Origin of the sequence: Aeromicrobium sp. UC242_57, assembly GCF_044452305.1 — a bacterium.
Taxonomy (GTDB): Bacteria; Actinomycetota; Actinomycetes; order Propionibacteriales; family Nocardioidaceae; genus Aeromicrobium.
The window spans coordinates 218,509-273,235 of sequence record NZ_JBIOAM010000005.1 but is presented as its reverse complement, the minus strand read 5'-3'; the positions used below and the strand labels follow the sequence as shown (position 1 = coordinate 273,235).

The window sequence follows — 54,727 nt, the reverse complement described above, 5'->3', positions numbered from 1 at the left end:
GCCGACGATGAGCTCGGCGAGCTCGACCTCGTTGCGCGGCACCTTGAGGTCGACGTGCGCCTTGACCCGGCCGGCGAGCACCTCGAGCACGTCGTCCAGGCGTAGCAGCGGGGGGTCGAAGGCGTCGAAGCCGTGCTGCGCGATGAGTCGTCTGGTCTCGCCGTCGCCGGTGACGGGGTCGTGGAAGATCACGGGCGTGCCGTCAGAGGTCAGGCGCACGTCGAACTCGACGTAGTCACAGCCCAGCGCGATCGCAGCCTCGAATGCCGCGAGGGTGTTCTGGGCCGACCTGGTGGGGCCGGCGCCGCCGCGGTGCGCCGAGACGAGAGCCATGACTCAGACGGTCTTGCCGCGCTTCAGCGGCCCACATCTTCGACTCCGTCGTGGGGTACGCCGGCAGCTTGCGAGCCTTGCGGTAGGCCTTGACCGCCTTGACGGTCTTGTCGTCGTAGACCCCCGACATGCGTGGGCGCAGTCCGGCAGCGATCAGCGCGCGCTGGAGCCGCCACACCGACTGGCCGACTGAGCCTTCCTTGAGCACGCGCGGCGTCCCACCGTGCGCGAGCAGGGCAGTCCAGGTGGCTGGTGTCGTCCGGCCGGTCGCGGGCCATCCCTTGCTGGCGCGGTAGGCGTCGAGGGCACGTTCGGTGCCCTTGCCGAACGTGGTGTCGACTGCCTTCAGCAGGCCCTGGCCCCGCAGCAGGCACTCGAGTGCGGCCACCTCCGGTCCTTGGCTGCCCAGCTGAAGCTGGGGATAGGACGTGAACGTCATCTTGACCCCGCACCGCAGGGTCTGCTTGGCCGCGACCGATCCCTTGCCGACGTCGAGGTAGTTCTTGTCGATGTTGACGGTCTTCTTGCCGTACGTGACGTCGACGCCGTTGTGGTACTGGTGGATCCGCTGGTGGTTGGTCCATCCCGCGTCGGACAGATAGGGCCCGCCGTCGGTGTCGGCGACCTTGTTGACCCACGCGATCCACATGTGGTCGGGGAGCGTGAATCCCTTGCGCTTGGCCGCACGTGCCTCGTCGACGAGCTTGATGGCCGCCGAGCCGCTGGAGTACAGGCCGGACTTGTAGCCCTTGGCGTGCAGGTACTCGGTCCAGGCATCGGCGAACTCCAGCACGATCCGGTCACACTTCGATGTCCGGGCGTACCACTCGATGTCGAGGTACGAGACGCTCCCGGCACCGAAGCCGTACTTCTTCAGCGCCGCGATGGTCTCGCGCGCCTCGCTGCGGGCCTGTCGACGTGCTGTCGTGACGTTGGTCGACATGTGCTTCTTCTGGACCCGGCTGTTCGGGTTGTTCTTGAAGCAGGGGGACTGCCGGCCCACGTGGATGGGGATGAACCGCCAGCCGTTGGCGGCGTTCTTGGAGACCCACGACTTGCTCAGGTGGGGCTGGTACTTGTCGCCGCAGTACCGGGAGTTGCCCGAGATGTAGATCCCGATCGCACTGAAGGGCGACTGCAGGTTCCACGTGTCCATGACCGACTGGCTCGGCGCGACGCACGCGTCGAAGCCGTGGCCGGTGAAGTTGCCGGGCGCCTTGGGCGTCGCAGCAGTGGCGGGAGAGGTCAGCATGAGCGACGCGGCCAGACCAGTCAGAAGACCGGCGATCGTGAGCCGCGTGGCGGGGGAAGGCACCAGGCGCATGGGCATGAGCGTACGTCGTGTCAGGGGGTCCTGTCACGGCATGCGTGCATCGGTTGCCGCACAGGGATATGCTCGGCGACATCGTGGTCCCGGTCCCTCCCTGGATGATCGGGGCCACGACCTTGCCCGGGAGCAGAGCGCAAACGTCAGATCTGACGGCCGGAGTCGCCCCAGTAGGGCTTGCGGAGATCTCGTTTGAGGATCTTTCCGGACGGGTTGCGCGGCAGCGCCTCGACGACGTCGATCGACGACGGCACCTTGTAGTGCGCGAGTCGTTCGCGGGCGAAGGCGATCAGCTCGTCGGGAGCTCGCGTGCTGCTCGGGCCGGAAGGCCACGACGGCCTTGATCGCCTCACCCCACCTGTCGTCGGGGATGCCGATGATCGCGATCTCGGCGACGGCAGGGTGCTCGGCGAGCACGCGTTCGACCTCGGGGGAGTAGACGTTCTCGCCGCCGGTGATGATCATGTCCTTCATCCGGTCCTCGATGAACAAGAAGCCGTCCTCGTCGACCCGGCCGAGGTCTCCGGTGCGCACCCAGCCGTCGGCCGTGATGAGCTCGGCCGTCGCATCGGGCTTGCCGAGGTAGCCCGCGGTCGCCTGGGGCGTGCGGAACCACACCTCGCCGGACGTGCCGCCGGGAACCTCGAGCAGCGTGATCGGGTCGACGATCCGCATCTCGGCGTTCTTGACGGGTCGGCCGGCCGAGACGAGACGTTCGGGATGGCTCTCGTCGCGGTGGTCCTCGTCGGTCAGCACCGTGATGACGCCGCCGAACTCGGTCATGCCGTAGACCTGCTGGAACTCGGTGTCGGGCCACGCCTCGAGGGCTGCCCGTAGGACGGGGGCCGGCATCGGGGCGGCCCCGTAGCCGAAGGCCTTCAGCTGGCTGAACAGCCCCATGACCTGCGGGCCAGCCGCGATCAAGGCTGCCACGACGGCCGGGACGAGGAAGACGTGCGTGCAGCCGGCCATCATCCCGCCAGCCAGCAGCGCGCCGTCGACCTCGGGAACGATGTAGCCGGGCACGCCGACGACGGGACCGAGCAGGGCGTACGAGGTGCCGCCGACGTGGAACATCGGCATCGCGACGAGGAGCATGTCGCCATCGGCGTACGTGGTCTCGCCGAGGCCGTTGACGCTGTGCTCGACCATCGCGTGCTGGCTGAGCTGGACGCCTTTGGGGCGTCCGGTCGTGCCGGAGCTGTACATCACGACGCAGATGTCTTCGGGAGACACGTCGGGCTGGCGGTCGAGTGGCTCCGCTTCGGCCAGCCAGTCGGCGAGCCGTCGCGTTCGCCGCCGACGATGACGACCTTCTGGACGTGCTCGAGCCGTTCGCGGACGTTGTCGTACTGCTGCAGGAGCCGTGGCCGACGAACACGATCGTGGCACCGCAGTCGTTGATGACGTAGTCGAGCTCGTCGCCGGCGAGTCGCCAGTTGACGACCGTCGTCGCCACTCCGAGGTGGCATCCGCCGAGCAGCAGCTGCAGGACGGCAGGGTTGTTCTTGTCGAGGACCGCGATCCGATCACCGCGCCGGACGCCGTCAGCCTGGAGGGCTCCGGCGGCCTGGCGCGTGCTCTCGTAGGCCTCCGCCCACGTCCACGTCTGGTTACCGAAGATCCAGCACGGGGCGTCTGGTCGTTCGGCGGCACGTGCGGCGAGGAAGTCCGGTAGATAGGTCGCCGGCGGGATCGTCATGCTCATGGAGGCCCCTCAGGTGATGTGGATCACATCACCCTAGAGGCTGGCGAGGTCACCGGCCAGGGGTGCTCAGGCTTCGAGCTGTTCGGCGATCCGGTCGAGAGTGCGCCGCATGCTCACCTTGGCCTGGGCTGGCATCTTGCTGCGCTTGAGCAGGAACCTCTGCTTGTCGCGGCTGATGTCCCAGGTCTCCTTCACGACGGTTCCGCCGTCGGTCGGCTCGCGGCGTAGCGCCAGATCCGTCCACCGATCAGACCGCGCAGACCCGAGGTCTGCCACGCGATCTGGCGTTCCGGCACGAACTCGACGACCTCGTTCGATGTCCGGTAGCCAACTCCGCGGTGCATCGACATGCCGAACGTCGTGCCGAGGCTCAGCGGCCGCGACTCCTGCCGGGTGCCGCGCACCGTGCCCGATCCGTCGAACTCGCTGTGCTTGGCGGCATCGGCCAGCAAGGCGAAGATCTGTGCCGGTGGTGCCGCGATGGTGCGTTCGACCGTGATGGTGTCCGATGTCATGGACTCATCAGACCGGTCCCGGCAAGGTGTCGCAACCTCAAATGAGGCTGGTCCTCATCTTGCCGAACGGAGGGATGACTTCTCCCTGCGGCGACAACAGCTTTCAGATCTTGTTGACCACTGCCGGCACATGACCCGCGATTCCTGGCAAGGTGACAGACAGTCGCTGAGGGAGCAACCTGCGTGAACCTGCTCATGAGAAAGAACCTGTGGGTGTTGGGGGTGGTGTGGGTGAGTTGCGCTGCGACTTCTGCTTGCATGGCGGTCCCTGCAGACCCCATAGCCTCCGACATCGCTATTCGCCGAGACGGGCAGCAGGTAGAAATCGCGATCGCGCTCTGTCCCGACGAACGGTTTTCTGGACTGATCGTCAATCCGTATGTGGGCACGAAGATAGTCAATTCTCCTGTTTGGCAAGGAGCCAGCAGCGCCGGGGCTGCTCCTGGGACTTCGACACATGTCATCAACGTCGGACGACTGGACGACCCGGAAGTTCTCCAGGTGTCGGCGGAAGACGATCTGCTCTTCCAAGTAGAAACAGCATTCACGGCAGGCACTAGCCGCACCAATTCATTTGCCTGGAAGCGTTCCGAATTAGACAAATTGCCTGATCGGCAGTGGTTCGAATTCGCAGACAGCACCACGAATCCGGAGGAAATGTCAGCCACGGGGTGTGATCGTCCACTGTCGTGATCTGAAGAGTCCTTGTCAGCGAGCGAGATGCAGACCTAGGTTGTCTTCGACCTTGGATTGCTTGGGTTGTCTCGTGACGTGGCAGAAGGCCCGAACCCAGGTTCGTAGGGGGATCTCGATTGAATCCCTCGAGGACGCCCATCGGTAACTCAAGAAGGAGTGCGATGCCCGAGCGTGGGTCACTTCAGCGGATCAGGTTCATGCCTGAGCACAGCGTGAGATTGCCGTTGTGGGGTCCTGAAGGGCTGGTTCCTGATGATTGGCCGCTCATCTCGCTTGACCTGCGAAATCGGCTGATTGCATGGCAGGTTCGGTGGTCAGAATTGCAGGACGCCCCTGACTATCAACGCTCTGCGTACGCCGACATGGGCCGACTGCTCTCAGAGGGCGGGCCGCTTTTGGCGGAACTTCAAAATGAGTTGGGACCAGGCTTCGAGGTCGTTCGTCGCTTCTAGCGCTGACCAACTCAACCGCGCGCTGCACTTGGCTGCCTGTGTGAGCGCAGATGTGGACTGCAGCTTGTTTCGGTGACCAGCTCGACCTGAATACGAGGCGATACAAGCAGCCGCTGGTCTACCCTGCCAGCATGACTCTCGTGGATCCCGGCCTCGTCGAGGCCTACCAGCGTGACGGTGTCGTCGTGGTGCGCGGCCTGCTCGACCCGGACGAGATCGAGTGGGCGCGCGAAGCGATCGAGGTCGTCCTCGACGCGCCGGGTCCGTTGGCTCAGGTCGCGAGCGGAGCGGACGATCCGGGTTCTTTCATCGAGGACTTCAGGCGTTGGCAGGACGTCCCGGCGATCGGTGACCTGGCGCTGCACTCGGCGGCCGGGCAGGTCGCCGCAGAGCTGCTCCAGAGCCCGCGGGTCCGGTTGTTCCACGACCATGTCCTGGTCAAGGAGGGCGGCACGGCTCAGCGCACGCCGTGGCACCAAGACCAGCCGTACTACAACGTCGAGGGCCGCGGCGTGAGCGCGTGGATTCCGGTCGATCCCGTGCCAGAGGCAGGCTGCCTCGAGCTGGTCGCAGGCACCCACCGAGGTCCTTGGCTCATGCCGCGCACGTTCCTCGACGGTGAGGCCAAGTGGTTCCCCGAAGGGTCGCTGGTCGAGATGCCCGACATCGAGGCAGGCCGCGACGCCTTCGACATCCGGCGCTACGAGCCGGCGCCCGGAGACGCGATCTTCTTCGACTTCCTGACGGTCCACGGTGCTCCCGGATTTCCGTTCGCTGGACGACGCCGGGTGCTGTCGCTGCGCTACCTGTCCGACGAGGCCCGTCACGCACCGCGGCGTTGGCGCACGTCGCCGGAGTTCGACGGGCTGGTCGATGAGCTGCCCGACGGGGCCGAGCTGGACCATCCGCTGTTCCCCGTCGTCTGGCCAGGCTGAGCGGCCGATTCGCCCCGATTGCCGTGGGATTGGGTGCTGGACGAGGTCGGCCTCTACACTTGAGTCGTGCCCCGCGGAGATGGACGCCTCACCCACGAAATCGATCCCCAGGACGCTGGACCCCAAGACGCCTGTGGCGTGTTCGGTGTCTGGGCGCCCGGTGAAGAAGTCGCCAAGCTGACCTACTTCGGTCTCTATGCGCTGCAGCATCGCGGCCAGGAGTCAGCCGGAATCGCCGTCAGCAACGGCCGACAGATCCTCGTCTACAAAGACATGGGACTTGTCTCCCAAGTCTTCGACGAAGCCACGCTCGACTCGCTGACCGGTGAGATCGCGATCGGTCACACCCGCTACTCCACGACGGGCTCCAGCGTCTGGCACAACGCGCAGCCGACGTTCCGGCCCACCTCGACGGGATCGGTCGCGCTGGCGCACAACGGCAATCTGACCAACACCGCCGATCTCACCGACGAGCTCACGGCGCGCGACCAAGAGTCGGGCCGTGACTCCGGCAAGGGCGAGACCGCCACCTCCGACACCGCCGTCATGGCGTCGTTGCTCGCCTCCTACCCCGACCGCTCGGTCGAGGAGGCTGCACTCGAGGTGCTGCCGGAAGCTGCGGGGAGCGTTCTCGCTGGTCTTCATGGACGAGAACACCCTCTACGCCGCACGTGATCCGCAAGGCATCCGCCCGCTGGTGCTGGGCCGTCTCGAACGGGGCTGGGTCGTCGCCAGCGAGACCGCAGCCCTCGACATCGTCGGTGCCTCGTACATCCGCGAGATCGAGCCCGGCGAGTTCATCGCGATCGACGAGAACGGCTTGCGCACCGAACGCTTCGCGAAGGCCGAGCCGAAGGGCTGCGTCTTCGAGTACGTCTACCTCGCCCGCCCCGACACGACGATCGCCGACCAGCGAGTCTTCTCGGTGCGTGCCGAGATCGGCCGCAAGCTGGCTCAGGAGTACCCCGTCGACGCCGACCTGGTCATCCCGGTCCCCGAGTCGGGCACCCCGGCGGCGATCGGTTACGCCGAAGAGTCCGGCATCCCGTTCGGCCACGGTCTCGTCAAGAACTCCTATGTCGGACGCACGTTCATCCAGCCCTCGCAGACGTTGCGCCAGCTCGGCATCCGGCTCAAGCTCAACCCGCTGCGTGACGTCATCGCTGGCAAGCGTCTCGTGGTCGTCGACGACTCGATCGTGCGCGGCAACACGCAGCGTGCGCTGGTGCGGATGCTGCGCGAGTTCGGCGCCGCCGAGGTCCACGTCCGTATCTCGTCGCCGCCGGTCAAGTGGCCCTGCTTCTACGGCATCGACTTCGCCTCGCGCGCCGAGCTCATCGCCAACGGCATCTCGGTCGACGAGATCTGCCGTTCGATCGGTGCTGACTCGCTGGCCTACATCTCGCTCGACAAGCTCGTCGAGGCGACCAACATCCCCAACGACAACCTGTGCCGGGCGTGCTTCGACGGCATCTATCCCGTAGCCCTGCCCGAGGACGACTTGATCGGCAAGCACCTCCTCGAAGCCCAGGACCAACTTCCCCTCGAGGTGCTCTGAATGACGTCGTACGCTGCCGCTGGTGTCTCCATCCAGGAAGGCGACCGCGCGGTCGAGCTCATGAAGGAATGGGTCGACAAGGCCCGCCGCCCCGAGGTCGTCGGCGGCATCGGCGGATTCGCCGGGCTGTTCGACGCGACGGCGCTCAAGTCGTACACCAAGCCCTACCTCGCGACCTCGGCTGACGGCGTGGGCACCAAGGTGCAGATCGCTCAACGCATGGACAAGCACGACACGATCGGCTTCGACCTCGTCGGCATGCTGGTCGACGACCTGGTCGTCTGCGGCGCCGAGCCGCTGTTCATGACCGACTACATCGCTTGCGGCAAGGTCGTCCCCGAGCGCATCGCCGACATCGTCAGGGCATTGCGCAGGCCTGCGCCGAGTCCGGCACCGCACTGCTCGGCGGCGAGACTGCCGAGCACCCGGGACTGCTGGGCATCGACGAGTACGACATCGCCGGCTCGACGACAGGTGTCGTCGAGGCCGACGCGCTGCTGGGTGCCGATCTCGTGCGTCCTGGCGACGTCGTGATCGCGATGGCGTCCAGCGGACTGCACTCCAACGGCTACTCGCTCGTGCGGCACGTCTTCTTCACGAAGGCCAGCTGGGAAGCTCGACCGCGAGGTGCCCGAGTTCGGCCGCACCCTCGGCGAAGAGCTGCTGACCCCCACTCGGCTGTACACGTTGCCGTGCCTCGACCTCGCCAAGCGTGTCGAGGTCCACGCGATGTCGCACATCACCGGCGGCGGCCTGGCAGCCAACCTCGAACGGGTCGTGCCGGCATCGGTGTCGGTCCGCATCGACCGGTCGACCTGGACGCCGCAGCCCGTCTTCGGTCTCGTAGGAGCCGTGGGTGGCGTCTCGCAGGCTGATCTCGACCTGGCTCTCAACATGGGCGTCGGCATGGTCGCACTGGTCGCTCCCGACGCCGCAGATGCTGCGCTCGCGTTGCTCGCCGAGCACGGTGTCGACGCCTGGATCGCCGGTGACGTGGCCGACGCAGGAGTCCACGGAGACGGCGGAACTGTGACGTTGCAGGGCACTCATTCGGCCTGAGCAGAATCTTTTGCCCCCGCACGGGGGTCGATGGTGGGTTTGTTGTGACTCTTCGGTAGGCTAGGAGTTACGACATACTGACTATTTCTCTGCGAGGGGGTCGGCACCTATGGGGCGCGGCCGTGCGAAAGCCAAACAGACCAAAGTTGCGCGCGACTTGAAGTATCGGACACCAGATACTGACTTCAACACGTTGCAGCGCGAACTCCATGGTGAGTCGGGCGAACCGATTCCAGAGCAGTATCGCGACCTCGACCGAGAGGGCTGAGCGACTTCGTCGCTCCCGGCAACGCCCGGACGCCTAGCCTTCGCTTGGCTCGGCCCATGGTCACCTTGAGGGTGACCATGGGTCGAGCTTTGGTCAGCGGGGCAGGTAGACCTGGCGCAGTCGGCCTACTTCGCGCATGCGCTGTTCCGCCATGCGGTCGGCCGCGATCGACGGGGCGACGCCCTCGGCTCGGGCATGCTCGAGCACGCCGAGAGTCGTGTCGTAGATCTTCGCTGCCCGCAGCTTGGCGCGGTCGAAGTCGAAGCCTTCGAGCTCGTCGGCGACCTGGATGACACCGCCGGAGTTGACGCAGTAGTCAGGCGCATATGTGATGCCTCGTTCTTGCAGCCGCTTCTCGATGCCGTCGTGGGCCAGCTGGTTGTTGGCCGCACCGCACACGATCGTCGCCGTCAGCGCCTCGATCGAGTCGTCGTTCAGCGCGCCGCCGAGGGCGCACGGAGCATAGATGTCGAGCGGTTCGCGGATCAGCGCCTCGGTGTCTGCGACCACCGTGATGTCGGGGTACGACGACCGCAGGGCCGCGACCGCCGGCTCGTACGGATCGGTGACGACGACTTGCGCTCCCTCGGCGACGAGGTGACCGACCAGGTGCTTGCCGACCTTGCCGACTCCGGCGACCCCGACCCGTTTGCCGCTCAGCGACGTCGACGACCACAGGTGCTGGGCGCTGGCCCGCATCCCCTGGTAGACGCCGAACGCGGTGAGGACAGATGAGTCGCCGGCGCCGCCGTGCTCGACCGTCCGGCCGGTGACGTACTCGCACTCACGGGCGATGAGGTCCATGTCGGTCGAGAACGTGCCGACGTCACAGGCCGTGAAGTAGCGACCGTTGAGCGACTGCACGAACCGTCCGTAGGCCCGCAGCAGGGCCTCGCTCTTGAGGGTGCTGGGATCGCCGATGATGACGGCCTTGCCGCCGCCGAGATCGAGTCCGGCGAGCGCGTTCTTGTAGGCCATGCCCTGCGACAGCGCGAGGACGTCGGTCAGGGCATCGGCCTCAGAGGCGTACGGATAGAAGCGTGTGCCGCCGAGGGCTGGGCCCAGTGCAGTGGAGTAGATCGCGATGATGGCCTTCAGGCCGGAGGCTTCGTCGTGACAGAAGACGACTTGCTCATGACGGCTGCCGAAGGGAGACGGGTTCAGTGGTGCGCTGTGAGTAGTCACGGTGGTGCTCTCTCGTCGAGGTTGGCGGAGCAGCGTTGGTGGGCCGATCCATCGATGGTGCCACGGGGTGATGTGGCTCTCACCCGACTCTACCTGCTGTTGCAGGCATCGGTACCGACCAAAGATGAGGTTTTCCTCAGGTTTATGCTGGACGGGTGAAGCATTCTGTCGCCCCCAGCATTTCCTACTCGATCACCATCCGCCTCGAGGTGCCGTCAGGCGGTTCAGCGGTCAGCGACCTGACCACGACCGTCGAGCAGGCCGGCGGCATCGTGACCGCTCTCGACGTCGCAGCCTCGGGCGCCGACCACCTGCGTATCGACGTGACGTGCGCGGCGTCCGACACCGATCATGCTGGTCGGATCGTCGAAGCGCTCAAGGCCGTGGGTGACGTGTCGGTCAAGAAGGTCTCGGACCGTACCTTCCTGATGCACCTCGGAGGTGTCATCGAGACCGCGACGAAGCACCCCCTGCGCAACCGCGACGACCTCTCGATGATCTACACGCCCGGCGTCGCCCGCATCTGTGAGGCGATCGTCGCCGACAAGGAAGACGCACGTCGTCTGACGGTCAAGCGCAACAGCGTCGCAGTCGTCAGCGACGGATCGGCCGTCCTCGGCCTCGGCAACATCGGCCCGTACGCGGCGCTGCCGGTCATGGAGGGCAAGGCTGCACTGTTCAAGAACTTCGCCGACGTCGACGCCTGGCCCATCGTGCTCGACACGCAGGACGTCGACCAGATCGTGGAGACGGTTGCTGCGATCGCCCCCGGTTTCGCGGGCATCAATCTCGAGGACATCTCCGCACCTCGTTGCTTCGAGGTCGAGGCGCGGTTGCGTGAACGGCTCGACATCCCGGTGTTCCACGACGACCAGCACGGCACGGCGATCGTCGTCCTCGCTGCGCTCCGCAATGCGCTCAAGGTGGTCGGCAAGGAGCTGTCAGAGGCTCGCATCGTTCTGGCCGGTGCCGGTGCGGCCGGAACCGCGGTGCTGAAGATGCTGCTGCAGGCCGGTGCCGTGCACGTCGTGGTCTGCGACGTCGACGGCGTCGTCCACGTCGGCCGCGAAGGCCTCAACGAGCACCTGACCTGGATCGCGGAGAACACGAACGCCGATGGCCATGAGGGCACGCTGCACGAGGCGCTTCCGGGTGCCGACGTGTTCATCGGAGTCAGCGCTCCCAACCTGATCTCGGCCGACGATGTCGAGGGGATGGCTGACGGCGCGATCGTGTTCGCGCTCGCCAACCCGACGCCCGAGATCGATCCGGCTATCGCCCGCCGTCATGCGGCCGTGGTCGCCACGGGGCGTTCGGACTACCCCAACCAGATCAACAACGTCCTGGCGTTCCCGGGCATCTTCCGGGGTCTGCTGGATGCTCAGTCGCGCGGCATCCCGGCCGAGGCGCTGCTCGCTGCGGCCGAGGCGGTGGCTGACTCGGTGTCGGCCGACGAGCTCAACGCGAACTACATCATCCCGAGCGTCTTCCACCACGACGTGCACCAGCGGGTTGCGACGGCCGTGCGCGAGGCTGCGCTGAAGGCCAATCCGCCGAAGGCAGTGGCCGGGGGTCAGAAGACCCAGAAGATGCCGATGATCGTCGGGATCAGTGAGAGCGGGCTCCAGGGCGACCAGACCTTGGCGCCCAGGATCAGCCGGATCACGACGTAGGTGAGGATCGCGAACACCCCCGACATCACGAGCAGCAGTGCGGCGTCGGGAGCTGCGTCCTTCTCCCATGACGACCTCGGCGACCACGATCAATCCGAGGACGCCGTGGATCGCGACGGCGAAGAAGCCGATCGAGGCGACGCGGCGCTGCACCTTGCTCAGCGCAACGAGCTGTTCGGCGGGCGTCCGGTCATTGCTCTTGGTCGTCATGGGGTCGCGCTTTCGTGAGCGGCATCGATGATGCTGTGGAGGACGTGGTTGGTGGCGGTGAGATCGTCTTCTGACATGCCGAGGCGGGCCAGCATCGTGGTCGGCACCGAGAGGGCGCGCGAACGAAGCTCTCGTCCCGCAGGAGTGACGGTCACTGCCAGGGCGCGCTCGTCAACGTCGGAGCGGCGACGCGTCACGAGTCCTGCCGACTCGAGCCGCTTGAGCAGGGGAGACAGGGTTCCTGGGTCGAGGTGCAGCAGGGCGCTGAGGTCCTTGACGGACAGCACCTTCTCCTCCGGTGCCTCGGCGTGCTGCCAGAGGGCGAGCATCACGAGGTACTGCGGGTGGGTCAGGCCCAGCGGCTCGAGCACCGACTTGTAGGACGAGACGACCTCGCGAGAGGCGACGGCCAGGGCAAAGCAGACCTGTTCTTCGAGCGCTAAGGGATTCTTGGCCATGTAGTGAGTATACCAATCATTGGCACACAAACTAAATATCGGTGGGTCGTGATCTACGTGTCAGGATGCGGTCCATGTGGGTGAAGACCGGACGAAGGCCAGCCGTGACGATGCCGGGGGTCGTGGCCATCGCGATCTCGGCCGCGGTGCCGTGGAGGCTGGATATCCTTGTCGGTTTGTCGACAATTGCCTTCTCGATCCATCGCGCGGCCTTGTCGGGGCTCATCATCGGCATGGCCTGGTAGATCGCCGTCTGGCCAGACATGTCGGTGCGGACCATCGGGAAGTGGATCGTGGTCGCGGAGATCCCGGCCGCTCCCTGCTCGGCGACCAGCGAGCGGGTGAACGACTCAAGGGCCGCCTTGCTCGCGAGGTAGGCCGAGAAGAGCGGGATCGGGATCTGGGTCGACATGCTCGACGACATCACGACATGACCTCGACCCTGCTCGAGGAATCGAGGTAGCAGCCCCAGCGTCAGCCGCACGGCGCCGAAGTAGTTGATGGCCATGGTGCGCTCGTAGTCATGCATCCGGTCGACCGAGTCGGCGATGGGGCGGCGGATCGAACGTGCAGCGTTGTTGACGACGGCATCGATGCGCTCGTGATCGGTGAGGAGGCGGTCGATGACGAGCGAGGCGCCGTCCGGGTCCGTGAGGTCGACGGCGTAGACGTGAGCAGCTCCGCCGCTGCGAGAGATGTCATCGGCTGCCTCGGCGAGCTCGTCCTCGCGCCTGGCCAGGAGGCACACTGCGGCGCCGCGCCGGGTGAGCAGGCGGGCTGCCTCGGCGCCGATGCCGCTCGATGCCCCCGTCAGCACGATGGTCTGGCCGGTCAGCCGGTGCCTCATGTGGGGAGGCCGCCGAAGAGCGCTACGACGAGGCGGGTGCAGCGTTCGGTCATCTGCTCGGCGGTCTGGTCGGGGTGGGCGATCCACCAGTCCATGACGGAGTCGACGATGCCGAGCCACACCGCGGTCATGGCCGAGATGTCGAGCCGTCGTGGTTGCCAGCCAGGTTCATCAGCTCGGAGACGCCTTCGTCGGCGAGCTTGCCGATGCGGTCGACGTACAGCGTCGTCACCTCGGACACGCGCCCCGTCTGGGGGGCCGAAGGATCGAAGAACAGGCGCCACAGGTAGCGCTGGGGCTCGAGCAGGTTGAAGAGTCCGGCCAGCGTCTGCATGCCGCGGTCGAGCCCGACGGCATCGCCGCGCGCGATTCGTTCGATCTCGTCGGCGAGCAACGCGCCGCCCCGGTCGAGGCAGGCTTCGTATAGTCCGTCCTTGGACCCGAAGTAGTTGTAGATCAGGGGTTTGGAGATGCCAGCGAGCTTGGCGACGGCCTCTACCGAGGTTGCGGCGAACCCGTGGGTGCCGAACTGCTCGGACGCAATCGACAGGATCTGCGTCTCACGATCCATCCGGGGGACACCCTTGGTGCCGGCATTGGTTCTGACCACGACGGAAGTCTAGCCGTCCTATATGACTCTGTGTTAACTTACTCGCGAGTCATATCAGGAGGCACTGTGGAGACGCTGGAGCTGTTGAAGAATCCGACCATTGCGGCCGCCCCGTTCTTCGTGCTGACCCTGCTGCTGGAGATCGCGGCGTTCAAGTGGCTCGAGTCCGACACCGGCATGCGCGGCTACGAGAAGAAGGACGCCCGCACGAGCCTCATCATGGGCGTCGGGTCGCTCGTCTCGAGCGCCGTCTTCAAGGTCACGACACTCGTGCTGTTCGTCGCGATCAGCGTCTACCTCGCCCCGTGGCATCTCCCGACCGACACCTGGTGGTCATGGGCGCTGCTGATCCTCGGTCTCGACCTGGCCTTCTACCTGCAGCACCGGTTCGTCCACCGCGTCCGGATCGGCTGGGCCGCGCACCAGGCGCATCACTCCAGCGAGTACTTCAACTTCTCGACCGCGCTGCGACAGAAGTGGAACCCATGGGCCGAGGCGATCTTCTGGGCGCCCTTCCCGCTGCTGGGCTTCGCGCCGTGGATGCTCTACGTCGCATTCGGCTTCAACCTGATCTTCCAGTTCTTCCAGCACACCGAGCGTGTCGGCAAGCTTTGGCGCCCCATCGAGCTGATCTTCAACACGCCCTCGCACCACCGCGTGCACCACGGCAGCGATCCGGAGTACCTCGACAAGAACTATGCCGGCATCTTCATCATCTGGGACCGGATGTTCGGCACGTTCCAAGAAGAGCTGCACCGTCCCACCTATGGGCTCACCGTGCCGGTCGGCACCTACAACGTGCTGAAGCTGCAGTACGGCCCGTTCGTCTCGCTGGCGCGTGACGTGCGGGCGGCCCGCCGCTGGCGAGACAAGATCGGCTATGTCTTCATGCCGCCAGGTTGGCATCCGGGCGAGTCTCGTCGAGAGGCGGAGCAGCCGCGCGAGCCGATCCACCAGGAGGTGTGACGCCGCGGCAGTGGCTCTTGGTGCCTGCGCCTGCGCTGTAAGCTCAGTGACGCGCGAGGTGCTCGAGCAGCTTGGACTCTGCGTGGGACAGGTGGAACAGGCCGGCCCGTTTCGCGTCGACCGGGTCGCCGCGACGGATCGCGTCGAGGATGCTCTCGTGCTCGGCACGGATCTCGGTGGCATCGAGCAGGTGGTGGCTCTGCACCTGGGCCAGGCACAACCGCATCTCGTTGATGACGAGCTCGTGCGCGCGGGCGAGACGAGGGCTGTCGAGGCTGGCGACCAAGGCGCGGTGAAAGGCCACGTCCGCGTCGACGATGGCGGTGACGTCATCGCCGAGGGCTGTGGCTGCGAAGGCTGAGTGGGCAGAGCCGCGGCAGCTGACACGCCTCCACCTTCGGCCAGGATCTCGTAGCAGCGAGACTCGATGACGCCGCGAGCGAAGTACAGGTCGTGGATCTGTGCGGCCTCGAGGACGGGAACTCGCGCGCTGCGATGTGCCGTGCGCTCGAGCAGGCCTTCGCCGACGAGTCGTTCGATTGCGGCCTTGGCGGTCTGTCGAGCGACCGCGTAGTCGCCCGCCACGGAGGCCTCGGTGACCGGCACGCCGGCCTTGATGTCCTCGGTGAGGATGCGCTCACGCAGCGAGTCGATCAACGCATCGCCGACAGATTGGGTGGCGAGATGAATCGGCATGGTGGCTGTCCTTCAGTCCCTGGTCGGCGATGGGACTCACCTTATCGGACGCTCGGGTGGACAAGTTGGTTGGTTGTCGTGATAACTTGACGAACAATCTAAGTGATGGAGGACACGTTGAGCGAGGCGGAGACACGAGCGAGGGTCGTGCTGGCCCCCGACAAGTTCAAGGGCACGGTGTCGGCCCCGAGCCGTCGAGTCGATGCTGGCAGCGGTCCAGGCCAGCGCCAGCGCGGTCGTCGCGGACAGTCTGCCCATCGCCGACGGTGGCGACGGCAGCGTTGCGACGGCCCTGTCGCGAGGCTGGGCAGAGATGGTGCTGCCCACGACCGACGTGGCCGGAGTGCCCATCGGCGCCCAGGTCGCGGTGAACGACCGCCACGCGATCATCGAGGTCGCCTCGATCTGCGGTCTCGGCGCTCGACGCCCGACTGTCGCGCAGGCAGCCGACGCGTCGACGCGCGGAGTGGGTGTCGTGCTGCGCAAGCTGGCCGATCGCGGCTTCACCGACATCACGTTGGCCCTCGGGGGCAGCGCGACGACCGACGGCGGGTCCGGACTGCTGCGGGCGCTCGGTGCCGTCATGCTCGACGCCCGAGGCGAACCGGTAGGCGAGGGTCTGGACGGCCTGCGCGCCTGCGCCACGGTCGACGTCTCTGCGGCTGCCGACGTCATCGCCGGCCTGAGCCTGACCTTGGCCTGTGACGTCGACACACCGATGGTCGGCCCGGACGGCTCAGCCGAGATGTTCGCTCGTCAGAAGGGCGCCGACGACTACACCGTGGGTCTGATGTCGCAGGCCTTGGAGCGATTCGCCGCGATCGTGGAGCCGCAGGTCGACCGCGAGGGCACCAGCGGGCTGGCCGGTTCGGGTGCCGCAGGTGGGCTGGCCTGGGCCGGTGCGGTGCTCGGTGGCCGGATCCGGTCGGGTGGCGACGTCTTCCTCGAGCTGCTCGACGCGGAGTCCGTCATCCGCGGGGCATCCCTGGTCATCACTGGTGAGGGCTGCCTCGACGAGCAGAGCCTGCGGGGCAAGGCGCCCGTCGCCGTGGCGGCGATGGCGGCCCGCCTGGGTGTTCCGACCATCGCGATCGTCGGCAGCAACCGCCTCCCTGCCTCGGCCGATCATCCCTTCCTGTCGGTCGTCGCCCTCGACCGTTTCGACCCTTCCTGCGCCACCGATCCCGTCCTCACCCGGACCCTGCTGGAGCGGGCTACCGCCCGAGCCATCGCCGCCCATCTACCGACACAGACCGGAGCCCACCCATGACCGTCCATCGTCCTTGGAGCTGCGACACGTTCGTCGCGCTGCCCGACGCCACGGCGTCCGGATCGGTGCTGTTCGGCAAGAACAGTGATCGACCCGCCGGTGAGACCCAGCCCTTGCGCAGCGAGCCGGCCCGTCCGGCTGGCGAGCCGCTGCAGCTCGCCTACCTGACGATCGACGACGCTCCCGCCTTCGCGCACATCGGATCGGCGCCGTTCTGGTGCTGGGGATATGAGATCGGCGTCAACGAGCATCGTGTCGCGATCGGCAACGAGGCGATCTTCACCCGGCCGTGGGCAGCGTCCGTGGCGGCCGAGAAGGAGGGCGACGGCCCAGAGCCCGGCCTCCTGGGCATGGAGCTGGTGCGGCTGGGCCTCGAGCGCGGCGACTCGGCCCGCGCCGCCCTCGACGTCATCACGACTCTGCTGGAGCAGCACGGTCAGTGGGGATCGGCGATGTTCGGGACGTCCCACGCCGACGGCTCGTACGACAACTCCTTCATCATCGCGGACCCCCAGGAGGCCTGGGTGCTCGAGACGATCGGCCGCGAGTGGGCCGCTCGCCGCCTCACCACGGGCGTCGAGTCCGTCAGCAACGAGATCTCTACACGGCGCGACGCCGACCTGACGAGCGATGGTCTGCTCGACCTGGCGCTGCGGTCCGGCGGCTGGAACGCAGCTGCCGGCGAGCTCGACGTCGCCGATGCCTTCACCGATCCGCAGACGCCGTTGCAGGTGTCACACATCCGGCGGCGCCGATCGCACCAGCTGCTCACCGATGCAGCCGAGCGCGGTGGCGTCACCCTCGCCGATGCGAAAGGCGTCCTGCGCGATCACCTTGAGGACTCGTTCCTCGGCGGGCCGAGCTTCGACGCATCGCGCCCCGACTTCCACACCCTGTGCATGCACGAACACCCGTCGGGGTTCACGTGGGGCAACACCGCAGCCTCGATAGTCGTCGAGGCTGCACCCGGACCCCAGCCGTCCGGTGACGATCTGGTGGTCGCCCGTCACCCCGTGCACCGGGGTCTACCTGCCGGTCCACGTCGGTGCCGAGCTGCCACCGAGCACCGTCCTGCCGATACCGTCCGGACCTGCGGACCCGCGTGCGCACACCCAGCCCCAGCATGATCCCGCCTCGGACTGGTGGCTGTGGCACCTGCTGCTGGACGCCGCCAAGGACCCGAGCGCCCGCGACTTCACGCACCGCGCCGCAACGATCCGCGCCGCCTTCGACGCGCTCGAAGCCGAGTGGGCCGTCGCGACACCGGAGGCTGACGAGCTCTCCGCCTTCTCGGCGCGTGCCGTCGAGCAGGCCCGAGCCACGACGCGTGCCTTGCTGCACGACCTCGGTGTCGACCTCGACACCCCCCTCGACCCGCGCTGGGCCACCCCTACCGCCTGACGTCCTGCTGCACCCCGACGCGACCGTTCACCCAAGGAGAGACCCACATGTCCCTACGTTCAGCCTTCCGAGGACCGGAGGCCTCGCTCGACGAGCAGATCGAGAGCTATTCCGTCGAGCGCGTCCCCGACGACCGGCGCTGGCCCATCCCCGCCATCAGCCTCGTGCTGCTCGGCAACGCCACCGCGATGTTCTTCTTCTCGTTCGGCGCCCAGCAGACCTTCTTGGTCGGCTGGCCCAAGATGCTGATCCCGATCAGCGATTCTTCATCGGCGCAATCGTCATCGGCGCGCTCACGATGCGGATGACCAGCCGTGAGGGACTCTCGCAGGGACTCATCTCCCGAGGCCTCGGCTTCGGCAGTCGCGGCGCGGCGATCGCCTCGTTCATCTACGCGCTGAACTTCATCTACTACTTCCTGTTCGAGGGCACGATCGTGTCGCACGCCCTCGCGTACTACTTCGACATCCCGATCGGCTCGCTGACCGGTATCGCCATCTTCGCCGTCATCGGCCTGGTGACGATTGCCTTCGTCTGGCGCGGGATGTACGCGATGTCGGCGCTGCAGACGTGGGGCTTTCCGATCTTCGTCGGCCTGATGGTCTGGGCGCTGCTGTCGCTCAACGACAAGCACGACATCGCTGGTCCGGGCATGTGGGAGGCGACCGGCCTGTCCGGTGGAGCCGCCCTGATGACCGCCATGAGCTTCGCCAACGGCCAGATGATCTTCCAGGGCCTCATGGCGACTGACTACGGCCGGTTCGCCAGCCGCAACATCCGCTACCGCGGCACCGGCACGATCATGTTCCTCGAGCTCGTCCCCATGTTCACGATCATCTTCCTCGGAGCCATGCTGGGCTCCACGCTGATTGGCGAGTTCGGCGCCGAGAAGGCGCAGGACCCCGGCTTCGTGTTCGTCCACCTGATGGGCTTCGCGGGTGTCGTCTTCGTGGTCATCACGCAGATCCGCATCAATGTCATGAACCTCTACGGCGGCTCGATCGCCCTGTCCAGTGGCGTCGATGCCGTCTCGCGGTTCCGCCCGGGTCGCCCGTGGTGGATGTTCGCGATCTGGCTGTTCGGCGTCATCTTCTACGCGACGAACGTCATCAACCACCTCGGCACGTTCTTGGCCATCACGGGTGTCCTCACCAACACCTGGGTGCTGATCCTCCTGGCCGACTACTTCGTGTGCCGGCGCTGGCTCGGACTCGGACGCAAGGAGAACATCGAGTTCCGCGAGGGCGAGGTGCGCGAGTGGAATCCGTGCGGGCTCGTCTCGCTGGGCGTCGCGGTGGCGATCGGCGCGCTCGGGATCCTCGAGGTCTACCCGACGTACTACGCCTCCTTCATCGCCATGTTCGTCGGACCGATCATCCACATCGCGATGACAGTAGCGACCAAGGGTCGCTACTACACGCCCGACTCGGCGCCCGTGGCGGCCAACGCCTGACAGCTCAGCCAGTCATGAGGGCCTGGGTCCGGTGTCTCACCGGGCCCAGGCCCTTGGCGGTCCGAGGCCGCCACGTCCCGGCAGGGTTACAGGGCCCGTGACAGTCCGCCGTCGACCGGCAGCATGACACCGTTCACGAAGCTGGCGGCCGGCGACAGCACGAATGCCGCCGCCCGGCCGAACTCCTCGGGCTGACCGTAGCGGCGCAAGGGGATCGAGCGCTCGTGCAGGGCGCGAGCGGCTTCGGCGTCACCGGTCAGCGCATCGAGCGACTGCACCCGGTCGGTCGACACCCGGCCGGGCAACAGGCCGTTGACGCGGATGCCCTGAGGCCCGAGCCGTCGGCCAGGTTCTTGGCCGCCATCGCCAGCCCCGGACGCAGGCCGTTCGAGATGCCGAGGCCAGGAACAGGAGACTTCGCCGACGTCGACAGGACGAACGCGATCGAGCCGCCCTCACCCAGCTCGGCAGCGATCTGGGTCGCGAGCCGCATCGCGCCGAGGAACACCGACTCGAAGGATGTGCGCCACTCGTCCTCGGTGCGGTCGAGGATCGGGCCTGCGGGAGGGCCGCCGACGCTGATGAGCGCGCCGTCGATGCGGCCGAACGTCGTCTGGGCTGCGGCGATCAGCTGAGCCGGCGCAGTGGCGTCGGCGTTGTTGACCGCGATACCGATCGCCTGCGGTCCCAGCCGGCGGTCGCCCGGTCGATCGACTCCTGGCTCCGCGACGAGATCACGACCTTCGCGCCATCGGCGACGAGCTCGCGGGCCGTCGCGAGACCGAGCCCGCCCGAAGCGCCGGTGAGGATGTAGACGCGATCTGTGAGTCCGAGGTCCATGAGACAAGCCTAGGCGCCGGTCCCGCATCGGGCCTCGAGGCCGGGGTCGAACCCCCCAAGCTCTCCGCTTCGCTCTGAGCAGGGGGGACCCCCAGGCGCCGGTTCCGCATCGGTCCCCGAGGCCGGGGTCGAAGCCCCAAGCTCTCCGCTTCGCTCTGAGCAGGGGGACCCCCAGGCGCCACCGTCTCGCCCGCTGACCCAGGTCAGAGCAGAAAATGAAAAGCCCCGCAAAGAACGCGGGGCTTTTCATTTTCTGCTGTGGCCAGGGCCGGGGTCGAACCGGCGACCCTCCGCTTTTCAGGCGGATGCTCGTACCAACTGAGCTTACCTGGCCACGCTCGCAAGCGAGCGAACTCACCTTATCGCATGGCCTCGGCGGTCAACGAACCGTGTCCGCCAGTCGCTGGAGCAGCAGCGTCTCGGCGAGGCACACCTTGGCGAACTCGCCCAGGTGCAGGCCCTCGTCGATGCCGTGAGCGCGGGTGTCGGGGTCCTCGACGCCCGTCACCAGCACCGCAGCCTCCGGGAAGATCCGAGCGAACTCGGCGATGAACGGGATCGACCCGCCCATGCCCATGTCGACCGGCTCGGTCCCGTCCCAGGCGTCACGGAACGCCGAGCGGGCTGCGTCGTACGCCGGTCCGTCGGCGTTGACCGTGAACGGTTCACCGGTCTCGCCGCGCTCGACCTCGACATGTGCACCGAACGGGGCATGGGCCTCCAGGTGCGCGGCGAGCGCATCGAGATGCGCGGTCGCGTCCCCACCAGGTGCCACGCGCATGCCGATCTTGGCTCGTGCGGACGCTGCGAGCGTGTTGGACGCTTCGGCAACAGATGGAGAGTCGATCGCCAGGACGCTCACGGCGGGCTCGGCCCACAGCCGCTGGACGATCGAGCCGCGACCGATCTGCTCGACACCGGGCAGCACGGACGACTCGGCGCGGAACCGGTCTTCCGGGTAGTCGAGCTCTGCGGCGGTGCCGCGGTGCAGACCTTCGATCGCGACGGAGCCGTCGGCGTCGTGCATCGTCGCGAGCAGCTGGCACAAGGTCGTGAGGGCGTCGGGGACGACACCTCCCCAGATGCCGGAGTGCACGGCATGGCCGAGCGTCCGAACTGTCACGACGCAGTCGACCATGCCGCGCAGCGTGACCGTCAACGCTGGCACGCCGATGGCCCAGTTGGCTGAGTCGGCGATGACGATGGCGTCGGCGGTCAGCTCGTCGCGGTACTGCTCGAGCAGGGCCACGAGGCTCGGAGACCCGGACTCTTCCTCGCCCTCGACGAACACCGTCACGCCGACCGGCGGGTTGCCGTCGTGGGCGCGGAACGCCGCGAGGTGAGCGGCGAGACCGGCCTTGTCGTCGGCGGCGCCCCGGGCGTACAGGCGGTCACCGCGGCGGGTGGGCTCGAACGGCGGTGAGGTCCACTGCGCCGGATCTCCGGTGGGCTGGACGTCATGGTGGGCGTACAGCAGCACCGTGGGGGCGCCGGGCGGGGCGGGATGATGCGCGATGACGGCGGGTGCGCCGCCGGCTTCGACGATGCGGGTGCTGGCGAACCCGGCCTCGCGCAGCAGGCGTTCGACCTCGGTCGCGGAGCGGCGGACATCGTCGTGGTGCTCGGGCTGCGCCCACACCGACGGTATGCGGATCAAGCCTTCGAGGTCGTCGATGACAGAGGGCAGGATGTCGTTCAGTCGGGCAGTGAGATCGGCCATGATCTCAGGGTGCCACGCGGCCCCGGAGGACCGCGTGGCGCGGGGGAGTCAGACGACCTTGACGGCGTCGTCGGCCGAGATGCGGGGCAGGCGGTCGAACCACGGGTTCTCGCCGGGGTGACCGATGTTGATGACGGCTTGCGTGCGCCAGGTGGTTCCGCCGAAGAACTCCTCGTCGATGCCGGCCGCGTCGAATCCGCCCATGGGGCCAGCAGCCAGGCCTGCTGCCCGGATGCCGACGATGAAGTAGCCGGTCTGCAGGGCGGCGTTGTAGCGCGCGATCTGCGCCCGTGAGTCGGCGTCGGCGGCGAACATGTCGCCAGCGTCGGGCTTGTGGGGGAAGTGCTCGGGCATGCGGGTGTGGAAGTCGACGTCAGCGGCGACGACAGCAACCAACGGAGCGGTCAGCGTCTTGGCCAAGTTGCCCTCGGCCATGTGAGCACCGAGGCGCTCGCGTCCTTCGCCCTGCTCGACGAGCAGCAGTCGCAGGGGCTGGATGTTCATCATGGTCGGGCCGAACTTGACCAGCTCGAAGACCTCCCGGACCTGTTCGGCCGACACCGGGGTGTCGCTGAACGTGTTGGCAGTGCGGGCCTCGCGGAACAGCGTGTCGAGAGTGTCGTCGGCCAGGATGAACGGTGAGTCGATTGCAACAGAAGTCATGCAATGTTCAACTAGTTTGGCTGCGGACATCATCCCGTCGAAGCTGCCGATCGCGTGTGGCACTCGTCACGGCCCGTCGCCTCGCGGGCAAAAGCCCAGGTGAATGACACAAGACCCGCTCTCAGAAGAGAGCGGGTCTTGTGCTTCGCATGGCGACCCCGACCGGACTCGAACCGGCGACCTCCGCCGTGACAGGGCGGCGCGCTAACCAACTGCGCCACGGGGCCATGTGCGCTTGACTGCGAGAGCAACTCTAACGCACCCCTGTTTCGGACGCCAAAAGGGGGGTCGGCTTTCGGCGTCGTCCCACTGCCGTAGCCCATGCAAGGACAGAACAGCTGAGCGTCCCAGATCGTGAAACCGCCCGGAATGGCACGGAGCGCAGGCGTTCCATGGACTCATGACCGTTCGCCGTCCCACCGTCGCGCCCCTGTCGCTGGCCGATCTCGTCGCCTTGACGAGCTCGGTCGCTGACGACGTTCGCGCGGGCCTCTATGAGGTTCACGCAGACGAGGAGAGCCGTTGGCACGTGCGACTGCTGTGTGACGACCAGGTCGACATCTGGTTGATCAGCTGGACGACCGAGCAAGGCACGCAGCTCCACGACCACGGAGGTTCCTCGGGGGCCTTCACGGTGGTCAGCGGCGAGCTCAGCGAAGCCGTCTGGACGCCCGGTGTCGAGGTGCTGACCGACACCGCCAGGTCGCAAGGCGACTCGGTCGTGTTCGGCGAGCACTACGTGCACGACGTTCGCAACGTCCGTGAGGAGACGGCCGTCAGCGTGCACGCCTACTCGCCGCCGTTGTCGCTGATGAACTACTACGACGTCGAAGGCCACCAGCTGACCAAGCTCGCCTCGATGTGGACCGACGACCCAGAAGCGCCGGCGCCCGAACTGCGGGCGGCTTCGTGAGCGCGACGTTCGGCTCGGTCGACGACTTGCTCGACGCGGCGCGCTCGGGAATCACCCGGCTGGCACCTCACGAAGCCGCCGACCGGGTCCGCTCCGGCGCCCTGATCGTCGACATCCGGCCGGCCTGGCAACGTGAGACGGACGGGGAGATTCCTGGTTCTGTCATAGTCGAGCGCAATCATCTGGAGTGGCGTCTTCACCCATCGTCAGGGGCCAGCCTGCCCCTGGCCACGCCACGACAGGAGTGGATCGTTGTCTGCACGGAGGGATACACCTCGTCGCTCGCCGCGTCTTCTCTCGTCTCGCTGGGCCTGCCGGCCAGCGACATCGTCGGCGGCATCCACGCCTGGCGTGCTGCCGGACTGCCTGTCGTTGCAGGTGGTACCGGGGTCGAGCAGCAGGTGGCCGAGATCGTCACGTCGTCGCTGTGACTTGGTCGGTTCCGATTGCCCCGCACCGGTGATCAGGCCAGACTGGGCTGACCCTGTTCCTTGCCTACCTACTGTCCCGGTGCCTGGGTGCCGAGCGCGGAGGACCGCATGATCGAGTACCGCTCCATCGGCAAGACGTTCGCCGACGGGACCGAGGCAGTCGGGGACTTCAGCCTTCAGCTGCCGTCCCGGACGACGACCGTGTTCGTCGGATCCTCCGGCTGCGGCAAGACCACCCTGCTGCGGATGGTCAACCGCATGGTCGATCCCACCCACGGGCAGGTGCTGATCGACGACGTCGACATCGCGACCCGCAACAAGGTCGAGCTGCGTCGCAGCATCGGCTACGTCATGCAGCACGCCGGGCTGCTGCCACATCGCAAGGTCATCGACAACGTCGCGACCGTGCTTCGCCTCAATGGCGTCGACCGCAAAGAGGCGCGCGATCGTTCCTACGCGGTGCTGGAGACCGTGGGCCTCGACCCCTCGCTCGCGACGAAGTACCCGAGCCAGCTGTCCGGCGGCCAGCAGCAGCGTGTCGGGGTGGCCCGGGGCCTGGTGTCCGATCCCAACATCTTGCTGATGGACGAACCGTTCGGAGCAGTCGACCCGATCGTGCGCGAAGAGCTGCAGACCGAGCTGCTGAGGCTGCAGCGTGAGCTCGACAAGACCATCGTCTTCGTGACCCATGACATCGACGAAGCCTTCCTCCTGGGCGATCAGGTCGTGATCCTCAAGAAGGGTGGCGAGGTCGCCCAGGTCGGCTCGCCGGCAGAGATCCTGGCGGCCCCCGCAGACGACTTCGTCCGCAGCTTCGTCGGGCTTGACAAGGGGCACCGCAAGCTGCGAGTCGAAGAACGTGATGGCGTCCGCATCGTCGTCGATGCGACCGGCAAGGCCACGGGAGTCCTCGACGGATGACCTGGTTCAACAACAACTCCGACAAGGTCTACGACCTGCTGCTCAGCCACTTGTGGCTGAGCGCGGTGCCGATCGTGCTCGGATTCGTCATCGCGGTGCCGATCGGCTGGTACGCCAACCGGCATCCGCGGATCCGCGGGGTGTTGTTGTCGATCTCGGGCATTCTCTACACGATCCCGTCGCTCGCGTTGTTCGTGATCCTGCCCAGCATCATCGGCACCGGAATCCTTGACCCAGTCAATGTCGTGATCGCGCTGACGCTCTACGCGGTGGCGATCATGGTGCGGTCTGCGGCTGATGCATTCGAGTCGGTGTCCCCGGCGGTGCTCGATGCGGCCACGGCGACCGGTTATGCCTCGGTCGGCCGGGCATTCCTGGTTGGCTGCCACTTGCGGGCCCCGTGCTCCTCGCTGGTCTGCGTGTTGTCGCAGTCAGCACGGTGAGCCTGGTCAGCGTCGGAGCCCTGATCGGCGTCAACAACCTCGGTTCACTGTTTACCGAGGGCTATCGCACCGACAACACCGAAGAGATCGTCATCGGGGTTATCGGGATCGTCGGTCTGGCGTTGGTCTTGGACGGGCTGCTGGTGCTTGCGGGACGGCTACTGATGCCGTGGTCGATGACCTCACGGACTGGTACTCGTCACCTGCCCCGGCTCCGGGGGGCGAAGACATGAGCGTCGCGAGCGACACGGTCGACTGGCTCGCGGACTCGGCCAACTGGTCCGGGGAGGACGGTGTGCCCCACCGCCTCGTCCAGCACCTCGACTACACCGCCTTGACGATCCTGATTGCCGGGGCGATCGCGATCCCGATTGGCCTGTGGATCGGTCACACCGGACGTCTTCGGGTGTCTGGCCGTCGTCAGCGGGGGCATTGCGCGCCCTGCCGACGTTGGGCGTGCTGACGTATGCCTCGCTTTTCACCGGAATCGGAATCAAGGCGGCGATCTTCACCCTCGTCCTGCTGGCGATACCGCCGTTGTTGGCCGGGGCCTATGCCGGGGCTGGAGTCGGTCGACCGACAGACGATCGACGCGGCCCGCGCCATGGGGATGACCGAGTGGCAGATCCTGACCAAGGTCGAGGTGCCGCTGGCTTTGCCGCTGCTCATCGGCGGCTTCCGTTCGGCGACCCTGCAGGTCGTGGCGACGGCCACCGTCGCCGCTTTCATCCCGGGTCCGGGCGGTCTCGGTCGATATCTCATCGACGGTCTGGCCGTGCGCGACTACGCACAGATGGCGGCCGGATCTGTCATCGTCATCGTGCTCGCACTCATTCTCGACGGACTTTTCGCCCTCCTCCAGCGGCTCGCGCTGCGCAACCGACCTGCTCCCGTTCGTGTCTCAGCATGACCACACCCCCACCAAGGAACGCACAACCAAGGAGAAGTATGTCCATCACCAAGCTCACCACCGCCCTCGCGGCCGTGACGTTGGGTCTCTCGCTGGCAGCGTGCGGCGGCGATCCGACATCAGATGACTCGGCGAAGTCGGCCAGCGACACCATCACGATCGGCTCGGCGGCCTTTCCCGAGAACGAGATCATCGCCGAGATCTACGCCCAGGCCCTTGAGGCCAAGGGTGTCAAGGTCAGCAAGAAGCTCAACATCGGCGCTCGCGAGGTCTACATCCCGGCGCTCGAGAACGGCGAGATCGACCTGCTGCCGGAGTACTCGGGCAACCTGTTGTCGTACTTCGACCCGAAGGCCACGGCTACCTCGCCGGCCGATATCGAGGAGGCGCTCGACGATGCACTGCCCGACGAGCTCGAAGTGCTGGATGCCTCGCCTGCGGAGGACAAGGACTCGCTCAACGTCACGCCGGAGTTCGCAGCCGAGAACAACCTCAAGACGATCGCCGATCTGAAGAACGTCAAGGATCTGTCGCTCGGTGCCAATCCTGAGTTCAAGGACCGGGCCTACGGGATCCCGGGACTCGAAAAGATCTACGGCATCACCGGCATCAAGTTCGTCCCGATCAGCGATGGCGGCGGACCCAAGACGCTGAAGTCGCTGCTCGACGGTGACATCGACGTCGCTGACATCTACTCCACGACGCCGTCGATCCTGGCCAACAAGCTCGTCACGCTGGAAGATCCGCAGAACCTGATCGCCGCGCAGCAGGTTATTCCGCTGATCAACGACAAGAAGGCGTCCGACAAGGTCGAAGACACTCTTGACGCGGTCTCGGCAGCGTTGACGACGCAGGACCTGCTCGACCTGAACACCAAGAACCAGGGCGACGACAAGGTCGCCCCGGCCGTTCTCGCCAAGGAGTGGCTGACCGCCAAGGGTCTGATCTAGTCCGTCAGCCGACACAAGAATCGGGTTTTGTCCGCGAATCTGCGGACAAAACCCGATTCTTGCGTCCCGGCCAGCCCTGCTGGGTCAGGCGGGAACCAGCTCGGGGGCGTAGTCGTCCTCGACGCTCTTGACGTTGCCGAGGTTCTGCAACCGTCCCTTGAACAGCAGGAGCAGCGAGGGCAGCAGCACGAGCCGGACCAATGTGGCGTCCAGCAGGATCGCGACCGACAGGCCGATGCCCATCTGCTTCATCTCCAGCATGTCGAGCGTCGCGAACACCGCGAACACCGACACCATGACCGCCGCTGCGCTGGTCACGACGCTCGCCGTCTCGCGGATGCCGAACTCGACGGCCCGCTCGAACGGCAGGCCCTTGCGCAGTCCCTCGCGCACCCGGCTCATCACGAACACGTGGTAGTCCATCGAGAGGCCGATCAGCACCACGAAGCAGAACAGCGGGATCCAGTCGACCACGAAGCCCGACGAGGTGTAGTTGAGCGCTTCGTCAGCCCACGAGTTCTGGAACACCAGGGTCAGGACGCCGAACGCCGCCCCGACCGACAGCAGGTTCAGGGCTGTCGTCATCAGCGCGAGGGTCAGGTTGCGGAACGTCCAGATCATCATCAGCAAGGTCAGTCCGAGGACGAACCCGATGACGAGGGGCAGGCGGGACGACTGGTGGTCGTAGTCGTACGTCTCGGCAATCGAGCCGCCGACCGCCGTGGTGGCGTCAAGATCGGCCACGGCCCGCGGGACGATCGTGTCACGCAAGCTCCGCGATGGCCTCAGCGTTGCGCTCGTCGCCCTCGGTGTGGGCCGCGTGCAAGGTCAGCACGGAGGTCCGACCGTCGTCCGAGACCTCAGGTCGTTCACCACTCGCGAGCGCGATGCCAGCCTCGACCGAGGCCGACTCGACCTGCTGCAGCGCCGAAGCGGCCGCAGACGGATCGTCCGAGTTCAGCACGACGTCGATCGTGGGACGTTCTGACGGGAAGCTCTGCTGAGCCCGCTGGAAGGCCTGGACAGCCGGGATGTCCTGAGGCAGCGTGTCGACGGTCGACTGCTGGGTCGCCATCCCGAGTGCCGGGATCGCGAGTGCCACCAGCGCGCCGCCGGCGATCGCCGCCGAGACGAGAGGCTTGCGGATGACCGGTCGGATCAGCCGACCGCTGATGCCCCCGGTGCCGATGCGACGGTTGAGCCGCCAGAGCAAGGGGATGCGGGGACGGTCGACGAACCGGCCGAGCTTCGCGAGCATGGCAGGCAGGACCGTGAGCGAGCCGATCACGGCCACGAGCACGACGAGGATCGAGCCGGTGGCCAGCGCGTTGAAGACGGCCTCACCTGACAAGAACAAGCCCGACATCGCGACCATCACGGCAAAGCCGGACACCACGACAGCACGTCCTGACGTGGCTGCGGCGATCTCGATCGCATCGATCGTGGATCGCCCGCGAGCACGTTCCTCGCGTTCGCGCTTGAGGTAGAACAGCGAGTAGTCGACACCGACTGCCATGCCGATCAGCAGCACGACGTTCGCGACGGTGCCGGCGTCGGGGACCAGCAGCGAGATGGGGGCGTAGAAGCCGAGGGCCGTGATGACTGACGTGATCGCCAGGATCACCGGGATACCCGCCGCCACGAAGGCGCCGAAGGCGATCAACAGGATGCCGAACGTGATCGGCAGGCTCAGCATCTCGGCCGAGGCGAGGTCCTCGCCGACCTTGTCGTTGATCCCGGCGTCGAGCGACGCGGCACCGGCCTGCTGGATCACCAGCTCCCGGATGCTGCTTCTGGGTCTTCGCGGTTGTGGCGATCAGCCCGTCGACGTGGTCGGCGGCCTCGTCGGCATCGCCGGTCATCGTGATCGGGACGAGCACCGCGTCGCGCTTGTCGGAGACGATCGGAGGCCCGACGCCGGCGACGCCCTTGACGTCGGCGCTCAGCTCGGCGACCTGGCCGGCGACGGTCTCGGCGCGGGCGACGTCGAGGGTGCCCTCCGGGGCCGTGATGAGGACGGACTCGGTGGGGCTCGCGGTCAGGTCGGCGGCATCGATCATCGCGGCGGCCTGGCCGGACTGGCCGATGCGGAAGTCTTCGTCGCTGACCTGCTTGCCCTGCACCGTCGCCATGAGGGCGATCGCGGTGATCACGAACGTGACCCACAAGCCGATGGCGCGCCGACGGGTGGAGAGCGCTCCAACGCGCCACCCGGACGGTGGGAGTTCTGCGAGACATGATGATCCCTTCCAAAGATGTTGAGGTGTGAGGTGACCTCCAGCCTCGTGAATGCGACGACTCGGCACGATGGGTCAGACCCCGGATCGGAAGTGGGTCCAGGCCCACTGTTCGTCCGCGCTGGATGGGGCAGGATCGAGGGAGCAACCCACCGTCTCGAAAGGCCTCCTTCATGACCACGACCGTCAGCCTCACGTCGCCCGCCCCGGGGGAGTCGTTCTTCGCGGGGCTCAGACGTCGTGTGTCGTTCGACCGGCATCGCGATCGTGTACGTCGTGCTGGCGGTGCCCGCCCTGGCGATGTTGGTCGCGCTGACGACGTCGTTGAGCGTCGCGATCGTCGGCGTGGGGCTGGTCCTGCTGCTGGTGCTCGTCCCGATCAACCAGCAGCTCACGAACCTGCACCGGATGTTGTCGGGCTGGGTGCTCGGCACGAAGATCGAGAACCCGTACCTGCCCCGCCGAGGAAACAGTCCGTGGAGCCTGCTGAAGGCTGGGCAGCCGATCCGGCGAGATGGCGGGACTTCTTGTGGACGTACATGACGGTCTGCATCCGCTGGGCGCTGTCGTGGATCGCCTTCGGTCTGGGGCTCGCGGTGGTCTGGTACGCGATCTATCCGTTCCTGTTCGCCGTCACGCCTGCGGGCACCTTCGACGTGCAGTACGGCTTCTTCACCGTCGACACCCAGGCCGAGTCGTTCCTCGAGTGGGTCTGGATGGTCGTCGCGTTCGGACTGTGGTGGTGGCTCGAGCCGGTGTTCGTCAAGTGGTGCGCTCAGCTCGATCGTGCCCTGCTGTCGCCGTCGCGTGGCACGCTGGAACGGCGAGTCGCTGAGGTCTCGGCCTCTCGTGCGGAGACGATCGACCACTCGGCGGCCGAGCTGCGTCGGATCGAGCGCGATCTGCACGACGGCGCGCAGGCGCGGCTCGTCGCGCTGGGCATGAACCTCGGCCTGGCCGAGAGCTGCCCTCGCGAAGGATCCTGAGGCGGCGGCCAGGCTCCTCGCGGAGGCCCGGACCGTCACGACCTCGGCTCTCGGCGACCTGCGGTCAGTCGTCCGCGGGATCCACCCGCCGGTGCTGGCCGACCGTGGTCTGGCCGGGGCGATCCAGGCCCTCGCGCTCGACATGTCGTTGCCGGTCTCGGTGACGATCGTGCTGCCGGGCGTCCGCCGGCGCCGGTCGAGTCGGCGGTCTACTTCGCGACGAGCGAGCTGCTGGCCAACATCGGCAAGCATGCGTCTGCGTCGAGGGCATCGATCGACGTGTCGCACGACGGTGCGCGACTGCGGCTCGTCGTCGAGGACGACGGCGTGGGCGGTGCATCGACGGACGCCGGGATCGGGACTTGCAGGGGTGGTTCGACGTCTGGCGGCATTTGACGGCACGATGGACGTCGTCAGTCCCGTCGGGGGACCGACCGTGGTCGTCCTGGAGGTTCCGTGCGCGTTGTCATCGCCGAAGATCTCGCCCTCCTCCGGGATGGCCTGACCCGGCTGCTGGAGGCCTACGACTTCGAGGTCGTCGCCGCCGTCGACGATGCGGTCAAGCTGGCCGAGGCGATGCGGACGCACGAGCCCGACATCGCGGTCGTGGACGTCAGGATGCCGCCCACCTTCACCGACGAGGGGCTGCGGGCCGCGATCGCCGCTCGTGCAGAACGTCCCGGAATGCCGGTGCTGGTGCTGTCGCAGTACGTCGAGCAGCTGTACGCGCGCGAGCTGTTGAGCAGCGGTGACGGTGCGGTCGGCTATCTGCTGAAGGACCGGGTGGCCGATGTCGCGACGTTCGTCGACGCGGTGCGGACCGTGGCCGGTGGTGGCACGGTGCTCGACCCAGAGGTCGTCTCGGCGCTGATCGCCCGGGCGCCGACCGACAGCCCGGTCAGCCGGTTGACCGACCGTGAGCGAGAGGTGCTGGGGCTCATGGCTCAGGGCCGGTCGAACGTGGCGATAGCCGCTGCCCTCTTCGTGACCGAGAAGGCCATCAGCAAGCACACCAGCAACATCTTCATGAAGCTCGATCTCGACCCGGACGACGACTCGTCGAACCGGCGGGTCAAGGCCGTCATCGCCTACCTGCAGTCCTGACCCGCTAGCGCACCGCTTCGGGGGTGGGGCGGGCATCGGTCTCGCTGAGGCCGAAGCGGTCGTGGAACCGGCGCAAGGGTGCCGGCGCCCACCAGTTGGCCTTGCCGAGCAGTGCCATGAGCGACGGCACGAGCAGTGCACGGACGATCGTCGCGTCGATCAGGACGGCGATGGCGGTGCCGACGCCCAGCTCCTTGATGAAGATGATCTGCGACGTAGCGAACGAGCCGAGGGCGATCGCGAACAGCAACGCTGCGGCGGTGACGATGCGACCCGTGCGTTGCAGCCCGAGCGCCACGGCCTCACGTTCACCGGCGCCATGGTCGCGGGCCTCCTTGATCCGGGGTCAGCAGGAACACCGCGTAGTCGGTCGACAGACCGAACACGACCGCGAACAGGAACACCGGCTGCGAGGACTCCAGGGCGCCTTGGCTCGTGTAGTTCAGCAGACCTTCGAACCGGCCGTCCTGGAACACCAGCACGAGGATGCCGAACGTCGCGCCGATCGTCAGCACGTTCATGATCAGTGCCTTGATCGGCAGCACGACCGAACCGGTCAGCATGAACAACGTGACCAGCGTCAGGACCGCCAGGATGCCGAGCGCGAGGGGGATGTTCGCTGCGATCGAGGCGACCTGGTCGACCTGCTCGGCGCTCGCGCCACCGACCAGCACGGAGCCCGGGGCGTCGACGTCGCGGATGTCGGCGACCAGGTCGAGGGTCTGCTCGTCGAGGGTCGTGGCCGAGGGCACCACGTCGACCTGCCACGTCTCGTCGCCCAGGAAGCGGGGCTCGGAGACGTTCGCCGCTCCCGGCAGCTCGGCGAGCCGGTCGGCGTAGGCCCCGAGCTCGGCGGACTCGGACTGTCCTCCCGTCACGGCCACGACGATCGGTGACGACTCGGCTCCGACGAACTCCGCACGCAGCGTCTCGTCGACAGTCTTGGCGGTGGCGCCGTCAGGGAGCACGCCGGCATCGACCCCGGTGAACTTGACTCCGAGGAAGGGCGCCGTGAACGCCAGGAGGATCGCCGTGCCGGTCAGCGCGATCGCGACGGGGAACCGCATCACGAAGTTCGCGAGCCGGAACCAGAAGCCCGTCGAGTCGTGCGCTGCCTCGGCCGCACGTGCGCGCTGCCACCGCTTCGGCGCGAAGCGCGTTGACCCGGTGCTGCAGGACCGCGAACACCGACGGCAGGACGATCAGCGAGACCGTGGCGGCGACGAGCGCGACGATCGTCACGCCGATCCCCATCGAGTACAGGAAGCGCAGCGGGAAGACGAGGAGCGCCAGTCCTGCACAGGCGACGGTCACGGCCGAGAACGCCACGGTGCGCCCGGCGGTCGCGAGGGTCGTGCGGATGGCCTCAGCTCTGGACCGACGCGTTCGAGCCTTCGCGGTAGCGCGACACCAGGAACAGCGAGTAGTCGATCGCGAGACCGAGTCCCAGGCCGGTGATCAGGTTGAGGGCGAAGATCGAGATGTCGACGACCTCGTTGACGCCCCTGACCACGAGCATCGACGTGACGATCGTCAGGCCGCCGACTAGGAGCGGCAGCAGGGCCGCGACAGCGGATCGGAACACCCACAGCGACACGACGAACAGCAGCGGGAAGGCGATCAGCTCGGCGATCAGCAGATCGTGCTCGACCTGTTCGTTGACCTCCTGGTACGCCGGTCCGAAGCCGCCGACCTGCACCCCGTCGACCCGTTCGAGCGCTGCCCGGAGGTGCTCGGTCGTGGCGTCGGCATCGGCGTCAGCCCGGTAGATCGCGGCGAGGTAGGTCTGCGAGCCGTCCTTGGAGACGAACTGGGGTCCGGCCTCGGGACCACCGACGACTACGGCGACGGCATCGTCTTGTCGCAGTGCCCGGGTCGCGGCAGCGATTGCGGCGGTGTTGTCGGTGTCGATCAGCGCAATCAGGTCGGGAGCGGCCTTCTGCCCGGTCGCGGACTCGACCTGCCGAATGGCCTGAGCGCTCTCGGAGCTCGTGTCGGAGAAGGAGTCGTTGTCGGTGTTGAGCAGGCCGGCGACCGGCCCCCCGACGATGCCGGCGAGGACGAAGAACAGGGCGGTCACGCCGAGGACCCTCTTGGGTCTGCTGTTGGCGAGGCGGGCGAGGGCTGCGAACATCAGAACTCCTTGAGGACGGCGGTCGGGTCACCGATCAGGTCGATCAGGTCGAGGGCGCCGACGACGGTCAGCAGCATCCCGTGGGCCATGAAGTTGCGGACCTGGTCGTCGGTCGCTCCGCTCAGCTCGGCGACGTCCTCCCAGATCTCGCGGTAGGTGCGCTGGGCGACATCGCGAATCGCGGGATCGGAGGCCGCAGCCCAGGTGTGCAGCTGGCAGCGCAGTGAGTTGACGTCGGCCTCCATGAAGCCGAGGTAGGCCAGGCCCATGGCCTGGAGGGGAGAGAGGTCGGGGTCACGCTGCTCGACGGCCTCACGGAACGCCTGACGCAGCCCGGTCGTGTGCTGCTCGATTGCGGCGCAGATCAGGTCGGTCTTGGTCCCGAAGAGTCGGAAGATGTAGGGCTGCGAGACCCCGGCACGCTCGGCGATGACCTCGACGGACGTGGCGTGCATGCCTGCGCGTCCGTACTCCTCCATCGCGGCTTGCAGGATCAGGACCTTGCGGTCCTCTGCCTTCATGCGCTTTCCGGTGACCATGGACAGTAAGTTAGTGATGACTCACAAACTTTGTCAATATCTCAAGGAACGAAGATCCACGGCTCCCGTGGGATGCGCCCGACGTCGAACTCGTCGAGCAGCTCGCGCGGCGTCCGTCCGGACAGCCCGAGTGACTCGCAGATCAGTCCGAACGCCCGACCATCCAGCTCTCGCAAGGTCACTGCCCCGTCGCGCTTGGCGAGGCGCTGCCGGTCGACGTTGAGCGCCAAGGGCACGTGCACGTAGCTCGGCGGAACCGCGCCGAGCAAGGACGCCAGGTAGGCCTGACGCGGTGCAGAGCTCAGCAGGTCGTCGCCACGGACCACCTGATCGATCTGCTGCTGGGCGTCATCGACGACGACCGCCAAGTTGTACGCCACGGCTCCGTCACCGCGTCGCAGCACGAAGTCGTCGACGACGCCGGCGAACGAGCCGTGCAGGACGTCTGTGACCGTGAACGTGTCGGTGTCGCTGCGGAGCCGCAGGGCCGCTGGCCGAGTGCTGCGTCGCTGCTCGCGTTCAGGCTCGGACAGGTCGCGGCAGGTGCCGGGGTAGGCGCCCGGCGGGGCATGTGGCGCCGACGGGGCGTCGAGGATCTCACGGCGCGTGCAGTAGCACTCGTACAGCAGCCCACGTCCGCCCAGCGACGCGAGCGCCGCGTCGTAGTAGCGGGCCCGGTCGGACTGCCGCACGACCGGGCCGTCCCAGTCGAGCCCGATCGCTGCGAGGTCGTCGAGCTGGCGCTGCTCCGAACCTGCCTTGACCCGGTCGAGATCCTCGACCCGGATGACGAACTCGCGACCGGACTGACGCGCACACAGCCATGCCAGCACGGCGGTGCGAAGGTTGCCGATGTGCAGGTCGCCAGAGGGCGAGGGGGCGAACCGGCCAGAAGTCACCTGTCCATTGTGGCCGACCGGCCAACAGCGGCCGCTGGCTCGGTGAAGGATGGGTGTCACGTGTGTGAGTCCTGAGAAATAGCCCGTGGTTTCCGATAGGCTCAGGCGGTTGTTTCGACTCCGAGACTCACTGGTGAGTCCGGTCCCTGATGAGGCGGATTTCCTTGCTCAACCCAGCTGGTGTGCCGAGTCGGTTGCTCGACCGGTTCGTTCCCGGGCGCCACGTCGCCAGGATCACGCGGGAGCGAGATGCCCTGGCCGCCGAGCGCGCCGACCTGATCGCGCGGACGACTCCGCTGGAGACCGAACGCGACGCCCTCGTCGTGCGCCGTCGGGCTCTGCAGACCGAGATCGGCGTGCGGCTGGGCAAGCGCATCCAGTCCCGCGACGGATTCGAGAAGACCAAGGGCACGCCGTCGCTGATGGTCTCCAACGGTGCGTGGCAGCGCATCTGGGCGGCCACCGTCGAGCTTCAGGGTGGACGCGACGCCGTTCGTGACGTGACGCACGACCCCGTCGAGACAGAACGTTTCGTGGCCTCGCACAAGATCCCGTTCACGGCCACGACGGCCGAGGCCGACTTCGTGGCGCACACCTTCCGTGATCGAGTCGCCCTGGTCGAGATGCGGGCCGGAGGATCGGCCTCGATCGACGCTGAGGGCACCATCACGCTGTCCGGAGCAGGTGACATGTCTCAGATCGAGGACATCGCCGAGGCCTCGTCCCGCCTGGGGGCCTCGATCCCCGCGCCGTACGTCCAGGTGGGCTGGGTGCTCGGCGACGACGGTCCCGCCGTCGTCCGCATCGATGCTGCCCCCGACGCCATCGCCTTCGTCGACCACGACACCGACCGGGTCCTGGGAGACCTGCACGCTCGCACTCGTCAAGATCCTGCAAGAGCTCGTCGAACGAGGCTCGCTCGACAATGCTGTTCCCGGTGGAAGCTGACGTCAAGAGGTCCGAACGATGAACCGGCACGAGAAGGTCGCCGCGCTGAAAGCGGAGATGAAGAAGCTGCGCGCCGACATCGCGACGCGCGAGCAGACCCTCGAGCAGCTGCCCAAGACCAAGCGGTTGCTGGACGACCAGATCGCCGTGCTGGAGTGGGACGTCACCCCGCCGACCGCTGTCGTCGACGATCCCCGCACCGCCCGGAACGCGCCGTCGCTGCGGCACGCGGCCCGCTGGCACAAACGCAACTACCGGCGGGCGGACGGCCTCGAGCGCCGTTTCATCGAGCCGGTGACCGACCTCTACCTCAAGAGCGATGCCCGTGACTTCGCCGCAGCCCACGGAGTCGGGGTGCCGAGAGTTTTCGGGAGTGGTCCACGCCCGAGGAGATTCCGTGGGACGGCTGCCGGAGCGGTCGGTCGTCAAGAGCACAACGGGCGGCGGCGGCATCGCGGTCTACCCACTGATACGTCAGGACGGCGGTTTCTACGACTCGATGGCGCGCACGACCGTCACGCCTGACGAGATCGTGGCGGCGCTGCGAGTCAAGCACAAGGCCGCGTCCACCTACTTCGTCGAGGAGTTCTTGACCCGGCTCGACGGCTTGCCGGCTCGCCCGACGACATCAAGGTGTTCTGCTTCTACGGCGAGCCCGGATTCATCGAGATGCGCACCGAGGACTGGGGACGTTTTGCCGACGCCCAGGTGCGGACCAGGACGTTCCTGCTCGACGGCACCGAGCTGTTCAACGTCCGTCCGTTCGTGGGACAGGCCACCGATCTCGACATGCCCCGCGACCTGCCGGCCATCATCGAGGCGTCACGGATCCTGTCGAAGGCGATCCGGCGTCCGTTCGTGCGACTCGACTTCTTCGAGTCCGAGCAGGGGCTGATGTTCGGCGAGGTGACCCAGCACCCGGGTCGGCTGCCGCTGCTCGTCCCTGAGTGGGACGAGCGCTTCGGGCAAGCTCTACGAGCAAGGCTTCGCGCGCATGCTGTCCGACGTCATCGACGAGGGCGCGCTGACGCTGGTCTATGGCGACCAGGCCTGACCCACAGCTGACGTCACCCATGGGGCGCTAAGAACGCGTCAAGACGCGCTAAGACGCTGTCAAGATCGCCGATCCGGCTCAGATCCGGGTCTTGAATGGCGCTCATGAGTATTGAAAGCGGTTTGCTGATCGCCCTGGTGTGCGCGCTGGTCGCGTACCTGGTCGCGGCCCTGATCTTCCCCGAGCGCTTCTAGTGTCCGACACCGTGAGCGGCCTCCTCACCATCGTCACGCTCGTCGGCATCCTGGCCCTCGTCTACGTGCCCCTGGGTGACTACATGGCGCGGGTCTTCACGACCTCGCATCACTCGCGCGTCGAGCGACAGATCTACCGGCTCGGCGGCGTCAGCCCTGATGCCGCGCAGAGCCCACGCGCATACATCCTGAGCGTGCTGGCGTTCTCGCTCGTGAGCCTCGTGCTGCTGTACGCGATCCTGGTCGGCCAGTCCCACCTGCCGTTCAGCCGCGACATGGCCGCGATGCCAGGCTGGATGGCGTTCAACACCGCCATCTCGTTCGTCGCGAACACCAACTGGCAGTCGTACGGCGGAGAATCCACGCTCGGCTTCGCAGCCCAGATGGGTGGACTCGCGGTGCAGAACTTCCTGTCCGCTGCCGTCGGCATCGCGGTGGCCGTTGCGCTGATCCGCGGCTTCGTCAAGGTGCGCAGTGGCGAGCTCGGCAACTTCTGGGTCGACCTGACCCGCAGCACGATCCGCATCCTGCTGCCGATCGCGTTCGTCGGTGCTCTCGTGCTGCTGGCCAACGGGGTGGTGCAGAACTTCACCGACACCACGGTCACCACGCTGGCCGGCCACAGCCAGGTCATCACCGGCGGGCCGGTCGCCAGCCAAGAGGCGATCAAGGAGCTCGGCACCAACGGCGGCGGATTCTTCAACGCCAACTCGGCGCATCCGTTCGAGAATCCCAACGGTTTCACCAACCTGTTCGAGATCTTCCTGATCCTGCTCATCCCCGTCGCGCTGACCCGGACGCTCGGCACGATGCTCGGCAACCGCCGCCAGGGACTCACGGTCCTCGGCGCGATGGGCCTGATCTTCGCCACGGCCACCGTCATCGCGACGTGGGCCGAGGTGGGCGGTCACTCGCAGGCCGCCCCAGGCGGCAGGAGCCGCTCTGGAGGGCAAGGAGACCCGATTCGGTGAATGGGGCTCGGCGTTGTTCGCGGTGGCCACGACCGGTACGTCGACGGGGGCGGTCAACTCGGCGCACGACTCCATGACGCCTGTTGGCGGCGCGGTCCCGTTGGTCAACATGATGCTGGGTGAGATCGCTCCTGGTGGTGTCGGAGCTGGCATCTACGGCATCTTGATCATGGCCATCCTGGCCGTCTTCGTCGCCGGACTGATGGTCGGTCGGACGCCTGAGCTCCTCGGCAAGAAGATCGGCACGAAGGAGATGACGTACGTCGCGCTCTACACGCTGAGCGTCCCTGCGATCATCCTGGTCGGGATCGGTTCGGCCATCGCGCTGGACAGCACCCCCGATGCCATGGGCAATCCCGGCGGGCACGGCTTCACCGAGGTCGTCTACGCGTACACCTCGGCGGCCAACAACAACGGCAGCGCCTTCGGTGGCATCACGGTGACCTCGGACTTCTTCCAGATCACCCTCGGCCTGGCGATGCTGCTCGGCCGGTTCATCCCCATCGTGCTCGTCCTGCTGCTCGCCGGCTCCCTCGCCAAACAGGCCAAGGTGCCCGAGACGGCCGGGACGCTGCCCACCAGCACACCTCTCTTCGGGGGCCTCCTTGTCGGCGTGATCCTGCTCATCACAGGACTCACGTTCTTCCCGGCCCTCGCCCTCGGTCCCATCGCGGAGGCACTGTCATGACGCTCTCACTCCTCCTGAAGCAGATGCTGGCCCAGGTGCCTGCAGCCCTGCTCAAGCTCGACCCGCGCCACCTGTGGCGCAGCCCGGTGATGTTCATCGTGTGGCTCGGATCGGTCGCGACGACTATCGCAGTCTTCACCGATCCCAGCACGTTCACGATCTCGTTGGCGATCTGGCTGTGGCTGACCGTGATCTTCGGCAACCTGGCTGAAGCTGTCGCGGAAGGTCGCGGCAAGGCACAGGCCTCGTCGCTGCGGGCAGCTCGCACCGACACCGTGGCCCGTCTGCTGAAGGCCGACGGCACCGAGACCTCGGTACCCGGGACCCAGCTCACGGTGGGCGACCTCGTGCTAGTGGCGGCAGGGGAGGTGATCCCCGGCGACGGCGACGTCGTCGTGGGGATCGCGACGGTCGACGAGTCGGCCATCACCGGTGAGTCGGCCCCCGTCATCCGGGAAGCTGGGGGTGACCGCAGCGCCGTGACCGGAGGCACCAAGGTGCTGTCCGACCAGATCACGGTCAAGATCACGTCGGCGCCTGGTGAGACCTTCCTCGACAAGATGATCGCGTTGGTCGAGGGCACGTCACGACGCAGGACGCCGAACGAGATCGCGCTGTCGATCCTGCTGGTGAGCCTGACGATCGTGTTCGTCCTCGCGGTCGCGACGTTGTCGCCGATGGCCGAGTACGCGGGCGCCCCGCAAGACCTCGTCGTCCTCGTCGCGCTGCTCGTGTGCCTCATCCCGACCACGATCGGCGCGCTGCTCAGCGCCATCGGCATCGCCGGGATGGACCGTCTGGTTCGGGTCAACGTCCTGGCGATGTCAGGACGCGCGGTCGAGGCGGCCGGTGACGTCAGCACGCTGCTGCTCGACAAGACCGGCACCATCACGTACGGAAATCGGCAGGCCGCCAGGTTCGTGCCGGTCGGCGACGTCACCGAAGGTCAGCTGCGTGATGCCGCTCGGCTGTCGAGCCTCGCTGATCAGACACCTGAAGGTCGCTCGATCGTGACCTTGGCGCTCGCCGAGGGCGCCGACGACCAGGATCTGCCCCGTGGCGCGGAGTTCATCGAGTTCACCGCCCAGACCCGGATGTCCGGGGTCGATCTCGCGGACGGCACTCAGATCCGCAAGGGCGCCGGCTCGGCGATCCACGGCTGGGTCGGCGGGACCATGCCCGCTGCAGCTGACCGGGGTGATCGAGTCGATCTCGAACGACGGAGGCACACCACTGGTCGTCGCCGTCAGGACGGACGGGGCCAGCACGGTGCTGGGCGTCGTCCACCTCAAGGACGTCGTGAAGCAGGGGATGGCCGATCGGTTCGCGCAGCTGCGGTCGATGGGCATCCGGACGGTCATGGTCACCGGCGACAACGCGTTGACTGCGAAGTCGATCGCTGCCGAGGCAGGGGTCGACGACTTCCTGGCCGAGGCGACGCCGGAGGACAAGCTGGAGCTGATCCGCAAGGAGCAGGCCGGTGGGCGTCTCGTCGCGATGACTGGTGACGGCACCAACGACGCCCCCGCCCTCGCTGCGGCGGACGTGGGCGTCGCCATGAACACGGGCACCTCGGCCGCGAAGGAGGCCGGCAACATGGTCGACCTCGACTCGGACCCGACCAAGCTCATCGACATCGTCGAGATCGGCAAGCAGCTGCTCATCACCCGCGGCGCGCTCACGACGTTCTCGATCGCCAACGACGTCGCGAAGTACTTCGCGATCATCCCCGCGATGTTCCTCGTGGCCTATCCCTCGCTCGACACGCTCAACATCATGGGCCTGGCGACACCACAGTCGGCCATCTTGTCGGCGGTCATCTTCAACGCGCTGATCATCGTCGCGCTGATCCCGTTGGCACTCCGCGGTGTCCGGTTCAGGCCGGCATCGGCATCGGCCGTGCTGCGGCGCAACATGCTCGTGTTCGGACTGGGCGGACTCGTCGCGCCGTTCATCGGCATCAAGCTCATCGATCTCGTCATCTCCACCATCCCAGGAATCGGGTAACACCATGCTCAAGGACTTCAGTCGCCAATCCCTCGCCGGTCTGCGCATGCTGCTGGTCTTCACAGTCGTCCTCGGCATCGCCTACCCGGCGGCCGTCTCGGGGCGCCGGTCAGGCCGCCGGTGACCGGGCTGACGGGCAGCCCGTCAGGGTCGGTGGCACGATCGTCGGCTCTGCGCTGCTCGGTCAGAACTTCGAAGGTGACGAGTGGTTCCACTCGCGTCCAGCTGCCAATGACTACGACTCACTGGCCTCGGCTCCGTCCAACCTCGGACCGTCCAACCCCCGACCTGATCGCCTCGATCGAGGAACGTCGCGCCGCGGTTGCCGAGGCCGAGTCGGTCGACCCGGCCGACGTGCCTGCCGATGCGCTGACAGCCTCGGGCTCGGGTCTCGACCCCCACATCTCGGTCGACTATGCCGCGATCCAGGTCCGGCGGGTCGCCGCAGCCAACGGGTTGTCGGCGGCGGCCGTGGAGCGGCTGGTCGAGGAGCACAGGGAGGGCCGGTCGCTGGGCTTCCTCGGTGTGCCCCGGCGTCAACGTCCTGCGCCTCAACGTCGCGGTGCAGGCTGCTGCCAGCGCGGTAGCGGGTTGAGGTCATCGCTGCCGCGAATCCGCGAGATGGGTACCGCGAATCCGCGAGGACCAGTAGTGGTTGAGAACCAGCCTTCCTGCATACCTGGCGTTGCTGGAGACCTTGTTCCTGATTCACACCATCCCAGCTTGGGGCGAGAACCTGACCAAGCGCGTGACGGGCCGCCCCAAGGCGTCGCTGCTCGGGACTGGCGCCTGGCGTCGTGAGTGATGGTGCTGGCGGCTTGCTCGAAGGGTTCGTGGCTGGCGAGCTGAGACGTCAACTGAGTTGGAATGAGTCGCAGGCCCAGCTGTTCCACTATCGCGACTGTGACGGACGCGAGGTCGACCTCGTCCTTGAGAGTGCTGATCGCCGCGTGGGCGGAATCGAGATGAAGGCCGCCGGATCGGTCGACAGGAAGGACTTCAAGGGGCTCACGTTCTTGCGAGACAAGCTCGGTGACCGGTTCGCGCTCGGGGTCGTGTTCTACACCGGAACGAGAGCAGTGCCCTTCGGTGACCGGCTCGTGGCGCTTCCGTACTCTGCGCTCTGGCAATGATCGTCCGGAGCGGTTGCGACCCGAAGCGGTCGCAACCGCGCTGGGAGCGGCCCTTATAATAGAGTGGCCAGCACCCACTCGGAGGAGCGTTCGTTGAACTTACTCATCGCTGCGCACCTTGTTGCGGCGGCGATGTCTCCGTGGTTGGTACGGATTCTTCGGCGTCGAGCCTTTCTCGTGCTGGCTCTGGTCCCGTTGGCGAGCTTCGTGTGGACATTGGGCCAGACGAGCGCCGTGCACGCTGGCGACGGACCCGTCGAGACCGTCAGCTGGGTGCCGAGCCTGGGTCTCGACCTCGCGTTCCGGCTGGGCACGTTGCAGTGGCTGATGGCCCTGATCGTGACCGGCATCGGCGCGCTGGTGCTGATCTACTGCGCCTGGTACTTCGACGACGACGATCCGGCCCTTGCGACGTTCTCGGGCACGTTCATCGCCTTCGCAGGCTCGATGCTCGGCCTGGTGCTGTGTGACGACCTGCTGCTCCTGTACGTGTTCTGGGAGCTCACGACCGTGTTCTCCTACCTGCTGATCGGCAGCGACCCGACCAAGCGGGCCAGCCGCCAGGCCGCGATGCAGGCACTGATCGTGACGACGCTGGGCGGACTGGCGATGCTCGTCGGCATGCTCGTGCTGGGCAGGAAGCCGGCACCTACCGGATCAGCGAGATCCTCGCTGACCCGCCGACCGGATCAGCCACCATCGTGGCGGTGGCCCTGCTGCTCGTCGGTGCCCTGAGCAAGTCGGCGCTCGTCCCGTTCCACTTCTGGCTCCCCGGCGCGATGGCTGCGCCCACCCCGGTCAGCGCGTACCTGCACGCGGCGTCCATGGTGAAGGCCGGTGTCTACCTGGTCGCGCTGCTGGCACCGGCCTTCGCCGGCACGGCCGGGTGGCACGAGACAGTGCTCGTGCTCGGCATCCTCACGATGCTGCTCGGCGGGTGGCGGGCGCTGCGCCAGTACGACGTCAAGCTGCTGCTCGCGTACGGAACCGTCAGCCAGCTCGGCTTCCTGCTGGTCGTCTTCAGCATCGGCACCCGGGCGGCGGCTCTCGCGGGCCTGGCGATGCTGCTCTCGCACGCACTCTTCAAGGCAACGCTGTTCCTCGTCGTCGGCATCGTCGACCGTCAGGCCGGAACCCGCGACCTCAGGGTGCTGTCGGGTGTCGGACGTTCCGCGCCGGTGCTGTTCGCCACCGCCGTCGTCGCGGGTGCCTCGATGGCCGGGCTGCCGCCGCTGCTCGGCTTCGTCGGCAAGGAGAGCGTCCTCGGCTCGCTGCTCGACGTGGCCCGCGCCGACGACCGTCCTGACCTCTCGCCGTTGGCGGGCTGGCTGGTGCTGATCTGCGTCATCCTCGGCTCGGTGCTGACGGTCGCCTACACGGTGCGGTTCCTGTGGGGCACCTTCGCGGCCAAGCCCGACGTCGAGTCGACCCGTGTCGCGACGATCCCGCCCGGCTTCCTGCTGGCACCCGTCGTCCTGACCGCCTTGACGATCGCCCTCGGATTCGTCGGGCACGGTCTCACCGAGCTGTTCGAGCCGTACACGCACCAGTTCCCCCCCGGAGCCCACGACGCCAAGCTCGCGCTGTGGCACGGCCTCGAGCTGCCGCTGGCCTTCTCGGCCGTCGCCGTGCTCCTCGGCGTCGCGATGTTCGTCCGCCGCAAGGACGTCGGACGCGTCCAGATCGCGCTGTCACCCGAGTGGACCGCCGAAGGCGGCTACCGGCTCATCATGCGCACCGTCGACCGCCTGGCCGTCGAGACCACCGGCATGACCCAGCGCGGTTCCGTCGCGGCATACCTGGCGATCATCCTCGTGGTGGTGCTGGTGCTGCCGGGCCTCGCCGTGCTGACGGCGCTCGACGGCCCCATCGACATCGTGCTGTGGGACCACCCGAGCCAGGCCGTGGTGGGCGTCGTCATCATCTTGGCGGCCATCTTCGCAACGCGTTCGCGTCGTCGACTGCGCGCGGTGATCCTGGTCGGCGTCACGGGCTACGGCACGGCCATGCTGTTCATCCTGCACGGCGCGCCCGACCTCGCCATGACGCAGGTCCTGGTCGAGACGACCAGCCTGGTCATCTTCGTCCTGGTGCTGCGCCGACTGCCCGCCTACTTCACCGACCGGCCGCTCTCGCCACGTCGATACCTGCGCATGGCGCTCGGTGCCGGCATCGGCATCGCCGTCGGGCTCATCATGCTGGTCACGACAGGGGCACGCACGGCCACCCGGGTCTCGAAGCCGTACGCCAAGGAAGCCGTCGAGTTCGGCGGTGGCCACAACATCGTCAACGTGATCCTCGTCGACATCAGGGCCTGGGACACGCTGGGCGAGATCTCGGTCCTGGTCGCGGCTGCGACCGGTGTGGCGAGCCTGCTGTTCCTCGACACCCGGATGTCCGGCATCCGTCGGGTGTACGACATCCCCTACCCGGCATCGGTCGAGAAGGTCCCGACCGGACCGGGACGGCGAGTGTGGCTGCCCGGACCACGCACCCTGGCGCCTGACCGTCGCTCGATCATCTTCGAGGTCGTCGTCCGGATGCTGTTCCCGGTGCTCATCGTCTTCGGCATCTACCTGCTCTTCGCCGGTCACAACAATCCTGGCGGCGGATTCGCGGCGGGCATCGTCACCGGCCTGGCCCTGATGGTCCGCTACCTGGCGGGCGGACGCTACGGCTCGACGAGGCGGCACCCATCGATGCCGGCGTGCTGATGGGCACGGGACTGTTCGTCGCCGCCGTGTCTGGCCTGGCTCCGCTCGCCTTCGGCGGCGCCGTCCTCCAGAGCGCGAAGATCGACCTCGACATCCCCCTCATCGGCGAGCTGCACGTCGTCACCTCAGCCGGTTTCGACATCGGCGTGTACCTGGTCGTGGTGGGCCTCGTGCTCGACCTGCTGCGTGCGCTCGGTTCGCGGATCGATCGTCAGATCCTTCGTGAAGACCGCGGAGCAGAACAAGGAACAGGCCTATGAGCATGAACCTGACCCTGATCATCACCGCGTCGTCCCTCATCGGCTGCGGTGTCTACCTGATCCTCGAGCGCAGCCTGACCAGAGTCCTGGTCGGGCTGCTCCTGCTCGGCAACGGGGTGAACATCCTGTTCCTCATCGCGAGTGGACGGGCTGGCAAGGCGCCGATCGAGGGCACAGCCGACCCGGCCGACATGTCCGACCCGCTGCCTCAGGCGCTGGTCCTCACGGCCATCGTCATCGCCTTGGCGACCACGGCGTTCCTGCTCGCGATGGCGCACCGCAGCTGGCAGCTCAACGGCAACGACGACGTCCAGGACGACGTCGAAGATGCCGCGATCCGGCGCCTGGCCCTGGCTGACGAAGCCTCCGACAGCCACGACCTGGCCACCGGCGGTGAGGACGATGACGTCCTCGCGGAGGAGGGCGCATGAACTATCTCGTCCCGCTGCCCGTGCTGCTGCCGCTGTTCGGCGCCGGCGCCGCTCTCATGCTGTCGCGACGACCGCGGGCCCAGCGCGCCGTCACGTTCGCGGTGCTGTCGGCCGTCGTCGCAGTCGCCGCGGTGCTGCTCTTCCGGGTCGACCAGTACGGCCCGCAGGTCGCCTGGCTCGGCGCCTGGACGCCGCCCCTGGGCATCAGCCTGGTGGCCGACCGGCTGTCGGCGCTGATGCTGCTGGTCTCTGCCGTCGTCACACTGCTCGTGCTCGCGTACTCCATCGGCCAGGGCATGACCGGTGACGAGCGTGAGGCACCCGTCTCGATCTACCACCCGACGTTCCTCGTGCTGGTCGCCGGAGTCTCGAACGCCTTCCTGGCCGGCGACCTGTTCAACCTGTTCGTCAGCTCGAGATGCTGCTGTTCGCCAGCTACGTCCTGCTGACCTTGGGCGGCACCGCGACCCGCATCCGAGCTGGCACCATCTACGTCGTCGTCAACATGCTGTCGTCGGCGCTGTTCCTGATCTCGATCGCCGCGGTGTACGCCGCGACCGGCAGCCTCAACCTCGCTCAGCTCGCTGGGCCGCATCCAGAGCTGCCCGACTCGGTGAGCCTGACCCTCCAGCTGCTCCTGCTGGTCACGTTCTCGGTCAAGGCGGCGGTGTTCCCGCTGTCGTTGTGGCTGCCAGACAGCTATCCGACCGCCCCGGCGCCGGTCACCGCGGTGTTCGCCGGGCTGCTCACCAAGGTGGGTGTCTACGCGATCCTGCGCATCCAGACGCTGCTGTTCCCCGACAGCCCCCTGACCGACCTGTTGATGTGGGCCGCCCTCGTCACGATGGTGATCGGCATCCTCGGTGCCATCGCGCAGTCCGACATCAAGCGCATGCTCTCCTTCACCCTCGTCAGCCACATCGGCTACATGATCTTCGGCATCGGTCTGGCGACCGAGCAGGGCATCTCCGGTGCGGTCTTCTACGTCGCGCACCACATCACGATCCAGACCGCGTTGTTCCTGGTCGTGGGACTGCATCGAGCGACGAGCCGGCAGCGCCTCGTTGCTCCGGCTCGGCGGCCTGGCCCGGCTCGCCCCGGTCCTGGCCGTCCTGTTCTTCGTCCCGGCGATGAACCTTGCCGGCATCCGCCGATGTCGGGCTTCCTGGGCAAGGTCGGCTTGCTGCAGGCAGGTCTCGACGTCGGCAGTCCCCTGGCGATCACGTTGGTGATCGGCGGTGTGGCCACGAGCCTGCTGACCTTGTACGCCGTGGCCAAGACGTGGGCGATCGCGTTCTGGCGCACCCCCGAGCAGGCCCACGAGACGGCGCAGGCGCTGCCCAGCCCCGGCGAGGAGGCCGATCCGAAGCACCCGACCGTCCAGATGGTCCGACACCGCGGTCACGTGCACGCCGGCGGAACGGCCTATGCCGCCGGCGACCTCGAGGAGGCGCGGCTGGTGCGCGACGAGGAGGAGCCAGATCGCGATCTCTACCAGCTGCTGCGCGACAACGAGCTCCCGGATCGGCTGCCCCGGTCGATGGTGCTGCCCACCGCAGCGCTGATCGGGTTCAGCCTGCTCTTCACCCTGATCGCCGGGCCCATGTTCGACTACACCGATCGCACCGCAGTCGATCTGCTGCACCGGGTCCCGTACCTCGAAGCGGTCCTCGGGAGCAACCGATGAGCCCGGTCACCAAGACTCGCCGCGACGGCCAGGTCCGCCCCGCCCGCTACCGGTCGTTGCAGCTTCCGGTGCTCGCCTGGCTCACCGTCATCTGGGTCGCGCTGTGGGGCCAGATCTCGGTCATGACGGTGCTCGGCGGGTTCATCGTCGCGACGATCGCCTGCCTGGTGTTCCCGTTGCCGCCGCTGAGGCTGGACGTGTGGGTCAGACCGGTTGCGTTGCTCTGGCTCGTGACGCGCTTCGCCATCGACGTCGTCGGTGTCGAGCGTCCAGGTCGCGCTGGTCGTCCTGCGTCCTGGCCGGCCGCTGCGCAACGGCGTGGTCGAGGTCAACCTGCGGACCCCCTCCGATGTCGTGCTCACGGTCGTCGCCGAGATGACGTGCCTGATTCCCGGAAGCCTCGTGGTCGAGGCTCGCCGATCGACGCACACGTTGTACCTGCACGTGCTCGACGTCAAGGACGAGGCAGGCGCCGAGCGCTTCCGCCAGAGCGTCCTCGACCTGGAGACCCGACTGGTCCGGGCGCTGGGCCGGCACACCGATCACCTCGACGAACTGCCTCCGACAGCTGAAGGAGAACGCTGATGACCGTCGTGCTGTTCATCTGCGTGGCGATGCTCTTCGCCGCCGCCGTGTGCGCCGTGGCCCGGATGACGATGGGTCCCACGTTGCTCGACCGGGCGGTCGCCTTCGACGTGCTGGTCGCGATCAGCATCTGCGCACTGGCCATGGAGGCGGCACTGAACCAGCACACGTTCACCCTGCCGATCCTGCTCGTGCTGACGCTGCTGGGCTTCGTGGGCTCGGTCAGCGTGGCCCGCTTCACCCACGGCAGTGACGACATCGATGCGGACCGCACATGGCTGGGGTCCAGGTGGCTGACGTCATCGCCGCGATCTGCTTCCTGCTGGGTGGCGCTGCTGGCCCTGATCGCCGCGATCGGCGTCCTCAACCTGCCTGACCTGCTGAGCCGGATGCACGCCGCCACGAAGCCCCAGGTGCTCGGTCTCATCTTCGTCCTGATCGGGCTCGGCTTCCGGCTCCGAGACCCCGGGGTCATCGGCATCCTGGTGCTCGTCCGGACTGTTCCAGCTGCTGACCACACCGGTCGCCAACCACATGGTCGGACGGGCGTCGTTCAGGGCCGGTCAGGTCCGAGAAGAGCGGCTCGTCGTCAACGACCTCGAAGGCCAGCTCGACGATGACGGGATGTCGCGCGGCGATCCGTGACATCGGCTGCACGTAGGGTTGCGGCATGGGCAGAACGGATCGCGCCAGCCTCCTCATCCACGCCGACCACACCACGGTGTTCGCGGCCCTCACCGATCCTGACGCGTTGCTCGCCTGGCTGCCGCCCCAGGGGATGCACGGCCGGTTCGAGCAGTTCGACCTGCGCCCAGGAGGCTCGTACCGGCTCGCCCTGACCTACGAGGACGCCGCCGGCTCTCCTGGCAAGACCTCGGTCGACACCGATGTGATGGACGTGCGCATCACGCAGGTCGTCCAGGACGAGTGTCTCGTCCAGGAGGTCGTCTTCGCGGCGGACGACCCGGCGTTCCAGGGCGTCATGCAGATGGAGTGGAACGTACGCTGCGTCGACGACGGGACCGAGGTCGAGCTCGTGGCCAAGAACGTCCCCAGAGGGATCCGGGCCCACGAGCACGCCGAGGGGATGACGTCGTCACTTGCGAACCTCGCCGCGTTCTTGGCGAGGTGACGGCACGTCGCTGAGCTCGTGCCGGGGATACCTCAGACCGTGACGAAGTGGAAATCGGGGCGACACATGCCGTCGATAGCGTGCCGGGGTGAAGCCGGAAGCCGAGCGGTGTCCTGGCCAGCGCGATCGAGGTTCGAGGGGGTTGCCCGACGGCAGGTACGGCGCAAGGACCTGCTGGCCCATGCCATCGCCGTCTTGACCCCGTCGCTGAGCGCCCTCGGTGCCGGGCTGTCGCTTCCTTCGGTCGTCGGGCCCGGGTTCTGGATCAGCACGCTCGCCGGCTTCGGGCTTGCGCTGCTCCTGTCGAGCATCTTGAGCGAGTTCGCCCAGCGGTTCGCCTCGGGCGGTTCTCTCTACACGTTCACCGCCAAGGGGCTCGGACCACACGCGGCGCTCATCGTCGGGGTGTCCCTGCTGCTCGGCTATGGAGTGCTGGTGGGGGCGGGTGTCACGGGCGCGGTCCAGCGCTCGGGGAGTGCGTGGTTCGCCCTCAGCGGTCACCAGGTCAGCCACGGCGCTGACCTCGTCGGTGTCGTTGTCGTCACCGTCGCGTGCGTCGGCATCATCGCAGCGGGGATCTCCTTCGCCTCGCGGGTTGCCCTGGTGGTCGAGGCAGCCAGCATCGTCGTGCTGGCAGTCGTGCTGGGCGCCTTGGTCTACCGATTCGGAATGCCCGGCTGGCAGGCCCTGTCGCTCAATGGGGCCTCGCCCGGCAAGATCGTGGCCGGTGCAGCCCTCATCGCCACCTTGACGGTGGCGTTCGAGAGCTGCGCGGCCCTGGGCCTCGAGGCAGAGCGTCCGATGCGTGACATCCCCTTCGCGATGCGCGGCGGCCTGCTGCTGACCGGGGGGCTCTTCATGGCCGCCAACGCGGTCGGCACGGTGCTGCCCGAGACGATGAACGTGTGGTCGTTCCGGTGGTTCGGCATCGGCCAGAAGGTCTCACCGCTCGACGCCCTGGTGCTCGTGCTGCTGGCTGCCTCGTACGTCGCTCTGGCGTTCTGTGCCTGGAACGCCTTGGCGCGTCTGATCTTCTCGTTCGCCCGCGAGGGGGTTCTGCCCAGCGTGATGGGTGCGACCACGAGCCGAGGTGTGCCATGGCTCGCGGTCGCCGTCGTGGTGCCTGTCGTCCTGGTGGTGCCGATCGTCCGCTGGCTCTCCGGTGAGACGCCGAGCGCAGGATCGTGGGCGATGCTTCGGGTCGCGACCGAGGTGGTCAGCATCGCCTACGGGATCACCGCGGTCGCGTTGGTGTTCTTCCTGGTCCGCATCGACGAGCGTCCGTCCACGGCGGTGAAGGCCGCAGTAGGCGTCATCGGCGTCGTGGGAGTGCTGGCCGAACGGTTCGTGGCCGAAGCCGCGCACGACGAACGCACGATGTTGACCTGGCTCGCGGCCGTGGTCATCGCGTCGGCAGTCTGGCGGGGTGCTGTCACGCGTCGCCTGTCGCACCACCGCGCTGTCCTCGGGGCCCACGAGGAACCGCTGGCCTCCGAGGTGGTGCTGTCCCGTGGAGCAGAGCCCGCCCCATGACGCCGTCTGAGCCCGAGGAGTTCCTGGCCAAGCAACCTGCCGCCTTCGACCACGCGTTCACGGTGCTGGAGGCGGTGGCGTTGCGCGGCCCCGGCACGACCGCACGAGAGCTGACCGAGATGCTGCCGTTCTCGCGCGCGACCGTGTTCCGCATCGTCAAGCACCTCGTGGCGCACGAGTACCTCGTGCGGACGGTCGACCTCAGGGGCTTTGCCCTGGGCGCCCGCGTGCTCGCTCTGTCGGCACCCCCCACCCTGGCGGAGGACGAGGTCCGCAAGGGCAGTCGCATTTGAAGGCACGGACTCTCAACATGCGTGGCATCGTCCTGGCATCCACCGCAGCTCTACTGGTCTGGTGACGGCTCGTGGGGGTCGTCTTCGACTGGAAAGTGGGAGCTGCATGTCTCGAAGAAATCCCGAAATGCCGGGAAGACGGATCCACCTGCGCCAAGCGGGGTCGACACTCGTCGCCGGGGCCGTCCTGTCGGCCGGTCTCGTGGCGATCACGACGGCCGCACCGGCGAGCGGAGCCATCAACACCTCGGCGCTGATCCTGGCCGACACCGACCGCGACGGTGTGATCACCGCAGCGGACGCTGACGGCCGCGGCACGTGGACGAAGGACCGAGGCGCGTTCTTCCTGGCCAACCTCGACGACGACACCAGCCGCTGCCCCAAGATCGCGACCGACGGCAGCCAGCCACCGACGTCCAGCTGGCCTCGTGCAATGACGCGGCCGATGCCGTCGTCAACGGTGACAACGACGTCTTGGACCTGGCACGTGTCCAGGTGCAGCCGGTCGACACCGGCAAGGTCGGCTCGGTCCGCGTGGAGCTGCGCGGCGTCGGAGCGACCAAGGTCAACGTCTTCGTCAAGCGTGGTGCCGGCACGTCGGCACAGGACTGGACGAAGCTGGCAGCCAACGGCACCCTCCCGTCGGACCTGATCGCCGACGGCGTGGAGCTCGGCATCGAGGGCAAGGACATCATCCGCGACGCGTCGTGGGACGGCACCGTCACGGTGCGCGCCGTCCATCGCAGTGGCAGCAAGCAAGTCGCCACCGACCAGGTGCAGCTGCGTGTCGCCCCGCTGCTGTTCGTCACCGACCGGATGCCCATCGAGAAGCTCTACATGGCCGACAACGAGACCTCGGTCTACGAGGGTGCCGAGATGCCCGAGCCGACCGCGGGAACTCTGCGCACCAGGCAGAACGCCGAGGCGATGGCGGCTGACTACCTGGAGGGCATGTCGCGCATGGACGCTGGCGTCGAGCTCGTCAAGCTGCCCAGCATGCAGGGTGCTCGCGGTGGTGGCAACGGCACCGACATCTGGACGCAGGACATCATGGAGCCAGGCGTCATGTCGATCCCGTCTGCCGACGGCGAGCAGCAGATGCGGGTCTTCGTCCGGGCGCCTGTCCGTGACGGCCGCGACAACGCGGGCAGCAACCCGTTCCGGCAGACCGGCCGGGTTGTCTTCACCGAGCTGCGAGGACCGGACGTCGCCGGCATCCAGCACTTCGACCCCGCGTACGTCCCGGCCACGATCGCCGGAATGAGCTACGACTCCCGTGGATCGACCGGAAACTACGGCACCCTCCCCGCCTACGAGCACGACGGCAAGAAGTACCCGCTCGGTCGCAAGGTGCTCGGCGCCGTTCCCGGCACCGGTTTCACGGCCGACCCGGCCTTCAACGAGATGCTGGCGCTGCAGGGCTTCCAGGACCCGATCACGGTCGACACGAGCTGGCTCAGCGTCGGACACATCGACGAGTTCATGTCGGTGATCCCCGCTGACAACGACCGGGGCTGGGCCCTCGTCGCCGCGGACCCAAGCTGGCGATGGACCTGCTGGAGGAGCTCGTGGAGGACGGCCGGGGCGACGAGCAGCTGTACACGCCGTACGACCTGGTGCCGCCGGAGGGCTCGAACGCCCCCACCATGACCGTCGGACAGGCCGTCAGCGACCCGCTGCTCATCAGCGGCGCCCAGCTGGGGCATGCAGGCGTCAACCGTGCGCTCAAGGTCCTCCGCCAGGAGACGGGGCTCACCGAGGACGACATCATCCGGGTCCCCGTCCTCTACCGTGAGGGTGCAGCCGGGCGAGGACGCGTCGGCGTCCAGGTGCCGAATGCGGCCAACCTGATCGGCACCGGTCGCGACGTGGTCTTCATCCCCACGCAGCACGTGCCGGCCGTCGACGGCAAGGATCTGTTCCAGTCCGAGATCGAGGCACGGTTCGCCGAGATCGGGACCGAGATCCAGTGGACCGAGGACTACTTCTACACGAGCCGCAGCGGTCAGATCCACTGCGTGACGAACACTCTCCGCGACACGACGTACGGAGACTCGTGGTGGACCGAGGGCGCTGCCGAGTCCGAGGGCCCGGGGCTGAAGGAGTTCCTGACGGTGTCGCAGCCGTCGGTCTCCGGAGTGCTCCAGGCCGGGCGCACCTTGACGGTCAGCCGGGGCTCGATGCGTCCGGCGCCGGACGCCGTCACCTACCAGTGGTACCGGGGATCGACCCTGATTCCCGGTGCGACGTCCACCCGCCTGAAGCTGAATGCTGCGTGGGGCGGACAGACGATCCGGGTCGCGATCGCGAGCAGCAAGACGGGTTACGCGACCGTTACGACGATGACCACGATCGGGAACGTCCCGCGCACCTTCAAGCAGTCGAAGAAGCCCTCGGTGCGGGGCAGCCAGAAGGTCGGCAAGACGCTGAAGGTCAACCCGGGGTCGCTGAGCCCCAAGGCGTCCTCGGTCAGCTACCGCTGGTACGTCAGCAACAAGGCCATCGGTGGGGCGACGAAGTCGACGCTCAAGCTCAAGAAGCAGTGGGCGGGCAAGACCGTCAAGGTCGTCATCACGTCGAAGAAGTCGGGCTACACGACGAAGGCGACGACGGTCAAGGTCGGCAAGGTGCGGCGCTGACCGTTGCTTGACCCGCTGTAGTTCGGCGGGGTGCGCCACGCGGCCGGACCCGGTCGCGTGGCGCACTGCGATGCTGCAGCTAGCGGAGATCGCGCGGGAGGCCTCGTGCGATCCGAACCTTGCTCGCACGCCGTTCGCGGAAGTAGTACGACCACGACCAGGGGATCAAGATCATCGAGAAGAAGGTGAAGAACCACTCGACAGGGCTCAAGGTCGTCGCATCGTCGGGCTTGTCGACCAGCCCCATCCCTTGCGCGATGCCCACCCCCGCCAGGACGAGCACGAGTGTCCCGAGCACCGTCAGCACGAGGGAGATGATGAGAAGCCCGGTGGCCGAGCTGGTGGGTTCGGTGATGGAACCGACCCGGCCTTGGTAGACCCCGTACTCATCTGGGGCGAGTCCGCGCGCGTGGGCATCCTGCTGGGCCAGGCGATCGAAGATGCCGTCCCTGCGGCGTCGTGCACGAACTGACGTGCGCACCGCAGCGACCGCGAACATGACGAAGGCCACGGCAACGCCGATGAGTGTCGCGACGTAGGGAATCAACCAGAGATGCTCGGGCAGCGAGTCAGTGTTCTTGATGAGCCCGGAGGTCATGATGCCGGCGAAGAAGACGATGGGAACTGCCACGAGCGGTCCGATCCAGGACATGTGCCCTGGAGCTGGTCCGGGATCAGGCGCGGCGGTCACGGGCCTAGTTTCGCATGGCTGCTCGTGACGTCGTTCTGGGAAGCTGCGACAGCGTTGACGACGCAGCTGTGAGTGGCACCCCCAACGGGATTCGAACCCGTGCTACCGCCGTGAAAGGGCGGCGTCCTAGGCCGCTAGACGATGGGGGCCTTGGAACCAGACCAGCATAGTGGGTCATGGTCGGGAGCGTGAAACCGGATCGGGCATCATGGGGTCATGATCGAGCTGAGCGAGGACCGGTTCGCCGAGCTGGTCGAGGATGCCTTCGCGGCAGTGCCTGCCGAGCTCGCTGCGCTTCTCGACAATGTCGTGCTGTTCATCGAGGACGACGCGCCCCCGCACGATCCTCACCTGCTGGGCCTGTACGACGGCATCCCGTTGACCGAACGCGATGGGATGTACGCGGGTGTCGTGCCCGACCGGATCTTCGTCTACCGCAATCCGACTCTCGCGATCT

56 protein-coding genes, 3 tRNA genes and 14 pseudogenes (2 of these 73 running past the window's edge) are annotated in these 54,727 nt (G+C 67.1%); 44 read left to right on the top strand and 29 right to left on the bottom strand.

Annotation, left to right across the window (positions count from 1 at the left end; translation table 11 throughout):
* From ACHMWU_RS23170 to ACHMWU_RS23145, 6 genes and pseudogenes are all read right to left on the bottom strand, one after another.
* Window positions 1–333 carry the beginning of a glycerophosphodiester phosphodiesterase gene (locus ACHMWU_RS23170; RefSeq protein ID WP_396047554.1) on the bottom strand. It extends 390 nt beyond the left edge of the window, so the window shows 333 of its 723 coding nt (coding positions 1–333); the start codon lies at window positions 331–333; the stop codon falls past the left edge of the window.
* Window positions 236–1,585 (bottom strand): glycoside hydrolase domain-containing protein, encoded by a 1,350-nt coding sequence (locus ACHMWU_RS23165; RefSeq protein WP_396047552.1) that lies wholly within the window; start codon window positions 1,583–1,585, stop codon window positions 236–238. Before ACHMWU_RS23165 ends, ACHMWU_RS23170 begins: the two co-directional genes overlap by 98 nt.
* Window positions 1,586–1,803: 218 nt before the next feature.
* Window positions 1,804–3,052: pseudogene (locus ACHMWU_RS23160) on the bottom strand (AMP-binding protein).
* Between the two features lie 13 nt (window positions 3,053–3,065).
* Window positions 3,066–3,362: pseudogene (locus ACHMWU_RS23155) on the bottom strand (AMP-binding protein); the annotation flags it as partial.
* 72 nt (window positions 3,363–3,434) lie between these two features.
* On the bottom strand, window positions 3,435–3,563 hold the full coding sequence (locus ACHMWU_RS23150; RefSeq protein ID WP_396047550.1) for a hypothetical protein: 129 nt from the start codon (window positions 3,561–3,563) through the stop codon (window positions 3,435–3,437).
* Complete coding sequence (locus ACHMWU_RS23145) at window positions 3,560–3,883, bottom strand: SRPBCC family protein (RefSeq protein ID WP_396047548.1); 324 nt, start codon at window positions 3,881–3,883, stop codon at window positions 3,560–3,562. The genes ACHMWU_RS23150 and ACHMWU_RS23145 overlap by 4 nt, the downstream gene beginning before the upstream one ends.
* 183 nt (window positions 3,884–4,066) lie before the next feature.
* On the opposite strand from ACHMWU_RS23145, the gene ACHMWU_RS23140 reads away from it, so the two are divergent.
* The 5 genes and pseudogenes from ACHMWU_RS23140 (at window position 4,067) to ACHMWU_RS23120 (ending at window position 8,851) form a co-directional block, all read left to right on the top strand.
* Complete coding sequence (locus ACHMWU_RS23140) at window positions 4,067–4,576, top strand: hypothetical protein (RefSeq protein WP_396047546.1); 510 nt, start codon at window positions 4,067–4,069, stop codon at window positions 4,574–4,576.
* Window positions 4,577–5,162: 586 nt separating this feature from the next.
* Window positions 5,163–5,966 carry a phytanoyl-CoA dioxygenase family protein gene (locus ACHMWU_RS23135; protein ID WP_396047544.1) on the top strand — a complete coding sequence of 268 codons (804 nt, stop codon included), beginning with the start codon at window positions 5,163–5,165 and terminating at the stop codon, window positions 5,964–5,966.
* Between the two features lie 66 nt (window positions 5,967–6,032).
* Window positions 6,033–7,524, top strand: a pseudogene (purF, locus tag ACHMWU_RS23130) (amidophosphoribosyltransferase).
* Window positions 7,525–8,583, top strand: a pseudogene (gene purM, locus ACHMWU_RS23125) (phosphoribosylformylglycinamidine cyclo-ligase).
* A 109-nt stretch (window positions 8,584–8,692) separates the two neighbouring features.
* Window positions 8,693–8,851, top strand: a complete 159-nt coding sequence (locus tag ACHMWU_RS23120; protein WP_396047542.1) for a DUF3073 domain-containing protein — start codon at window positions 8,693–8,695, stop codon at window positions 8,849–8,851.
* 93 nt (window positions 8,852–8,944) lie between these two features.
* Here the strand turns inward: ACHMWU_RS23120 and ACHMWU_RS23115 are convergent, their stop codons facing one another.
* Window positions 8,945–10,036 carry a Glu/Leu/Phe/Val dehydrogenase dimerization domain-containing protein gene (locus ACHMWU_RS23115; RefSeq protein ID WP_396047540.1) on the bottom strand — a complete coding sequence of 364 codons (1,092 nt, stop codon included), beginning with the start codon at window positions 10,034–10,036 and terminating at the stop codon, window positions 8,945–8,947.
* Between the two features lie 428 nt (window positions 10,037–10,464).
* Here ACHMWU_RS23115 and ACHMWU_RS23110 point away from each other — a divergent pair.
* Window positions 10,465–11,637: pseudogene (locus ACHMWU_RS23110) on the top strand (NADP-dependent malic enzyme); the annotation flags it as partial.
* 72 nt (window positions 11,638–11,709) lie between these two features.
* Complete coding sequence (locus ACHMWU_RS23105; RefSeq protein ID WP_396047538.1) at window positions 11,710–11,937, top strand: hypothetical protein; 228 nt, start codon at window positions 11,710–11,712, stop codon at window positions 11,935–11,937.
* On the opposite strand, the gene ACHMWU_RS23100 is transcribed toward ACHMWU_RS23105, so the two are convergent.
* From ACHMWU_RS23100 to ACHMWU_RS23085, 4 genes are read right to left on the bottom strand one after another with little or no spacing between them, the layout of a single operon-like run.
* Window positions 11,916–12,377, bottom strand: a complete 462-nt coding sequence (locus ACHMWU_RS23100; RefSeq protein WP_396047536.1) for a MarR family winged helix-turn-helix transcriptional regulator — start codon at window positions 12,375–12,377, stop codon at window positions 11,916–11,918. The genes ACHMWU_RS23105 and ACHMWU_RS23100 overlap by 22 nt on opposite strands.
* A 31-nt stretch (window positions 12,378–12,408) precedes the next feature.
* The gene (locus tag ACHMWU_RS23095; RefSeq protein ID WP_396047533.1) at window positions 12,409–13,224 is read right to left on the bottom strand and encodes an SDR family NAD(P)-dependent oxidoreductase; all 816 of its coding nucleotides are present in this window, start codon (window positions 13,222–13,224) and stop codon (window positions 12,409–12,411) included.
* Entirely contained in the window at window positions 13,221–13,355 is a 135-nt protein-coding gene (locus tag ACHMWU_RS23090) for a hypothetical protein (protein ID WP_396047531.1), read from the bottom strand. Before ACHMWU_RS23090 ends, ACHMWU_RS23095 begins: the two co-directional genes overlap by 4 nt.
* Window positions 13,352–13,834: a TetR/AcrR family transcriptional regulator gene (locus ACHMWU_RS23085; protein ID WP_396047529.1), complete on the bottom strand. Its 483-nt coding sequence runs from the start codon at window positions 13,832–13,834 to the stop codon at window positions 13,352–13,354. Before ACHMWU_RS23085 ends, ACHMWU_RS23090 begins: the two co-directional genes overlap by 4 nt.
* An 84-nt stretch (window positions 13,835–13,918) precedes the next feature.
* Between ACHMWU_RS23085 and ACHMWU_RS23080 the strand changes: the two genes are divergently transcribed.
* The gene (locus ACHMWU_RS23080) at window positions 13,919–14,800 is read left to right on the top strand and encodes a sterol desaturase family protein (protein ID WP_396047527.1); all 882 of its coding nucleotides are present in this window, start codon (window positions 13,919–13,921) and stop codon (window positions 14,798–14,800) included.
* 43 nt (window positions 14,801–14,843) lie between these two features.
* Here the strand turns inward: ACHMWU_RS23080 and ACHMWU_RS23075 are convergent, their stop codons facing one another.
* Window positions 14,844–15,218 (bottom strand): FCD domain-containing protein, encoded by a 375-nt coding sequence (locus tag ACHMWU_RS23075; protein WP_396049185.1) that lies wholly within the window; start codon window positions 15,216–15,218, stop codon window positions 14,844–14,846.
* 74 nt (window positions 15,219–15,292) lie between these two features.
* Window positions 15,293–15,496: pseudogene (locus ACHMWU_RS23070) on the bottom strand (GntR family transcriptional regulator); the annotation flags it as partial.
* Window positions 15,497–15,698: 202 nt separating this feature from the next.
* Between ACHMWU_RS23070 and ACHMWU_RS23065 the strand changes: the two are divergent.
* The 4 genes from ACHMWU_RS23065 (at window position 15,699) to ACHMWU_RS23050 (ending at window position 19,620) form a co-directional block, all read left to right on the top strand.
* Window positions 15,699–16,766, top strand: a complete 1,068-nt coding sequence (locus tag ACHMWU_RS23065; protein ID WP_396047525.1) for a glycerate kinase — start codon at window positions 15,699–15,701, stop codon at window positions 16,764–16,766.
* Window positions 16,763–17,893 carry a C69 family dipeptidase gene (locus ACHMWU_RS23060; protein WP_396047522.1) on the top strand — a complete coding sequence of 377 codons (1,131 nt, stop codon included), beginning with the start codon at window positions 16,763–16,765 and terminating at the stop codon, window positions 17,891–17,893. Before ACHMWU_RS23065 ends, ACHMWU_RS23060 begins: the two co-directional genes overlap by 4 nt.
* A gap of 321 nt (window positions 17,894–18,214) precedes the next feature.
* A complete protein-coding gene (locus tag ACHMWU_RS23055) occupies window positions 18,215–18,475 on the top strand; it encodes a hypothetical protein (protein WP_396047520.1) in 261 nt (86 codons plus the stop codon).
* The gene (locus ACHMWU_RS23050) at window positions 18,472–19,620 is read left to right on the top strand and encodes a purine-cytosine permease family protein (protein ID WP_396047519.1); all 1,149 of its coding nucleotides are present in this window, start codon (window positions 18,472–18,474) and stop codon (window positions 19,618–19,620) included. The genes ACHMWU_RS23055 and ACHMWU_RS23050 overlap by 4 nt, the downstream gene beginning before the upstream one ends.
* Window positions 19,621–19,706: 86 nt before the next feature.
* Here ACHMWU_RS23050 and ACHMWU_RS23045 read toward each other — a convergent pair.
* The 6 genes and pseudogenes from ACHMWU_RS23045 to ACHMWU_RS23020 all read right to left on the bottom strand — a co-directional run bounded on the left by ACHMWU_RS23045 (window position 19,707) and on the right by ACHMWU_RS23020 (window position 23,070).
* Window positions 19,707–20,251 (bottom strand): annotated as a pseudogene (locus ACHMWU_RS23045) (SDR family oxidoreductase).
* Window positions 20,248–20,460, bottom strand: coding sequence for an SDR family NAD(P)-dependent oxidoreductase (locus ACHMWU_RS23040; RefSeq protein ID WP_396049184.1), 213 nt, complete (start codon window positions 20,458–20,460; stop codon window positions 20,248–20,250). The pseudogene ACHMWU_RS23045 and the gene ACHMWU_RS23040 overlap by 4 nt, the downstream one beginning before the upstream one ends.
* A gap of 259 nt (window positions 20,461–20,719) precedes the next feature.
* Window positions 20,720–20,794 (bottom strand) — tRNA-Phe (locus tag ACHMWU_RS23035).
* A gap of 45 nt (window positions 20,795–20,839) precedes the next feature.
* The gene (locus ACHMWU_RS23030; protein WP_396047517.1) at window positions 20,840–22,180 is read right to left on the bottom strand and encodes a dipeptidase; all 1,341 of its coding nucleotides are present in this window, start codon (window positions 22,178–22,180) and stop codon (window positions 20,840–20,842) included.
* A gap of 48 nt (window positions 22,181–22,228) precedes the next feature.
* Window positions 22,229–22,843, bottom strand: a complete 615-nt coding sequence (locus ACHMWU_RS23025) for a malonic semialdehyde reductase (RefSeq protein WP_396047515.1) — start codon at window positions 22,841–22,843, stop codon at window positions 22,229–22,231.
* 150 nt (window positions 22,844–22,993) lie between these two features.
* Window positions 22,994–23,070 (bottom strand) — tRNA-Asp (locus tag ACHMWU_RS23020).
* A gap of 173 nt (window positions 23,071–23,243) precedes the next feature.
* Here ACHMWU_RS23020 and ACHMWU_RS23015 point away from each other — a divergent pair.
* The 7 genes and pseudogenes from ACHMWU_RS23015 (at window position 23,244) to ACHMWU_RS22985 (ending at window position 27,411) form a co-directional block, all read left to right on the top strand.
* Entirely contained in the window at window positions 23,244–23,756 is a 513-nt protein-coding gene (locus ACHMWU_RS23015; RefSeq protein WP_396047513.1) for a cysteine dioxygenase, read from the top strand.
* Complete coding sequence (locus ACHMWU_RS23010) at window positions 23,753–24,187, top strand: rhodanese-like domain-containing protein (protein ID WP_396047511.1); 435 nt, start codon at window positions 23,753–23,755, stop codon at window positions 24,185–24,187. Before ACHMWU_RS23015 ends, ACHMWU_RS23010 begins: the two co-directional genes overlap by 4 nt.
* Before the next feature lie 108 nt (window positions 24,188–24,295).
* Window positions 24,296–25,108, top strand: coding sequence for an ABC transporter ATP-binding protein (locus ACHMWU_RS23005; RefSeq protein WP_396047509.1), 813 nt, complete (start codon window positions 24,296–24,298; stop codon window positions 25,106–25,108).
* A complete protein-coding gene (locus ACHMWU_RS23000; RefSeq protein WP_396047507.1) occupies window positions 25,105–25,551 on the top strand; it encodes an ABC transporter permease in 447 nt (148 codons plus the stop codon). The genes ACHMWU_RS23005 and ACHMWU_RS23000 overlap by 4 nt, the downstream gene beginning before the upstream one ends.
* Window positions 25,548–25,784 carry a hypothetical protein gene (locus tag ACHMWU_RS22995; protein WP_396047505.1) on the top strand — a complete coding sequence of 79 codons (237 nt, stop codon included), beginning with the start codon at window positions 25,548–25,550 and terminating at the stop codon, window positions 25,782–25,784. The genes ACHMWU_RS23000 and ACHMWU_RS22995 overlap by 4 nt, the downstream gene beginning before the upstream one ends.
* Window positions 25,781–26,461 (top strand): annotated as a pseudogene (locus ACHMWU_RS22990) (ABC transporter permease). Before ACHMWU_RS22995 ends, ACHMWU_RS22990 begins: the two are co-directional and overlap by 4 nt.
* A 38-nt stretch (window positions 26,462–26,499) precedes the next feature.
* On the top strand, window positions 26,500–27,411 hold the full coding sequence (locus ACHMWU_RS22985) for a glycine betaine ABC transporter substrate-binding protein (RefSeq protein WP_396047503.1): 912 nt from the start codon (window positions 26,500–26,502) through the stop codon (window positions 27,409–27,411).
* A gap of 84 nt (window positions 27,412–27,495) precedes the next feature.
* Here ACHMWU_RS22985 and ACHMWU_RS22980 read toward each other — a convergent pair whose 3' ends face one another.
* Window positions 27,496–28,182, bottom strand: coding sequence for an MMPL family transporter (locus ACHMWU_RS22980; protein ID WP_396047501.1), 687 nt, complete (start codon window positions 28,180–28,182; stop codon window positions 27,496–27,498).
* Window positions 28,175–29,185, bottom strand: a complete 1,011-nt coding sequence (locus ACHMWU_RS22975; protein ID WP_396047499.1) for an MMPL family transporter — start codon at window positions 29,183–29,185, stop codon at window positions 28,175–28,177. The genes ACHMWU_RS22980 and ACHMWU_RS22975 overlap by 8 nt, the downstream gene beginning before the upstream one ends.
* 10 nt (window positions 29,186–29,195) lie before the next feature.
* Between ACHMWU_RS22975 and ACHMWU_RS22970 the strand changes: the two genes are divergently transcribed.
* From ACHMWU_RS22970 to ACHMWU_RS22950, 5 genes are all read left to right on the top strand, one after another.
* Window positions 29,196–29,651 carry a hypothetical protein gene (locus tag ACHMWU_RS22970; protein ID WP_396047497.1) on the top strand — a complete coding sequence of 152 codons (456 nt, stop codon included), beginning with the start codon at window positions 29,196–29,198 and terminating at the stop codon, window positions 29,649–29,651.
* A 237-nt stretch (window positions 29,652–29,888) separates the two neighbouring features.
* Window positions 29,889–30,191: a sensor domain-containing protein gene (locus ACHMWU_RS22965; protein WP_396047495.1), complete on the top strand. Its 303-nt coding sequence runs from the start codon at window positions 29,889–29,891 to the stop codon at window positions 30,189–30,191.
* On the top strand, window positions 30,188–30,634 hold the full coding sequence (locus ACHMWU_RS22960) for a histidine kinase (RefSeq protein ID WP_396047493.1): 447 nt from the start codon (window positions 30,188–30,190) through the stop codon (window positions 30,632–30,634). The genes ACHMWU_RS22965 and ACHMWU_RS22960 overlap by 4 nt, the downstream gene beginning before the upstream one ends.
* A 91-nt stretch (window positions 30,635–30,725) precedes the next feature.
* The gene (locus tag ACHMWU_RS22955; RefSeq protein ID WP_396047491.1) at window positions 30,726–31,139 is read left to right on the top strand and encodes a hypothetical protein; all 414 of its coding nucleotides are present in this window, start codon (window positions 30,726–30,728) and stop codon (window positions 31,137–31,139) included.
* Complete coding sequence (locus ACHMWU_RS22950) at window positions 31,091–31,738, top strand: response regulator (protein ID WP_396047489.1); 648 nt, start codon at window positions 31,091–31,093, stop codon at window positions 31,736–31,738. Before ACHMWU_RS22955 ends, ACHMWU_RS22950 begins: the two co-directional genes overlap by 49 nt.
* A 4-nt stretch (window positions 31,739–31,742) precedes the next feature.
* Here ACHMWU_RS22950 and ACHMWU_RS22945 read toward each other — a convergent pair whose 3' ends face one another.
* From ACHMWU_RS22945 to gluQRS, 5 genes and pseudogenes are all read right to left on the bottom strand, one after another.
* Complete coding sequence (locus ACHMWU_RS22945; protein WP_396047487.1) at window positions 31,743–32,036, bottom strand: MMPL family transporter; 294 nt, start codon at window positions 32,034–32,036, stop codon at window positions 31,743–31,745.
* A 10-nt stretch (window positions 32,037–32,046) separates the two neighbouring features.
* On the bottom strand, window positions 32,047–32,805 hold the full coding sequence (locus ACHMWU_RS22940) for an MMPL family transporter (RefSeq protein WP_396049183.1): 759 nt from the start codon (window positions 32,803–32,805) through the stop codon (window positions 32,047–32,049).
* Window positions 32,696–33,872: pseudogene (locus ACHMWU_RS22935) on the bottom strand (MMPL family transporter). The gene ACHMWU_RS22940 and the pseudogene ACHMWU_RS22935 overlap by 110 nt, the downstream one beginning before the upstream one ends.
* On the bottom strand, window positions 33,872–34,393 hold the full coding sequence (locus ACHMWU_RS22930) for a TetR/AcrR family transcriptional regulator (RefSeq protein WP_396047485.1): 522 nt from the start codon (window positions 34,391–34,393) through the stop codon (window positions 33,872–33,874). The pseudogene ACHMWU_RS22935 and the gene ACHMWU_RS22930 overlap by 1 nt, the downstream one beginning before the upstream one ends.
* A gap of 59 nt (window positions 34,394–34,452) precedes the next feature.
* Window positions 34,453–35,310 (bottom strand): tRNA glutamyl-Q(34) synthetase GluQRS, encoded by an 858-nt coding sequence (gene gluQRS / locus ACHMWU_RS22925; RefSeq protein WP_396047483.1) that lies wholly within the window; start codon window positions 35,308–35,310, stop codon window positions 34,453–34,455.
* A 149-nt stretch (window positions 35,311–35,459) separates the two neighbouring features.
* Between gluQRS and ACHMWU_RS22920 the strand changes: the two genes are divergently transcribed.
* From ACHMWU_RS22920 to ACHMWU_RS22860, 13 genes and pseudogenes are all read left to right on the top strand, one after another.
* Window positions 35,460–36,587 (top strand): hypothetical protein, encoded by a 1,128-nt coding sequence (locus ACHMWU_RS22920; RefSeq protein WP_396047481.1) that lies wholly within the window; start codon window positions 35,460–35,462, stop codon window positions 36,585–36,587.
* A 304-nt stretch (window positions 36,588–36,891) separates the two neighbouring features.
* Entirely contained in the window at window positions 36,892–37,323 is a 432-nt protein-coding gene (locus ACHMWU_RS22915) for an ATP-grasp fold amidoligase family protein (protein WP_396047479.1), read from the top strand.
* 93 nt (window positions 37,324–37,416) lie between these two features.
* Window positions 37,417–37,506: a K(+)-transporting ATPase subunit F gene (kdpF, locus tag ACHMWU_RS22910; protein WP_396047477.1), complete on the top strand. Its 90-nt coding sequence runs from the start codon at window positions 37,417–37,419 to the stop codon at window positions 37,504–37,506.
* Window positions 37,506–39,165 (top strand): annotated as a pseudogene (kdpA, locus tag ACHMWU_RS22905) (potassium-transporting ATPase subunit KdpA). The gene kdpF and the pseudogene kdpA overlap by 1 nt, the downstream one beginning before the upstream one ends.
* An 89-nt stretch (window positions 39,166–39,254) precedes the next feature.
* A pseudogene (gene kdpB, locus ACHMWU_RS22900) lies at window positions 39,255–41,172 on the top strand (potassium-transporting ATPase subunit KdpB).
* A 161-nt stretch (window positions 41,173–41,333) separates the two neighbouring features.
* Window positions 41,334–41,399, top strand: a pseudogene (locus ACHMWU_RS22895) (potassium-transporting ATPase subunit C); the annotation flags it as partial.
* A 4-nt stretch (window positions 41,400–41,403) separates the two neighbouring features.
* Window positions 41,404–41,973: a potassium-transporting ATPase subunit C gene (locus tag ACHMWU_RS22890; protein WP_396047475.1), complete on the top strand. Its 570-nt coding sequence runs from the start codon at window positions 41,404–41,406 to the stop codon at window positions 41,971–41,973.
* Window positions 41,970–42,305: a DUF4143 domain-containing protein gene (locus ACHMWU_RS22885; RefSeq protein WP_396047473.1), complete on the top strand. Its 336-nt coding sequence runs from the start codon at window positions 41,970–41,972 to the stop codon at window positions 42,303–42,305. The genes ACHMWU_RS22890 and ACHMWU_RS22885 overlap by 4 nt, the downstream gene beginning before the upstream one ends.
* A gap of 93 nt (window positions 42,306–42,398) precedes the next feature.
* Entirely contained in the window at window positions 42,399–43,040 is a 642-nt protein-coding gene (locus tag ACHMWU_RS22880) for a proton-conducting transporter membrane subunit (protein ID WP_396047471.1), read from the top strand.
* Window positions 43,007–45,279, top strand: a pseudogene (locus tag ACHMWU_RS22875) (Na+/H+ antiporter subunit A). The gene ACHMWU_RS22880 and the pseudogene ACHMWU_RS22875 overlap by 34 nt, the downstream one beginning before the upstream one ends.
* A gap of 2 nt (window positions 45,280–45,281) precedes the next feature.
* Window positions 45,282–45,710 (top strand): Na(+)/H(+) antiporter subunit C, encoded by a 429-nt coding sequence (locus ACHMWU_RS22870; protein WP_396047469.1) that lies wholly within the window; start codon window positions 45,282–45,284, stop codon window positions 45,708–45,710.
* Window positions 45,707–46,159 (top strand): hypothetical protein, encoded by a 453-nt coding sequence (locus ACHMWU_RS22865; RefSeq protein WP_396047467.1) that lies wholly within the window; start codon window positions 45,707–45,709, stop codon window positions 46,157–46,159. Before ACHMWU_RS22870 ends, ACHMWU_RS22865 begins: the two co-directional genes overlap by 4 nt.
* A complete protein-coding gene (locus tag ACHMWU_RS22860) occupies window positions 46,129–47,397 on the top strand; it encodes a proton-conducting transporter membrane subunit (protein ID WP_396047465.1) in 1,269 nt (422 codons plus the stop codon). Before ACHMWU_RS22865 ends, ACHMWU_RS22860 begins: the two co-directional genes overlap by 31 nt.
* 46 nt (window positions 47,398–47,443) lie before the next feature.
* On the opposite strand, the gene ACHMWU_RS22855 is transcribed toward ACHMWU_RS22860, so the two are convergent.
* A complete protein-coding gene (locus ACHMWU_RS22855) occupies window positions 47,444–47,644 on the bottom strand; it encodes a hypothetical protein (protein ID WP_396047463.1) in 201 nt (66 codons plus the stop codon).
* 11 nt (window positions 47,645–47,655) lie between these two features.
* Here ACHMWU_RS22855 and ACHMWU_RS22850 point away from each other — a divergent pair, with 11 nt between their 5' ends.
* The 6 genes and pseudogenes from ACHMWU_RS22850 to ACHMWU_RS22825 all read left to right on the top strand — a co-directional run bounded on the left by ACHMWU_RS22850 (window position 47,656) and on the right by ACHMWU_RS22825 (window position 53,579).
* Window positions 47,656–47,982 carry a Na+/H+ antiporter subunit E gene (locus tag ACHMWU_RS22850; RefSeq protein WP_396047461.1) on the top strand — a complete coding sequence of 109 codons (327 nt, stop codon included), beginning with the start codon at window positions 47,656–47,658 and terminating at the stop codon, window positions 47,980–47,982.
* Window positions 47,982–48,602, top strand: coding sequence for a monovalent cation/H+ antiporter complex subunit F (locus ACHMWU_RS22845; protein ID WP_396047459.1), 621 nt, complete (start codon window positions 47,982–47,984; stop codon window positions 48,600–48,602). Before ACHMWU_RS22850 ends, ACHMWU_RS22845 begins: the two co-directional genes overlap by 1 nt.
* Before the next feature lie 50 nt (window positions 48,603–48,652).
* On the top strand, window positions 48,653–49,114 hold the full coding sequence (locus tag ACHMWU_RS22840; protein WP_396047457.1) for an SRPBCC domain-containing protein: 462 nt from the start codon (window positions 48,653–48,655) through the stop codon (window positions 49,112–49,114).
* A 108-nt stretch (window positions 49,115–49,222) separates the two neighbouring features.
* Window positions 49,223–50,647: an amino acid permease gene (locus tag ACHMWU_RS22835; protein WP_396047455.1), complete on the top strand. Its 1,425-nt coding sequence runs from the start codon at window positions 49,223–49,225 to the stop codon at window positions 50,645–50,647.
* Entirely contained in the window at window positions 50,644–50,940 is a 297-nt protein-coding gene (locus ACHMWU_RS22830) for a MarR family transcriptional regulator (RefSeq protein WP_396047453.1), read from the top strand. Before ACHMWU_RS22835 ends, ACHMWU_RS22830 begins: the two co-directional genes overlap by 4 nt.
* An 816-nt stretch (window positions 50,941–51,756) precedes the next feature.
* Window positions 51,757–53,579, top strand: a pseudogene (locus ACHMWU_RS22825) (protein-arginine deiminase family protein).
* Window positions 53,580–53,658: 79 nt separating this feature from the next.
* Here ACHMWU_RS22825 and ACHMWU_RS22820 read toward each other — a convergent pair.
* Window positions 53,659–54,210: a hypothetical protein gene (locus ACHMWU_RS22820; RefSeq protein WP_396047451.1), complete on the bottom strand. Its 552-nt coding sequence runs from the start codon at window positions 54,208–54,210 to the stop codon at window positions 53,659–53,661.
* Window positions 54,211–54,343: 133 nt separating this feature from the next.
* Window positions 54,344–54,419: transfer RNA gene (locus ACHMWU_RS22815), tRNA-Glu, on the bottom strand.
* Between the two features lie 67 nt (window positions 54,420–54,486).
* Between ACHMWU_RS22815 and ACHMWU_RS22810 the strand changes: the two genes are divergently transcribed.
* Window positions 54,487–54,727 carry the 5' portion of a metallopeptidase family protein gene (locus ACHMWU_RS22810; RefSeq protein WP_396047449.1) on the top strand. Its footprint extends 110 nt past the window's final position, so only the first 241 of its 351 coding nucleotides appear in the window; it begins with the start codon at window positions 54,487–54,489; its stop codon lies off the right edge, out of view.

Coding starts and splice junctions, on each gene's coding strand:
- ACHMWU_RS22970 (WP_396047497.1), top strand. CDS start 29,196: ATGCTGCTTCTGGGTCTTCGCGGTTGTGGCGATCAGCCCGTCGACGTG.
- ACHMWU_RS22860 (WP_396047465.1), top strand. CDS start 46,129: ATGCTGCTGTTCGCCAGCTACGTCCTGCTGACCTTGGGCGGCACCGCG.
- ACHMWU_RS22865 (WP_396047467.1), top strand. CDS start 45,707: ATGAACTATCTCGTCCCGCTGCCCGTGCTGCTGCCGCTGTTCGGCGCC.
- ACHMWU_RS23065 (WP_396047525.1), top strand. CDS start 15,699: ATGCTGGCAGCGGTCCAGGCCAGCGCCAGCGCGGTCGTCGCGGACAGT.
- ACHMWU_RS23165 (WP_396047552.1), bottom strand. CDS start 1,585: ATGCTGACCTCTCCCGCCACTGCTGCGACGCCCAAGGCGCCCGGCAAC.
- ACHMWU_RS23060 (WP_396047522.1), top strand. CDS start 16,763: ATGACCGTCCATCGTCCTTGGAGCTGCGACACGTTCGTCGCGCTGCCC.
- ACHMWU_RS23030 (WP_396047517.1), bottom strand. CDS start 22,180: ATGGCCGATCTCACTGCCCGACTGAACGACATCCTGCCCTCTGTCATC.
- ACHMWU_RS22920 (WP_396047481.1), top strand. CDS start 35,460: ATGAGGCGGATTTCCTTGCTCAACCCAGCTGGTGTGCCGAGTCGGTTG.
- ACHMWU_RS22985 (WP_396047503.1), top strand. CDS start 26,500: ATGTCCATCACCAAGCTCACCACCGCCCTCGCGGCCGTGACGTTGGGT.
- ACHMWU_RS23120 (WP_396047542.1), top strand. CDS start 8,693: ATGGGGCGCGGCCGTGCGAAAGCCAAACAGACCAAAGTTGCGCGCGAC.
- ACHMWU_RS23135 (WP_396047544.1), top strand. CDS start 5,163: ATGACTCTCGTGGATCCCGGCCTCGTCGAGGCCTACCAGCGTGACGGT.
- ACHMWU_RS23145 (WP_396047548.1), bottom strand. CDS start 3,883: ATGACATCGGACACCATCACGGTCGAACGCACCATCGCGGCACCACCG.
- ACHMWU_RS22940 (WP_396049183.1), bottom strand. CDS start 32,805: ATGCGGTTCCCCGTCGCGATCGCGCTGACCGGCACGGCGATCCTCCTG.
- ACHMWU_RS22830 (WP_396047453.1), top strand. CDS start 50,644: ATGACGCCGTCTGAGCCCGAGGAGTTCCTGGCCAAGCAACCTGCCGCC.
- ACHMWU_RS23040 (WP_396049184.1), bottom strand. CDS start 20,460: ATGGACCTCGGACTCACAGATCGCGTCTACATCCTCACCGGCGCTTCG.
- ACHMWU_RS23095 (WP_396047533.1), bottom strand. CDS start 13,224: ATGAGGCACCGGCTGACCGGCCAGACCATCGTGCTGACGGGGGCATCG.
- ACHMWU_RS22870 (WP_396047469.1), top strand. CDS start 45,282: ATGAACCTGACCCTGATCATCACCGCGTCGTCCCTCATCGGCTGCGGT.
- ACHMWU_RS23055 (WP_396047520.1), top strand. CDS start 18,215: ATGTCCCTACGTTCAGCCTTCCGAGGACCGGAGGCCTCGCTCGACGAG.
- ACHMWU_RS23015 (WP_396047513.1), top strand. CDS start 23,244: ATGACCGTTCGCCGTCCCACCGTCGCGCCCCTGTCGCTGGCCGATCTC.
- ACHMWU_RS22930 (WP_396047485.1), bottom strand. CDS start 34,393: ATGAAGGCAGAGGACCGCAAGGTCCTGATCCTGCAAGCCGCGATGGAG.
- ACHMWU_RS22960 (WP_396047493.1), top strand. CDS start 30,188: ATGACGGTCTGCATCCGCTGGGCGCTGTCGTGGATCGCCTTCGGTCTG.
- ACHMWU_RS23050 (WP_396047519.1), top strand. CDS start 18,472: ATGACCAGCCGTGAGGGACTCTCGCAGGGACTCATCTCCCGAGGCCTC.
- ACHMWU_RS23000 (WP_396047507.1), top strand. CDS start 25,105: ATGACCTGGTTCAACAACAACTCCGACAAGGTCTACGACCTGCTGCTC.
- ACHMWU_RS22840 (WP_396047457.1), top strand. CDS start 48,653: ATGGGCAGAACGGATCGCGCCAGCCTCCTCATCCACGCCGACCACACC.
- ACHMWU_RS23100 (WP_396047536.1), bottom strand. CDS start 12,377: ATGGCCAAGAATCCCTTAGCGCTCGAAGAACAGGTCTGCTTTGCCCTG.
- ACHMWU_RS23090 (WP_396047531.1), bottom strand. CDS start 13,355: ATGACCGCGGTGTGGCTCGGCATCGTCGACTCCGTCATGGACTGGTGG.
- kdpF (WP_396047477.1), top strand. CDS start 37,417: ATGAGTATTGAAAGCGGTTTGCTGATCGCCCTGGTGTGCGCGCTGGTC.
- ACHMWU_RS23005 (WP_396047509.1), top strand. CDS start 24,296: ATGATCGAGTACCGCTCCATCGGCAAGACGTTCGCCGACGGGACCGAG.
- ACHMWU_RS22845 (WP_396047459.1), top strand. CDS start 47,982: ATGACCGTCGTGCTGTTCATCTGCGTGGCGATGCTCTTCGCCGCCGCC.
- ACHMWU_RS23025 (WP_396047515.1), bottom strand. CDS start 22,843: ATGACTTCTGTTGCAATCGACTCACCGTTCATCCTGGCCGACGACACT.
- ACHMWU_RS22855 (WP_396047463.1), bottom strand. CDS start 47,644: ATGGCGAAGCGCGTCACGAGCCAGAGCAACGCAACCGGTCTGACCCAC.
- ACHMWU_RS22890 (WP_396047475.1), top strand. CDS start 41,404: ATGACTACGACTCACTGGCCTCGGCTCCGTCCAACCTCGGACCGTCCA.